Origin of the sequence: Marivita cryptomonadis, assembly GCF_002115725.1 — a bacterium.
Taxonomy (GTDB): domain Bacteria; phylum Pseudomonadota; class Alphaproteobacteria; order Rhodobacterales; family Rhodobacteraceae; genus Marivita; species Marivita cryptomonadis.
In genome coordinates this window covers 1-57,205 of record NZ_JFKD01000005.1, presented here as the reverse complement: position 1 = coordinate 57,205, position 57,205 = coordinate 1, and the positions used below count along the sequence as shown (strand labels likewise).

At 59.5% G+C, this 57,205-nt stretch carries 54 protein-coding genes and 1 riboswitch (1 of these 55 cut by a window edge); of the genes, 25 read left to right on the top strand and 29 right to left on the bottom strand.

What is annotated here, in order from left to right; all coding sequences use genetic code 11:
• Positions 1-398, bottom strand: partial view of a beta-ketoacyl synthase N-terminal-like domain-containing protein gene (locus tag MCRY_RS06970; RefSeq protein WP_085628777.1) — the 5' end (the start) only. Its footprint begins 832 nt before the window's first position; the window shows 398 of its 1,230 coding nt (coding positions 1-398); the start codon lies at positions 396-398; the stop codon falls past the left edge of the window.
• A gap of 273 nt (positions 399-671) precedes the next feature.
• Between MCRY_RS06970 and MCRY_RS06965 the strand changes: the two genes are divergently transcribed.
• Positions 672-1,334 carry a dimethylsulfonioproprionate lyase family protein gene (locus MCRY_RS06965; protein WP_085628776.1) on the top strand — a complete coding sequence of 221 codons (663 nt, stop codon included), beginning with the start codon at positions 672-674 and terminating at the stop codon, positions 1,332-1,334.
• 10 nt (positions 1,335-1,344) lie between these two features.
• On the opposite strand, the gene fabA is transcribed toward MCRY_RS06965, so the two are convergent.
• Positions 1,345-1,854, bottom strand: coding sequence for a bifunctional 3-hydroxydecanoyl-ACP dehydratase/trans-2-decenoyl-ACP isomerase (gene fabA, locus MCRY_RS06960; RefSeq protein WP_085628952.1), 510 nt, complete (start codon positions 1,852-1,854; stop codon positions 1,345-1,347).
• Between the two features lie 173 nt (positions 1,855-2,027).
• On the opposite strand from fabA, the gene irrA reads away from it, so the two are divergent.
• The 3 genes from irrA (at position 2,028) to MCRY_RS06945 (ending at position 7,176) form a co-directional block, all read left to right on the top strand.
• Entirely contained in the window at positions 2,028-2,444 is a 417-nt protein-coding gene (gene irrA, locus MCRY_RS06955; RefSeq protein ID WP_085628775.1) for an iron response transcriptional regulator IrrA, read from the top strand.
• A gap of 325 nt (positions 2,445-2,769) precedes the next feature.
• A complete protein-coding gene (locus MCRY_RS06950) occupies positions 2,770-6,360 on the top strand; it encodes a DUF4214 domain-containing protein (RefSeq protein WP_085628774.1) in 3,591 nt (1,196 codons plus the stop codon).
• Positions 6,361-6,578: 218 nt separating this feature from the next.
• Positions 6,579-6,772: riboswitch (cobalamin riboswitch) on the top strand.
• 101 nt (positions 6,773-6,873) lie between these two features.
• The gene (locus MCRY_RS06945) at positions 6,874-7,176 is read left to right on the top strand and encodes a hypothetical protein (protein ID WP_085628773.1); all 303 of its coding nucleotides are present in this window, start codon (positions 6,874-6,876) and stop codon (positions 7,174-7,176) included.
• Here the strand turns inward: MCRY_RS06945 and MCRY_RS06940 are convergent.
• The 12 genes from MCRY_RS06940 to MCRY_RS06885 all read right to left on the bottom strand — a co-directional run bounded on the left by MCRY_RS06940 (position 7,171) and on the right by MCRY_RS06885 (position 18,738).
• Complete coding sequence (locus MCRY_RS06940) at positions 7,171-7,830, bottom strand: transaldolase family protein (RefSeq protein WP_171046113.1); 660 nt, start codon at positions 7,828-7,830, stop codon at positions 7,171-7,173. The genes MCRY_RS06945 and MCRY_RS06940 overlap by 6 nt on opposite strands.
• Before the next feature lie 4 nt (positions 7,831-7,834).
• The gene (locus tag MCRY_RS06935) at positions 7,835-8,788 is read right to left on the bottom strand and encodes a carbohydrate kinase family protein (RefSeq protein ID WP_085628771.1); all 954 of its coding nucleotides are present in this window, start codon (positions 8,786-8,788) and stop codon (positions 7,835-7,837) included.
• 22 nt (positions 8,789-8,810) lie between these two features.
• Positions 8,811-9,533 carry a proteasome-type protease gene (locus MCRY_RS06930; protein ID WP_085628770.1) on the bottom strand — a complete coding sequence of 241 codons (723 nt, stop codon included), beginning with the start codon at positions 9,531-9,533 and terminating at the stop codon, positions 8,811-8,813.
• Positions 9,534-9,563: 30 nt separating this feature from the next.
• Positions 9,564-10,361, bottom strand: a complete 798-nt coding sequence (locus MCRY_RS06925; RefSeq protein ID WP_085628769.1) for a transglutaminase family protein — start codon at positions 10,359-10,361, stop codon at positions 9,564-9,566.
• A 21-nt stretch (positions 10,362-10,382) separates the two neighbouring features.
• On the bottom strand, positions 10,383-11,324 hold the full coding sequence (locus MCRY_RS06920; RefSeq protein ID WP_085628768.1) for an alpha-E domain-containing protein: 942 nt from the start codon (positions 11,322-11,324) through the stop codon (positions 10,383-10,385).
• Between the two features lie 4 nt (positions 11,325-11,328).
• Positions 11,329-12,753, bottom strand: a complete 1,425-nt coding sequence (locus MCRY_RS06915; protein ID WP_085628767.1) for a circularly permuted type 2 ATP-grasp protein — start codon at positions 12,751-12,753, stop codon at positions 11,329-11,331.
• 226 nt (positions 12,754-12,979) lie between these two features.
• Complete coding sequence (locus MCRY_RS06910) at positions 12,980-14,290, bottom strand: TRAP transporter large permease (RefSeq protein WP_085628766.1); 1,311 nt, start codon at positions 14,288-14,290, stop codon at positions 12,980-12,982.
• A complete protein-coding gene (locus tag MCRY_RS06905; protein ID WP_085628765.1) occupies positions 14,290-14,796 on the bottom strand; it encodes a TRAP transporter small permease in 507 nt (168 codons plus the stop codon). The genes MCRY_RS06910 and MCRY_RS06905 overlap by 1 nt, the downstream gene beginning before the upstream one ends.
• A 55-nt stretch (positions 14,797-14,851) precedes the next feature.
• Positions 14,852-15,865, bottom strand: a complete 1,014-nt coding sequence (gene dctP, locus MCRY_RS06900) for a TRAP transporter substrate-binding protein DctP (RefSeq protein WP_171046114.1) — start codon at positions 15,863-15,865, stop codon at positions 14,852-14,854.
• 40 nt (positions 15,866-15,905) lie between these two features.
• Positions 15,906-16,553 (bottom strand): 3-isopropylmalate dehydratase small subunit, encoded by a 648-nt coding sequence (gene leuD, locus MCRY_RS06895; RefSeq protein ID WP_085628764.1) that lies wholly within the window; start codon positions 16,551-16,553, stop codon positions 15,906-15,908.
• Entirely contained in the window at positions 16,550-17,950 is a 1,401-nt protein-coding gene (gene leuC / locus MCRY_RS06890) for a 3-isopropylmalate dehydratase large subunit (RefSeq protein ID WP_085628763.1), read from the bottom strand. The genes leuD and leuC overlap by 4 nt, the downstream gene beginning before the upstream one ends.
• Entirely contained in the window at positions 17,947-18,738 is a 792-nt protein-coding gene (locus MCRY_RS06885) for a GntR family transcriptional regulator (protein WP_085628762.1), read from the bottom strand. The genes leuC and MCRY_RS06885 overlap by 4 nt, the downstream gene beginning before the upstream one ends.
• A 130-nt stretch (positions 18,739-18,868) precedes the next feature.
• Between MCRY_RS06885 and MCRY_RS06880 the strand changes: the two genes are divergently transcribed.
• The 8 genes from MCRY_RS06880 to MCRY_RS06845 are packed head-to-tail and all read left to right on the top strand — an operon-like array spanning position 18,869 to position 28,405.
• Positions 18,869-19,429: a nuclear transport factor 2 family protein gene (locus MCRY_RS06880; RefSeq protein ID WP_085628950.1), complete on the top strand. Its 561-nt coding sequence runs from the start codon at positions 18,869-18,871 to the stop codon at positions 19,427-19,429.
• Positions 19,426-21,120, top strand: a complete 1,695-nt coding sequence (locus tag MCRY_RS06875) for a hydantoinase B/oxoprolinase family protein (protein ID WP_085628761.1) — start codon at positions 19,426-19,428, stop codon at positions 21,118-21,120. Before MCRY_RS06880 ends, MCRY_RS06875 begins: the two co-directional genes overlap by 4 nt.
• The gene (locus MCRY_RS06870; RefSeq protein ID WP_085628760.1) at positions 21,117-23,174 is read left to right on the top strand and encodes a hydantoinase/oxoprolinase family protein; all 2,058 of its coding nucleotides are present in this window, start codon (positions 21,117-21,119) and stop codon (positions 23,172-23,174) included. Before MCRY_RS06875 ends, MCRY_RS06870 begins: the two co-directional genes overlap by 4 nt.
• A gap of 3 nt (positions 23,175-23,177) precedes the next feature.
• Positions 23,178-23,783: a cysteine hydrolase family protein gene (locus MCRY_RS06865; protein ID WP_171046115.1), complete on the top strand. Its 606-nt coding sequence runs from the start codon at positions 23,178-23,180 to the stop codon at positions 23,781-23,783.
• On the top strand, positions 23,780-24,649 hold the full coding sequence (locus MCRY_RS06860) for an isocitrate lyase/PEP mutase family protein (protein WP_085628759.1): 870 nt from the start codon (positions 23,780-23,782) through the stop codon (positions 24,647-24,649). The genes MCRY_RS06865 and MCRY_RS06860 overlap by 4 nt, the downstream gene beginning before the upstream one ends.
• Before the next feature lie 3 nt (positions 24,650-24,652).
• A complete protein-coding gene (locus MCRY_RS06855) occupies positions 24,653-26,044 on the top strand; it encodes an FAD-dependent oxidoreductase (protein ID WP_085628758.1) in 1,392 nt (463 codons plus the stop codon).
• A complete protein-coding gene (locus tag MCRY_RS06850; protein WP_085628948.1) occupies positions 26,037-27,251 on the top strand; it encodes an acyl-CoA dehydrogenase in 1,215 nt (404 codons plus the stop codon). The genes MCRY_RS06855 and MCRY_RS06850 overlap by 8 nt, the downstream gene beginning before the upstream one ends.
• Positions 27,251-28,405 carry a CaiB/BaiF CoA transferase family protein gene (locus tag MCRY_RS06845; RefSeq protein WP_085628757.1) on the top strand — a complete coding sequence of 385 codons (1,155 nt, stop codon included), beginning with the start codon at positions 27,251-27,253 and terminating at the stop codon, positions 28,403-28,405. Before MCRY_RS06850 ends, MCRY_RS06845 begins: the two co-directional genes overlap by 1 nt.
• 15 nt (positions 28,406-28,420) lie before the next feature.
• Here the strand turns inward: MCRY_RS06845 and MCRY_RS06840 are convergent, their stop codons facing one another.
• Genes MCRY_RS06840 through MCRY_RS06825 form a run of 4 tightly spaced genes read right to left on the bottom strand, consistent with a single transcriptional unit; the run spans position 28,421 to position 32,580 of the window.
• Positions 28,421-29,518 carry an ABC transporter ATP-binding protein gene (locus MCRY_RS06840; RefSeq protein ID WP_085628756.1) on the bottom strand — a complete coding sequence of 366 codons (1,098 nt, stop codon included), beginning with the start codon at positions 29,516-29,518 and terminating at the stop codon, positions 28,421-28,423.
• Positions 29,519-29,522: 4 nt separating this feature from the next.
• Complete coding sequence (locus MCRY_RS06835; protein WP_085628755.1) at positions 29,523-30,416, bottom strand: carbohydrate ABC transporter permease; 894 nt, start codon at positions 30,414-30,416, stop codon at positions 29,523-29,525.
• Positions 30,409-31,281, bottom strand: coding sequence for a carbohydrate ABC transporter permease (locus tag MCRY_RS06830; RefSeq protein WP_085628754.1), 873 nt, complete (start codon positions 31,279-31,281; stop codon positions 30,409-30,411). The genes MCRY_RS06835 and MCRY_RS06830 overlap by 8 nt, the downstream gene beginning before the upstream one ends.
• Positions 31,282-31,338: 57 nt before the next feature.
• Entirely contained in the window at positions 31,339-32,580 is a 1,242-nt protein-coding gene (locus MCRY_RS06825; protein WP_085628753.1) for an ABC transporter substrate-binding protein, read from the bottom strand.
• 225 nt (positions 32,581-32,805) lie between these two features.
• Between MCRY_RS06825 and MCRY_RS06820 the strand changes: the two genes are divergently transcribed.
• From MCRY_RS06820 to MCRY_RS06790, 7 genes are all read left to right on the top strand, one after another.
• Positions 32,806-33,540 (top strand): response regulator transcription factor, encoded by a 735-nt coding sequence (locus MCRY_RS06820; RefSeq protein WP_085628752.1) that lies wholly within the window; start codon positions 32,806-32,808, stop codon positions 33,538-33,540.
• Positions 33,540-34,967, top strand: coding sequence for a sensor histidine kinase (locus MCRY_RS06815; RefSeq protein ID WP_085628751.1), 1,428 nt, complete (start codon positions 33,540-33,542; stop codon positions 34,965-34,967). Before MCRY_RS06820 ends, MCRY_RS06815 begins: the two co-directional genes overlap by 1 nt.
• A gap of 202 nt (positions 34,968-35,169) precedes the next feature.
• On the top strand, positions 35,170-36,300 hold the full coding sequence (locus tag MCRY_RS06810; RefSeq protein WP_085628750.1) for an ABC transporter substrate-binding protein: 1,131 nt from the start codon (positions 35,170-35,172) through the stop codon (positions 36,298-36,300).
• A gap of 54 nt (positions 36,301-36,354) precedes the next feature.
• Positions 36,355-37,275, top strand: coding sequence for a branched-chain amino acid ABC transporter permease (locus MCRY_RS06805; protein ID WP_085628749.1), 921 nt, complete (start codon positions 36,355-36,357; stop codon positions 37,273-37,275).
• Positions 37,272-38,255: a branched-chain amino acid ABC transporter permease gene (locus MCRY_RS06800; RefSeq protein WP_085628748.1), complete on the top strand. Its 984-nt coding sequence runs from the start codon at positions 37,272-37,274 to the stop codon at positions 38,253-38,255. The genes MCRY_RS06805 and MCRY_RS06800 overlap by 4 nt, the downstream gene beginning before the upstream one ends.
• Positions 38,248-38,997: an ABC transporter ATP-binding protein gene (locus MCRY_RS06795; RefSeq protein WP_085628747.1), complete on the top strand. Its 750-nt coding sequence runs from the start codon at positions 38,248-38,250 to the stop codon at positions 38,995-38,997. Before MCRY_RS06800 ends, MCRY_RS06795 begins: the two co-directional genes overlap by 8 nt.
• On the top strand, positions 38,994-39,680 hold the full coding sequence (locus MCRY_RS06790) for an ABC transporter ATP-binding protein (protein ID WP_085628746.1): 687 nt from the start codon (positions 38,994-38,996) through the stop codon (positions 39,678-39,680). Before MCRY_RS06795 ends, MCRY_RS06790 begins: the two co-directional genes overlap by 4 nt.
• Before the next feature lie 10 nt (positions 39,681-39,690).
• On the opposite strand, the gene MCRY_RS06785 is transcribed toward MCRY_RS06790, so the two are convergent.
• The 3 genes from MCRY_RS06785 to MCRY_RS06775 all read right to left on the bottom strand — a co-directional run bounded on the left by MCRY_RS06785 (position 39,691) and on the right by MCRY_RS06775 (position 42,658).
• Positions 39,691-40,710, bottom strand: coding sequence for a hypothetical protein (locus MCRY_RS06785; protein WP_085628745.1), 1,020 nt, complete (start codon positions 40,708-40,710; stop codon positions 39,691-39,693).
• A gap of 256 nt (positions 40,711-40,966) precedes the next feature.
• Positions 40,967-41,776 carry an SDR family oxidoreductase gene (locus MCRY_RS06780; RefSeq protein WP_085628744.1) on the bottom strand — a complete coding sequence of 270 codons (810 nt, stop codon included), beginning with the start codon at positions 41,774-41,776 and terminating at the stop codon, positions 40,967-40,969.
• A 12-nt stretch (positions 41,777-41,788) separates the two neighbouring features.
• Positions 41,789-42,658 carry an SDR family NAD(P)-dependent oxidoreductase gene (locus MCRY_RS06775; protein ID WP_085628743.1) on the bottom strand — a complete coding sequence of 290 codons (870 nt, stop codon included), beginning with the start codon at positions 42,656-42,658 and terminating at the stop codon, positions 41,789-41,791.
• A 160-nt stretch (positions 42,659-42,818) separates the two neighbouring features.
• On the opposite strand from MCRY_RS06775, the gene MCRY_RS06770 reads away from it, so the two are divergent.
• The gene (locus tag MCRY_RS06770; RefSeq protein ID WP_085628742.1) at positions 42,819-43,691 is read left to right on the top strand and encodes an AraC family transcriptional regulator; all 873 of its coding nucleotides are present in this window, start codon (positions 42,819-42,821) and stop codon (positions 43,689-43,691) included.
• 124 nt (positions 43,692-43,815) lie between these two features.
• Here MCRY_RS06770 and MCRY_RS06765 read toward each other — a convergent pair whose 3' ends face one another.
• The 8 genes from MCRY_RS06765 to MCRY_RS06730 all read right to left on the bottom strand — a co-directional run bounded on the left by MCRY_RS06765 (position 43,816) and on the right by MCRY_RS06730 (position 52,792).
• On the bottom strand, positions 43,816-44,889 hold the full coding sequence (locus MCRY_RS06765) for a betaine/proline/choline family ABC transporter ATP-binding protein (RefSeq protein ID WP_085628741.1): 1,074 nt from the start codon (positions 44,887-44,889) through the stop codon (positions 43,816-43,818).
• An 11-nt stretch (positions 44,890-44,900) separates the two neighbouring features.
• A complete protein-coding gene (locus MCRY_RS06760) occupies positions 44,901-45,953 on the bottom strand; it encodes an ABC transporter permease (protein ID WP_085628740.1) in 1,053 nt (350 codons plus the stop codon).
• 75 nt (positions 45,954-46,028) lie between these two features.
• Entirely contained in the window at positions 46,029-46,991 is a 963-nt protein-coding gene (locus MCRY_RS06755; protein ID WP_085628739.1) for an ABC transporter substrate-binding protein, read from the bottom strand.
• Between the two features lie 42 nt (positions 46,992-47,033).
• Complete coding sequence (locus MCRY_RS06750; RefSeq protein ID WP_085628738.1) at positions 47,034-47,651, bottom strand: DUF3726 domain-containing protein; 618 nt, start codon at positions 47,649-47,651, stop codon at positions 47,034-47,036.
• On the bottom strand, positions 47,641-49,323 hold the full coding sequence (locus MCRY_RS06745) for a hypothetical protein (RefSeq protein ID WP_238939412.1): 1,683 nt from the start codon (positions 49,321-49,323) through the stop codon (positions 47,641-47,643). Before MCRY_RS06745 ends, MCRY_RS06750 begins: the two co-directional genes overlap by 11 nt.
• The gene (locus tag MCRY_RS06740; protein WP_085628737.1) at positions 49,320-50,324 is read right to left on the bottom strand and encodes a membrane dipeptidase; all 1,005 of its coding nucleotides are present in this window, start codon (positions 50,322-50,324) and stop codon (positions 49,320-49,322) included. Before MCRY_RS06740 ends, MCRY_RS06745 begins: the two co-directional genes overlap by 4 nt.
• Positions 50,321-51,772: an aldehyde dehydrogenase family protein gene (locus tag MCRY_RS06735; protein WP_085628736.1), complete on the bottom strand. Its 1,452-nt coding sequence runs from the start codon at positions 51,770-51,772 to the stop codon at positions 50,321-50,323. Before MCRY_RS06735 ends, MCRY_RS06740 begins: the two co-directional genes overlap by 4 nt.
• A gap of 18 nt (positions 51,773-51,790) precedes the next feature.
• On the bottom strand, positions 51,791-52,792 hold the full coding sequence (locus MCRY_RS06730; protein ID WP_085628735.1) for an Ldh family oxidoreductase: 1,002 nt from the start codon (positions 52,790-52,792) through the stop codon (positions 51,791-51,793).
• 92 nt (positions 52,793-52,884) lie between these two features.
• On the opposite strand from MCRY_RS06730, the gene MCRY_RS06725 reads away from it, so the two are divergent.
• From MCRY_RS06725 to MCRY_RS06705, 5 genes are all read left to right on the top strand, one after another.
• A complete protein-coding gene (locus MCRY_RS06725) occupies positions 52,885-53,805 on the top strand; it encodes a LysR family transcriptional regulator (RefSeq protein WP_085628734.1) in 921 nt (306 codons plus the stop codon).
• Positions 53,806-53,950: 145 nt separating this feature from the next.
• Positions 53,951-54,613 carry a TetR/AcrR family transcriptional regulator gene (locus tag MCRY_RS06720; RefSeq protein WP_085628733.1) on the top strand — a complete coding sequence of 221 codons (663 nt, stop codon included), beginning with the start codon at positions 53,951-53,953 and terminating at the stop codon, positions 54,611-54,613.
• 146 nt (positions 54,614-54,759) lie between these two features.
• Positions 54,760-55,626 (top strand): ABC transporter ATP-binding protein, encoded by an 867-nt coding sequence (locus MCRY_RS06715; RefSeq protein WP_238939411.1) that lies wholly within the window; start codon positions 54,760-54,762, stop codon positions 55,624-55,626.
• An 11-nt stretch (positions 55,627-55,637) separates the two neighbouring features.
• Complete coding sequence (locus MCRY_RS06710) at positions 55,638-56,411, top strand: ABC transporter permease (protein WP_085628732.1); 774 nt, start codon at positions 55,638-55,640, stop codon at positions 56,409-56,411.
• 39 nt (positions 56,412-56,450) lie between these two features.
• On the top strand, positions 56,451-57,205 hold a 755-nt coding region (locus MCRY_RS06705), incomplete at its 3' end, for an ABC transporter substrate-binding protein (protein WP_085628731.1).

Below are 57,205 nucleotides of genomic sequence, written 5' to 3'. Positions count from 1 at the left end.
ACCGCGAACGGCCCGATCCGTTTTGTTGCACCTGTGCTCAGCACGGATTGATGCGCGGTCAGCATCGCACTGGTCGACGGCCCGCCCGATCCAGCGATCAAACCTGTCATCGGGTTCACCACCTCTTCCGGTGTCAGCCCTGCATCGGCAATCGCCTGTCCCATCGCAATATGGGCATAGGCAGCCCCCGGCCCCATGAACCGCAGCGTGCGCTTGTCCACATGCGCGGACACATCAAGGTCGATGGCACCGGCCACCTGCGACCGGAATCCATGTTCAGCCATATCGGCATTTGCGGTGATCCCGGACCGGCCTGCTTTCAGGCTCGCGGCCACCTCTTCGGCATTGTTCCCAATAGACGAAACAATTCCCAATCCTGTCACGACAACACGGCGCATCACGGCTCCTTACAATTGTTGCATGCGTGTGTAGGGGAAGGTGGGGGGAAGGAGCAAGCAGATTGGACGCAACAGGGCGATCCTGAATATCGAGGAACATGCTGACGCTGTATGCCTTTATACGCAGCACTCCGGCGCAGATCGGGGACAAATCGCGAAAGTGCCTGCGATATTCTGGCCCGATGCCGCGTTTACAGTGCTCTGACGCCTTGCGCCAAGCCCTGGGAATCACGACACAGCATGCACCCGATACCCGTCAGACAGGGATGAGACATGACCGAACAACCCCGCCTTCAGGACCGTCCCGACTGGCTGTATCTCTTGCGTGACTATTACGAACTCTATCGACGCTTGTCTGCAGGCGGCAGCGCCAAGATCCGGAGCCACCAGAAAACCGTCCGCGATGGCATCAGCCGGGTCATCAAGGCGAATGCCGAAGTACAGGAACACGAACCTTTGGGTAAGCCGGTAACAGCGCATTGGCGGCGTGCGCTGGACAATGGCCGGATGGAGCGGCACGCGCCCTTTATCCGGGCTCTGGAAAGCGTGCAGGGGCATCTGGTCTGGCAGTACGGCTATGAAAAAGTGCCCCGCGGCTTGGAACGGAAATACGCTTATGCCGAACTGGTCGGCCCTACCGGACCAGTGATCACCGACGAGGTGATCCTTGGTCTCGTTCTATTCGCGCCGGGATGCACCTATCCCGCGCATGCACATGACGGAATTTCCGAAAGCTACATCTGCCTGTCAGGCGCTGTGTCCGAGAACGATCAGGGTGTTTATGCGCCGGGATCGCTGATCTTCAATCCACCTGAACAACGCCACCGCATCACCGTCGCCGAGCAAAACCCGGCGCTCTTATGCTACGCGTGGACAGGTGCACGGGAAAAATTGGCGAACCAGAAAATGGTGTTCAGCCGGGGACCAAGGAAGTGAACCTGACAGCTTAGCTCTCGGACAGAGCGACTTTCATATCCTTGACCTGATAGATGACGTCACCGTCGGCCTCGACCCGGCCGTCGGCAACCCCCATGGTCAGGCGGCGCGTCTGGATGGCTTTGGTGAAGTCGACGTAATAGGTCAGCATCTTACGATCGGGGCGAACCATACCGGTAAGCTTGACCTCACCTACACCCAGCGCATAGCCGCGCCCTTGCCAGCCCCGCCAACCAAGGTTGAAGCCCGTCAATTGCCACAGACCATCCAACCCCAAGCAGCCCGGCATGATCGGGTTGCCCGGAAAGTGACAATCAAAAAACCAAAGGTCAGGGGTGATGTCGAACTCGGCCACGACATGGCCTTTGCCATGCGCCCCGCCATCGCCCGAGATATCTGTGATCCGGTCCATCATCAGCATGGGTGGCTCGGGAAGCTGCGCATTGCCCGGCCCGAAAAGCTCTCCGCGCGCACATTTCAAAAGATCGTCACGGTCGAAGCTGCGAGGAAATTCGGTCATGTTCGACAAGGCTCCCGGATTGATTGGCGAAATCCCGCTTCCTCTATCACCGAGGCCGATGCGCGTGCAAGCCCACCACTCGACGCGGCATGAGACAAGTTGTTGCAAGAAATTTATTTGAACTGCGAGCCATTCGCACCCTATATACTTACGTGACAAGGAGCAAAGCCGGTATGTCTTCACGATCCATCGACCGCGGAACCGATTGGCTGTCCAAAGGCGGCGTGCGCCCGACGCGGCAGCGCGTGGCCCTCGCATCTCTGCTCGTTGGGGATGGTAAGAACCGCCACGTCACCGCCGAAAGCCTGTTCGCGGCCGCGCAGGATACCGGCGAACAAGTGTCGCTGGCCACTGTGTACAACACGTTGCGCGCCTTCTGCGATGCAGGGCTGATGCAGGAAGTCACTGTCGATGGTGCACGCAGCTACTTCGACACCAACACGCATGACCATCCGCATTTTTTCTGGGAAGACGAGGGGCGTCTGACAGACGCACCCGCGGACGAACTCGAAATCGCGCGCATTCCCGGCCCACCGGAAGGCGCAGAGATTTCCAGCGTCAACGTGGTGATCAAGCTTCGCCGAACCTGACAAAGGCCATGGCTCGTATTGCCATGGCATAGGCTGTGATCAACGACCAAAGATGAGATCACATTGGGCGCATTTGATGTAAGCCGCCGAATAGATCAATTTCTCTGTATTTCCCCAAGTCCCCACTTTGTTTCCGCAAAGTTGCGTCGACAGGGGTAATCCCCCTTGTTTCAAAGCCCGTTCCAAATGCGGTGCACTCGAAGTGCCGAGCTGGAACAGGTCCGCAGACAGTCCAAATTTTCAGTAAATTCGCTCTTTAACACCCCGTTCACTCCTCATTCCGCATCACCCGTCGTGGGGGCGTTTTGAATGAGGGGTGTGGGGTATGGAACCCTTGACCGATGTATTCGGAACGCAGACGTCTGCGGCGGGACTTTCTTTTGGATTGCGGGGGGTTGTTGACTGGAGTGTTCAGCAACCGTTTCTGGATGTGTTCAAGACGGCACGGCCGTGGTTGGGGCACAGCGAGAACCAGTGGGGGGCCTATGGCTCGGAGGATCTTGGGGCGATGGGGCTGCTGGATGCCAATGGCTGGATCACTGATCTGCCGTCGGGTGTCGATCGGGTCGAGACCTTCATTCTGACCGAGATGCCGGTCGAGGCGCAGTATACGGCGGGCAGCTACCGACTGAGCTATGACGGCGCGGGCGAGATCCATGTGCACGGCGCCGACATCATATCGCAGGCCAATGGCGAGATCTGGTTCAACTACACGCCCACCGGCGAAGGTATGGTCACCATTTCGATCACCGGGACCGATCCGCAGAACACCGGCAACTACCTGCGCAATATCGAGGTGGTCAAACAGGAATACATCCCCGCCTTCGAGGCCGGCGCGCTGTTCAACCCGCTCTGGCTCGACATGATCAACGACGCGCAAGGGCTGCGCTTCATGGATTGGCAGGAGACCAACAATTCCCAGGTCCAAAGCTGGTCCGACCGCCCCACCGTGGGCACCTACAGCTATGCTGAAGGTGTGCCTCTTGAGGTGATGGTGGCGCTGGCCAATGCCACCGGCACCGAGCCTTGGTTCAACATGCCCTGGAACGCTGACGAGGCCTATATCCGCAACTTCGCCACCTATGTGCGTGACAATCTCGACCCCGATCTGCGGGCCCATATCGAGATGTCCAACGAGGTCTGGAACTGGATGTTCGAACAGGCCCGTGAGGCCTCTGCCGATGCACAGGAGCGCTTTGGGCAGGACCTTGGCGATGGCTGGATGCAGGAATACGGCGCCCGTGCCGCCGAGATGGCATCGGTGCTGGACAGCGTTTATGCCGGGTCTGAGGATCAGTTGGTCAAGGTCATCGCCACCCATACCGGCTGGCCGGGGTTGGAGGAATCGATCCTGCAGGCCCCCAACTGGCAGGCGCTCAGCCCGGCCAATGCCGCGCCCTATCTGTCCTTCGACACCTACGCCATCACCGGCTATTTCAGCGGCGGTCTCGGCACCGATGCCAAGGCTCCGCTGGTGCTGAACTGGATTGCCCAGAGCGAGGCGCAGGCCCGTCAGGACGCCGCTTCCCTCGGGCTGAGCGGTTCTGCCGCAAACGCTTATTTTGCCGAGCACCGCTTCGATCAGGCGGTGGCCCTTGCCGTGCGCGAACTGCGTGACGGCTCCGTCACCGGAGATGCCGAGGATTCCCTGGTCAGCCTGTTCGAGTTGTTCGCCTATCACAAGTCCGTCGCCGATGCGCACGGTCTCGATCTGGTGATGTACGAGGGTGGCACCCATGTGGCCGGCAGCGGCCAGTGGATCAACAATGACCTGCTCACCGAGTTCTTCACCCACCTGAACTACTCCGACGGCATGGGCCAGCTCTACACCGAGCTGCTTGCCGGGTGGGAAGCAGCCGGTGGCACGCTCTTCAATGCCTTCGTCGATGTCTCCGAGCCCAGCCAGTGGGGCAGCTGGGGGTCGCTGCGCCATCTGCAGGACAGCACCGCGCGTCATGATGCCGTGGTGGAGTTCATGGAAAGCCACCCAGCTCCGGCCACGATGAAGGACGGGATTGTCGGAAACGCCACGTTCGACTTCGGCCCCGTGCCGGAGCCCACCCCGCAGGACGAGGACGACACACCGGTCGTCACCCCACAGCCGCGTCCCGAACCCCAACCGCAGCCCACACCCGAGCCGACGCCTGAACAGCCGAGGCCAACCCGGCAGCCCGATATCGCGCCGACCGCAGAGGTGCGCGAATACGTGTTCGGCACCGGGCTCTTTGCACTGGCCGATGGCAACCCCGAACATTCCGTCGCCCATTGGATGGAGCAGATGGCCGGGTCGTCCGGCACCTCCTATGCCACCTCGATCCAGACCGGCATGCTCACCCTGCATGACAACCTGCCGCCCAATCCGCATCTGTGGATCGAAGGCGTCGCCTCGTCTTGGGCCCCCGAAAGCGGCCAGAGCTTCGCTGACGCCAATATCAACCAGATCACCATTTCCGAAGAGAACTTCACCCAGGATCAGGCCCCGGACGCCCCGGACTATGCCGATCCCAGTTCCTCGCCCGCCGAGGCCGCACTGCGCATCATCGCATGGGTCGAAGGGCAGGCCCCCGGTGCCACGATCAATCTCTACGAGACATGGCCCAGCCTCGAGCCCTTTGCCGACAGCTTCCCGCCAAGCGCCGAGGCCTTCGGCAACTGGGTCAGCTACCTCACCGGGGACTGGCACGGCTGGTGGGTCGCACTGCACGAGATCATCCGCGACGCCCGTCCCGACCTCGATGTCCGCCTGATCAGTGCCGGACCCCAGATCGCCCAGATGCTTGGCGATCTCGGCATCGCGGAGTTCACCGCCCAGGACCTGTTCCAGGACCTTGAAGGACACGGCACACCAACCCTCTACTTCCTCGCCGCAACCATCCACTATACAACCCTCTATGGAACGCCCCCAAGCACAGACATCCAACTCCCGAACACGCTCCACCCCGCCGTCGTCAACAACTTCGCCCAAATCGTCGAGTGGGTCGCCGATAATCTGGCAACCTTGCCAAGCCCTATGGTTGCGCCGTTTTCCGAGCGGTCGGACGGGGGGGCTAGCGCCCCAGTGCAAACTGGAACAGCGGGTGATGATATAATCCAACCGGACAGCCTGATTGGCGCGATAGACGGCGGGACGGGCTTTGACACACTCTTGCTGGACGGCAACCAGACTTTTTATTCGTTGCGCATTGGGGATGACGACGTCTGGTTGGAAAACAGGGTATTGGACAGTGCGCCAGTTCAGATCCGGAATATCGAGCGGTTGCAATTTGACAGCCATAGCTCCTCGTTTGGCGAAGCCGGGATCGACCTTGATCTCTTCGACGGGATGGCGCGGCTGACCGACGACGCGATGGGCACGCTGACCGAGCTCTATATCGCCTATTTCAACCGGGCGCCCGATGCGGTTGGGCTGTTCTTCTGGGGCAACCAGCTTGCTGATGGCATGAGCCTGCGCGAGATCGCCGGGTATTTCTTCGACCAGCCGGAAACCCGCGCGCTTTATGGCGATGTGGCGGACCTGTCGGAGTTCGTCTCGACCGTCTATCAGAACGTGCTGGGGCGCGCGCCCGATGCGTCGGGTCTCGAGTTCTGGCTTGATCTGCTGGAAAGCAATGCTGCGGTGACGCCGTCGACCTTCATCATGGAGATCCTTGCCGGAGCCAAGGCCGCAACCGGCAGCGCCGCCGATGCCGCCTATCTTGAGAACAAGGTCGCTTTGGGCAGCCATTTTGCCATTACGCGCGGCATGTCCGATGTGGAGGAAGCAAGCATGGTGATGTCCGAGTTCGACGGATCCCAGATCAGCCTTGAGGAAGGTCTTGCCCGCAGCGATGATTTCTACGAAGAGGCGCTTTCCGCCACGGATGGCGACTTCCTGATCCAGCTTGTCGGCGTATCCGATGCGCCCTTCGCGATATGATCCACGATGGAAGATGGTGTGCACCCACAGGCAGGCGCCCAGCCACAATGGCAGGTAGACGACAGACATTCGAAAAGCCTTTTGCAACGACTTGAACCGTGTCGCCCAAGTGCTGCCCGGTTTTGGCACCGTTGTCTTAACAAGCCGTGAGCAAGAGTACGATCTGCGTCGAATTGGACGTATTGGCACAATGCCAATTGATTGGAATCGCCGCTTCTGTGACAGTAGACCGCGATGGTGGGCAGTGTCTGAAGCGCTGCCCGAATAGGGAATACGGTGCAATTCCGTGACTGCCCCCGCAACTGTAAGCGGTGAGTGCTTCGCGCAAAACCACTGGGCCGAATGGTCTGGGAAGGTGCGAGCTTCACGATGACCCGCGAGTCAGGAGACCTGCCATCACATATGAACTGAACCCGGGCGGGGTGCTCCGGAGGTCGATATGGCTTGCGCCGCTGTGGTGCGGTACTTGAATACGACCTCTATGCGACCTGTCCCTGCGCGGAGGGCGCTGATATGTCGATCGAACGAACCCTGACCCAGTTACAGGTCAATCCTCGCACAGCCGAACGTGCGCGGGAGATTGGGCAATTGGGCTATATGCAATGGCTTGGTGGGCTGCCTGCCAAAGCCTGTTACCTGACCGAGGCCACCTGCGCCTATATGGCAGCCGCACCGTTTCGGGACACCGATCCGGCGGTTGAGGAGTTTTGCAAGCTGTTGAAGGCGTCTTTGGATGCTCCGCTTACGCCGCTTGATCTTGCGCTGCCCAAACCACGCCGGCGCGGCGGTGCCAAGGAGCGGCGGCTGTCGCTATGATTTTAGGCCAGAGGCGGCGGCTTCGAACGCGGCGGCTGCCTCTTGGGTCATGGGATCACTGAGCAAACTGCGGGCAAGGTCTGGAGAAAGGGTAAAACAGTCCAGCCCGCGGGCGGCAAGCGCCACCATTTGATCGGCGGTGCGCAGCGATGCCACAAGGATGCGCGGCTTACCACCAGAGATGGCTTGCATGTTCGAGAGGTGATTCAAGGCAGGCAATCCCGCCTCATCCATTCGCCCGAAATAGGGGGCCACGAAATCGGCATCCAACGCCTTGGCCACGATTACCTGTTTGGGGTCGTAAACGGCAGTGAGCAGGATTGGGCCACCGAGCGCCTTGATTGACGGGACGGCGCGCAGGGCATCCGGTGTCATCGGAATTTTGACGACTGTGCGCAGACCCGCCGCTGCGCCGGCATCGTAAAGCTTATGGGCCCAGTCGACATAGGCTTCGACAGCCCCGAACACCTGACCATGCAGTTCCAGAGCACCGAGGTCATGCGCGCGCTTTGCCATCTCGACCCAGTTGATCGCCGGGTAGTCCAGCCCCGCGCGCTGTGCCAGAAGCGGGTTGGTGGTAATGCCCCGAAAGAGGCCTGTTGGCATGAGATCTGTCCATGCCGCACGGTCCGCCGTATCGAGGTAGAGGTCCAAAATGTCAGCCGACCGCAGTCATAGCGGTGTCGAGCTCTGACAACGTCGGAGGATTGCACCCCGCGCGGCTGCAATTGATGGCGGCTGCCATACCTGCACGGCGGATCAGGGCTTCGACCTGCGCGGCATCAAGACCATCAAGCGCAGCAGGTGCCAGAACATCGGTCCGAGCCAAACCGGCCAACAGGGTTGCCATAAACGTGTCACCTGCGCCCACAGTGTCGACAAGACCGGGCACAGGCGGTGCGGGAATGTTCACCGTGTTGTCGCCGCGCATGGCGATTGCGCCGTCGGGGCCTTTGGTCATGACCACCAGTGACGCCGATGTCTGGCTGCGTACATGTGCGAGGGCGGCATCCTGCGGCATATCCGGACACAAACCTTCGAGGTCTTCGTCGCTGAGTTTCAGCACATGCGCAGCCTGCATCATGCGGAAGATCCGCGCGCGGTAGGCGTCGATATCGGTGATCACCGACAGGCGGACATTCGGATCAAGCGACACAAGTGTCCCCGACGTATAGGCTGTTTTGCAGGTCTCTTCCCAAGCGTCGGCATCTGCGCCATCGGTCAGCGCCAGTGACCCGGTGTGCAAAACGGTTGTTCCCGCAGGCATTGCAGCGGCCAGTGAAGCAGCGGTGACGCTGCGTTCGGCAGTGCCGTCGCGTTCGAACACATAGGATGGGATACCGTTTGTCACGGTCACGCGGGCAATGGTCGTCGGTGCATCGACGCGCCCGCCAGCAAGCGTCACGCCGGATGCGACCAGCGTGTCGGCCAGTGTATCGCCCCATGTGTCGGTCGAGATCGGCGTCAGGTAGTGCACATCCGCCTGTTGCCGCCCAAGTGCCATCGCGACGTTGAAGGGCGATCCACCGGCAAGGGCAGAGACCTCTCCATCGCGGGTGACGTGATCAATGAGGTTTTCACCGCCGACGCAGATAACGGGGCTTGCAGACATGACAGGACTTTCGGCTATTCGTTCAGTTTGTGTTCAAATGCACGTCGGGCAACGTATCAAGTGCCTGCTTAAGGGCATTGCCCCATTGAGTCGAGATCGCCTGAAACTCGGCATTGTCCACCTCGACACGACCCACGTGCTTTTTCTCGAGGCTGTCGGTCGTGTAGCAGAAATAATCGAGCGGTGCGCCGACCGACAAATTCGCTTTGAGCGTGGAGTCAAAACTCACCAGCAGCAGCTTCAAGGCCTCTGCGAAACTGAGATCGGGATCGTAGGCGCGGACAAGAATGGGGCGCCCATATTTGATCTCACCAATCTGGAAAAAGGGCGTGTCGTCCCCCGCCTCGATGAAGTTTCCCTGCGGATAGATGAGGAACAGGCGCGGCGGACTGCCTGCGATCTGTCCACCAAGGATCAAGGTCGCATCGAACGCGCCATCAGCGCGTTGGCCGCCTTCTCGCAGCCCCTTGATGACTTCGCGCAGCGTATCACCCACCATGCATGCGGCTTGGAACATTGACGGCGCTTTCATCAGCGACGGCGTCCTGTCTTCGGGCAGTTTACTGCGTTCGTCCAAAAGGCTGACGACCGCTTGGGTGGTCGCCAAGTTGCCTGCGGACATCAGCGTCAGCACCCGCTCACCCGGTTCTTCCCAGATTGTCATCTTCTTGAAGGTTGAAATATTGTCCAACCCGGCATTGGTGCGGGTGTCCGACATGAAGACCAAGCCGCTGCTCAGCATCATTCCAACGCAATATGTCACTTGGTTGTGCCTTTACTGCTGAACCACTTGGATGCTGACATGCAGCTCTTCGTTGATTCCACCGATCCGAGTACCAGATATCGGCGCTGCATCGGAATAGTCCAGTCCTGTCGCAACGCGCACATAGCGTGTGTCGGGCGAAACACCATTCGACACATCGAACCCGACCCACCCGAGACCTTCGACATGCACCTCGGCCCAGGCATGCATGGCGTCCTGTGTCGTGGTTTCGTTCAGCATGAGATAGCCGCTTGCGTAGCGCGCGGGCAGTTTCATCGCCCGTGCACACGCAATCATGATGTGGGTGTGGTCCTGACAGACGCCTTGCCCTGCTTCAATTGAGTCTTCGGCGCTCCAATCAGGGGCAGATGACCCCAGCGTATACGGCACCTGCGTCCGGATGCGTTCAGACAGATCATGCAGATCGGGGATACCCGGTTGCGCGTCCATCCCTTTGATAAACGCGCGTGTGCCCGGTCCGACTTCGGTACGCGGGGTCGTCATGGCATAGAGCCATAGCGGCGTCATTCCGTGATGCGCACCAAGAATGCCTGCGTTTTCAGTAATCTCCACAGCCCCTGCACTCGACACGGATAATTCGGTGACGTTCGGGTCAAAACTAATCAACTCAGTCGTGTTGTGGTGGTGATCTTCGAACGAGACTTCCTTGCGACCGCCAATGATGTCGGTCTCCCACGAAATAACTGACTGGTTGTATGACGATTTCGGCGTCTTGCGCAGCTGCTGCAATCCGTAAACGACCGGCGTATCGAAGCTATACACCGTGGTGTGTTCGATCTTCAGGCGCATGCAGACTGGTCTTGCTGAAGCCTAGGCATAAAAACGGAAATCCTGTTCGATTTGGCGCGAAATCATCGAAAGCTCTTGAAGCGTTTTCTGAAGAAATTCGTGCAATCCATAATCGAGGATATCATCAATGCTCTTGGACAACAGCCCGTTTCGCAGCATTCCGACCTTTTCGCGCGACGCGGCTCCAGCATCTTCCTCGGTCGCCAGATAATCGAGGTTGTCGCACAGTTTACCTACGCAGAACGCAAGCGAGCGCGGCATCCTTTTGTCGAGAATCAGGAAATCTGCGATTTCACGGGGGCCGCCGCCGGCTCCGTATTCCATGCGGAACCCGCCCCGCGCCGAGACCGACCGCAGGATTGATTCCCATTGCACATTGTCGATGGACGTACCCACAGATCGCGCTGAAGGCAGCAAGACATAGTATTTCACATCCAAGATGCGCGCTGTGTTGTCTGCCCGTTCGAGGAATGTGCCAAGTCGCGCGAAATCGTAAATGTCATTACGTAGCATCGTGCCATGCGTGACGCCTCGTACCAAAGCTGCGTGATGCCGGATCAGGCGAAGCACACTCGGCAAATCACGTTCCGACACCTTTCGCGACAACGCCTTTTTCAAAGCCATATAAGCCGAGTTTACGGCTTCCCAGACTTCGCCAGTGATGGCGGTACGGACCAGCCGCGCGTTTTGCCGCGCGGCGTTGACGCTAGAGACCACCGACGATGAATTGTCCTTGCTGCGCAGCATCCAGTCGACAGCCAGATCGCGTGAGATCTCGTCATGCGTGGCGTTGAAACCCTCAAGGCAATCGGCGGACTGCAACACAGACAGCCATTCCTCGTCGGTCTGGTTCAATCGCGTCAAAGCGATGCGCTGGCCTGTTTCGATCAGACGCGCGGTGTTTTCGGCTCTCTCCATGTAGCGATACATCCAGAAGAGGCCATTGGCGGTTTTTCCCAACATGGCGCTATTCCTCCAGAACCCAGGTGTCCTTCGTTCCCCCACCTTGCGATGAGTTCACGACCAGTGACCCTTTCTTGAGCGCCACCCGTGTCAAACCGCCGGGCGTGATCTTGATCCCATCTGGGCTGACAAGCACGTATGGCCGCAGATCCACATGGCGCGGCGTCAACCCGGCTTTTGCGAAGATCGGAACAGTGGACAGGCTGAGCGTCGGCTGCGCGATATAGTTCTTGGGTCGCGCCTTGAGCTTTTTGCGGAAGGCGGCAATGTCTTTTTTGGTGGCAGTCGGACCAATCAGCATGCCGTAGCCACCCGACCCATGCACCTCTTTCACGACAAGGTCTTCCAGATTGTCCAGCACATAGGCAAGCGACTCTGGCTCTGAACAGCGCCATGTCGGGACGTTCTGAAGCAAAGGCCGTTCGCCAGTGTAGAACTCCACGATTTCCGGCATGTAGGAATAGATAGCCTTATCGTCGGAAATGCCTGTACCAGGCGCATTGGCGATGGTGATACCGCCCGCCCGGTAGACATCCATGATGCCCGGCACGCCCAATTGGCTGTCCGGGTTGAAGTTCAGCGGGTCGAGGAAGTCATCGTCGACCCGACGGTACAGCACGTCGATCGGCTTGTATCCGTGGGTGGTGCGCATGGCGACACGGCCGTCGATCACCCGAAGATCATGCCCTTCAACAAGCTCGACACCCATCTGGTCAGCAAGGAATGCATGTTCGAAATAGGCCGAGTTGTAGATCCCCGGGGTTAGCACAGCGACCGTGGGATCGGATTGCGACATGCTGGGCGCGCAGGCCGCAAGCGACCGGCGCAGGTCGATTGGGTATTGCTGCACGGGTTGCACCCGGTTCTTGGAGAAAAGCTCCGGGAACATCTGCAACATGGTTTCGCGGTTTTCGAGCATGTAGCTCACACCCGACGGGGTGCGCGCATTGTCTTCGAGAACGTAGAATTCACCCGGCCCGGTGCAGACAAGATCAATGCCGACGATGTGGGTATAAACACCGCCCGGCACATCGACGCCAATCATTTTGGGTTGAAACGCCTCGTTCTGTGAGATCATCTCACGCGGGATGCGCCCGGCCTTCAGGATTTCCTGCGTATGATAGATGTCATGCAGAAACGCGTTGATCGCACGCACACGCTGTTCGATGCCTCGAGACAGCTTGGCCCATTCCGACCCAGAAATGATCCTGGGAATGATGTCAAAGGGGATCAGGCGTTCTTCCGCCTCAGAGCGCCCGTAAACGTTGAAGGTGATCCCGGTCAGACGGAAAAGTTCCTCCGCCTCACGGTTCTTGGCCCTCAGACGCTTTGGGTCTTCCTTATCGAACCAGTCAAAAAAATTCTGATAAGGGGCGCGGATTTGCGCATCACGACCCAACATTTCATCGAAGACAGAGTGTTCAGACATAGGACAAGCTTGCGCAGCAACGTGGCGAAGTGCAAGGCGATCACGCATGCAGCGAGGGGCGGGGCCCGAAATCTTTGCTTAATGCCTAAAAATAAGGCGTCATTTATCCTTTGGGATTATGAGGTTCCCACTTCAGACGCGCCGATCACCTCAGGATAGAGTAAATTATGTGCGCTTCTTGCGAGGCCGTTCCGGCGCCAGACGATCAGACGAGACTAGAGCAGCCTTATCCAAGACCGGGCAACCACGTCGCCAGAGGCGGAAACAGGATCAAAAGTGCGACAACCAGCAGCGAACACAGGATGAACGGAAACGCGGCGCGATAAATCTCGCGCATGGTCGTATTGGGCGGTGCGACGCCTTTCATCACGAACAAAAGCAGGCCAAAGGGCGGTGTCGTAAAGCTGATTTCCAGCGCGAGCAGCATGATCAGGCCAAACCAGATCGGATCGAACCCAAGCGTTGCCGCCAGAGGGAAAAAGATCGGGACCGTCAGCAGCATGATCGAAATCTGCTCCATGAACATACCCAAGACCAGCAGCACGCCAAACATCACCAAAAGCATCAGCGTCGGGTCCAGATCAAACCCCGTGGCCCAGTTGATGAGCCCGCGCGATGCCCCAGAGAAGGCCAAGAGCTGGCTGAACGTCGCCGAGCCAAAGACAATCAGGTAGGCCATCAGTGTCACACGCAGAGCACCACGGACGGATTTCTTGACCGAGTCCCATGTCAGACAACGGTAGAACGCGGCAAGGATCAACACGCCCAGCGCGCCGAATGCTGCAGCTTCGGACGGGGTGACGATACCATTGATCATCATGATCACGATGGCGACCATCAGCCCGATCATTGGGACCACGTCGCGCATCAGGATGCCGATCTTTTCGCCCGCCGTCATCGGTTCCACATCATAAGCGGGGGCTGCCTCCGGGTCGATCCGGGTCTGGATATAGATCGTGGCGACATAGAACCCGGCAAGGATCAGTCCGGGGATCACACCCGCAATGAGCAAGGCGCCCACGTCGATCTTAGCCAAGGTCGCCAGAAGCACCGCAAGCGCCGAGGGCGGGATGATGATCGCCAATCCACCCGTTCCAAGGATCGGACCGATGGACATGTGGCTCTTGTAGCCGCGCCGGTTCATCTCGGGCACCATGAGCGAGCCCAAGAGCGCGGTTGATCCCATCGAAGACCCCGACAGCGTGGAAAAGCCAGTGCCGCCCAAAACGGTCACATAGCTCAGACGCCCCGGCAGCCGACCCAACAGCTTGTCGATGGCTGAAAACATGCGGCTTCCCAGCCCCGTCTGGAAGAATATCTCACCCATCAGCAGAAACAGCGGGATCGGAACAAGCGCAAAGATCGTCAGTGCGCCCCAACCATTGTTCAAAAGCGCGACCACACCGCGGTCGCCGCCCATGAACACCCATGCACCGATGATGTTGGCGGCAAGAAAGGCCAAGGCGACGGGCATACCAATCGCCATGAGGAGCATGATGCTGCCGACCAGCAGACCTAGGGCTTCGAACCATTCCATTATTCGTGAATCCCCGCTTCACCCGAGTGCATCAATTCAGACCCGAACACGAACCGCGAGAACTCGATCGCCATCACCGAAAAGGCGATGGGAAACGTCACGGTCAAAAGCCAGCGGGGATAGTAATAGGCGCGCACATCGTAGTTGTTGCGCTCGATATTGGTCAGGAAAAGCTGCAGCCCGTACCACGCAAGGATGATACAGACGAGCACGCACAGCGCAGCCACCAAGCGGCTCACGAAACGCCGCAAGGTGGGTGGCAGCGCGGCGGTGACCAGTTCGATATGCACATGGCCCTTTTCACGCACAAGCCACGGTGCGCCAAGCATGGTCATGTACAGAATGCCGTATTCGGCTGAGGTAAACAGCCACGCGAAGGGTTGCAGACCCAGATTGCGCATCACGACGGACATGACCACAGACACCATCAACCAGACCAAGGTCACGGCTGCGAAAAAGGCCATCGTGTAAAGCAGGGCGTCATAGACGCGGATAACGGCGCGCATGGGGAGTTCCGTTCGCTGAAAGGTGGGCCGGGACACATGCCCCGGCCCGTTGGTCTTAGTTGTCTGCGGCCGGATCGTAGAACTTGGCGATCAGGTCGTCATAGCTCGCAACCGACTGCGGCTCTGCTTCCATCAACTCTTTCATCCGCGCCCACGTGGTTTCGCGCGCGGCGGCAAGGTAGTTGGCTTTCGCCTCGCCTTCGAGTTCGACCACCTTCATGCCAGCAGCATCAAGCGCAGCGAAATCTTCGTCCCGCTTGGTGCGCAGCGCGTTCACGCTGTCGATCTCGTGCTGGATTGCTGTGTCTTGCAGGATGGTCTTGGCTTCATCGCTCAAACCGTCCCATGTTTCCTGGTTCACGATCACACCAAGGTCGGTCGAGAAGAAGCAGGGCTCGATCCGGTAATTCAGGAATTCGTTCCACTTGAGGTCGATGAGGCCGATCTGGGTCCAGCCGGTTGCGTCCACCACACCGTTCTGAAGCGCGGAATACACCTCGCCCGTCGGCAGGTCGATCACCTGAGCCTGAAGGTAGTTGGTGAAGAACGCGTTATAAACGGCGTTACCGCGCAGGCGCAGGCCGTCCACTTCGAGGTTACCATCCGCGTCAAACGACGGCTCATCCCGAGTCCAGAGGTTGTAGCACACACCGCTGTCGAACCAGCCAAGGTACTTGAGGCCCATGCGTTCCTGATGGATCTGGTCGATCAGCTCGATCCCACCGTTTTCACGGGTCTCAACAGCTGTCAGGTTCGACGCGACCAGCGCGTCTTTCTCGGGCAGCGCGCCGCCGTAGAACGACCCCGGCGTGTAGACCATGTCGACGATTCCGTCGCGCACCGCGTCGGGCTGCTGGAACATACCGATGGCTTCCGGGCCACCGCGCACTTCGATCTGGATCACGCCTTCGCCGGCTGCGTTCACCTTGTCCACGAAGGACAAAAAGCTTTGCGTGTAGATCAGCGTCTCGGGAAACGCGTGGACCGCTGTGATGGTCTCTTGCGCCTGAGCCACTGTGCCCAGCATGACGCCACCCGCAACGCAGCCTTTCAAAAGGTTCATGTTCATAGATAGTTCCTCCTACACCCTTCGGCCATCATGGCCTGTGTTACTGCGAAACGGTGTCCCGCCCCGCGCTCCTGAAGTCGTTCTGTTGGACTGGTATGGCCCACGGCATCTGCTGCACATGCTGCGCCCGGAATGCCGCGATGGCTTGTTTATGGTTATGGGTCAGATCAATATCGTCCCACCCGTTGATGAGTTTTTGCTGCCAGACATCGTCTAGCGTAAACTCAAGCGTGGTGTTGCCCAGCCGAATTGTCTTGTCGGAAAGGTCAACGCTCACCTCTTGTGGCCCATCGGCGAGCTTTGCGATAGCCGCCACCGCATCTGCCTCGGCCACCCGGGCGGGCAGAAGGCCATTGTTTACCGAATTGCTTGCGAAGATGTCGCCGAAACTGGGCGCGATCACAACGCTGATGCCGAAATCGACCAACGCATAAACCGCTGCTTCGCGCGACGATCCGCTGCCGAAATTCCGGCGTGAGACCAAAATGCTGGCATTGGGCACTTTGTTCAAAGGGAAGTCAGACACCGCGGTGCCATCGCTGTTTTTGCGCATGTCGTGCAACAGGAAATCACCGTAGCCTTCGGACCGGGGCGTCGACATGAACCGTGCCGGGATCAGTTGGTCGGTATCCACATTTTCGCGATCCAGCGCGACAGCAAGGCCGGTATGTGTGGTCCACCCGCTCATGCGACCTCCCGCTCTTTCAGAAGCTCGCGCACGTCGGTCAAATGCCCGGTCACAGCCGCAGCCGCGACCATTGCCGGTGACATCAAGTGCGTCCGTGATCCGCGGCCCTGACGACCCCGGAAGTTGCGATTGGTGGTCGAGGCACAGCGCTTGCCGGGTTCCACATGATCGCCGTTCATCGCGACACACATCGAACAGCCCGATCCGACCCAATCAAGACCCGCTTCGGTAAAGATACGATCAAGTCCTTCGGCCTCTGCCTGTGCCTTTACCTGTTGCGATCCCGGCGACACGATCCCCGGAACCTTGGCCCGCCGACCTGCCAGAACTACGGCTGCCGCGCGCAGGTCTTCGATGCGTGCATTGGTGCAGGATCCGATGAACACTTGATCCACGACAATCTCAGTCAGCGCGCGACCGGCGGTCAGGCCCATGTAATCCAGCGCATTGCGCGCACGCTCCGCAGCACTGCCGGTCATGCGGGCGGGGTCAGGCACCGTAGCTGTCACAGGCAAGGCATCTTCCGGCGTGGTGCCCCATGTCACGATGGGCGCGATCTCGGAGGCATCCAATGTCACGCTGGCTTCAAAGTCGGAGTCTGCATCGGATGCCAGCGACGACCAAACCTCAACCGCGCGGTCCCAATCCTCCGCATTCGGTGCGAACGGTCGCCCTTTGACATAGGCAAATGTGGTCTCGTCCGGTGCGATCATCCCGAACCGCCCACCGCCCTCAATGGACAGGTTGCACAATGTCATACGCCCTTCCATCGACAAAGATCGAACCGCAGGCCCAGTATACTCAATGGCATGTCCGCGTGCGCCATCAGCCCCCAGCTTGGCGATCCACGCAAGCGCAAGGTCTTTGGCTCCGACACCTGGCCCAAGGACACCAGTTACGTTGATCCGCATCGCCTTGGGCTTCTTCTGCCAAACCGTCTGCGTCGCCAGCACATGCGCCACTTCGGTCGCGCCAATACCAAAAGCCAAGGCACCGAACGCACCGTGGGTCGATGTATGGCTGTCGCCGCAATTGATAAGCAATCCCGGAAGGGTGAGCCCTTGTTCTGGCCCGATCACATGCACGATGCCCTGACGCGGGTCATCAAGGCCGAAACAAGAGATACCGTGTTTCGCTGTATTCGCCTCAAGCGTCGCAATCATCCGCGCAATCGCGTGGGTCGCGGGACCGCCGCGCGTCGGCGCGTAGTGATCCGCCACACCAAAGGTCAGACCGGGTTCAGCCACAGGCAACCCGCGCTCTGCGATCTTTGCAAACGCGTGATGCGACCCTTCGTGAACCAGATGGCGATCCACCCACAACAGGCTTGTCCCGTCTTCGCGGCGCAGGATTTCGTGCGCATCCCACAGTTTATCCAAAAGGCGGCGCGCGGTCATTTGAGCCCTCCGATCACCGGTTCCCAGTGCCGCGCCTCACCAGCGCCAACACGGGCAAGGCTCATTTCAAGCCGGAACAGATCGGGTCGGTAGAGGGCTGACAGATGCTCAACCCCCTGTCCATTTGCATCCCGCACGACCCGCTGCACAAACAAGAGCGGCGATCCGACCGACACCTCCAAGGCGTCAGCGACATCGGGCGTCGCCAAGGCCGCGGTCACTGTCTGATGCGCGCTTTCCACGCTCACGCCGCTGCGCTCCAGCAAACGAAAGAGCGGCTGCGTCGCCAAATCAGCTTCGTCATAGCTAACAGCGATGTCTTTCGGCACAAAGGTTGTGAGGTGCGAAAAGGGCTGACCGCCAGACGACCGCACTCGCACGGCCTTTTGCACATCCGCGCCTTCGGGGATGCCCAACGCGTCGGCCACCGACGCAGGCGCGTTGTCGTAAGAAAAAGACAAAAGCCGCGCCGTTGTCGTGCGGTCCATTTCAACCAGATGTGGGATCAGCGTTGCGAAATCAGCAGACATGCGTTGGCCTGTCTGTTCTTGCGCCCGAACGACCGATCCGGCGCCTATCTTTTTCTCGATCCAGCCATCGGCGGCTAGTGCTTCCAACGCGCGCCGGATCGTGATGCGAGAGACATCGAACTGTTCGGCAAGCTTATGCTCTCCCGGCAGGCGCGCGCCGTCCTTGAAAACACCATTTGATATTTCGTCGCGCAGCAACAGGTACACCCGACGGGCCTTACCGCCTTCTGGAAGTCCGGAATGCGCGTTTATCGTCACGACAGCGCGGCTCCTGTTGGTTGGCGATCCACGTGGTCAGTAGAATGATCCAACGAAGATTCTTCATTTGTTGGTCTTTCAATATACCAAAACCTGTTATATGAAAAGTGCAGATTTTGGGGAGGGTCATATGCCAATCGTGGAAGCACATATCCTTGAAGGATACAGCCCCGCCGAGAAATCCCGCCTCACATCAGCCCTCACCGATGCGATTCGATTTGTCGTTCCAGCACCCGATGAGGCGATCACCGTGATGCTGCATGAATACCCGTCCGAGGCCTACGCCCGTGGCGGCCAACACCGCCAGCCTGCCCCTGCCCTGCCTGATCCCACTCAGATCGTGCGCGATTACCTCGCCGCGATGGAAGCCCGCGATCTGGATACCGCACAGGCGATGCTGGGCGACGACTTCCAGATGGTGTTCCCCGCGACCCAGCCGATGACGCAGCTGTCCGAACTGATCGAGTGGTCCAAGGGTCGCTATCGGTTTGTGAAAAAAACTTATGACGGATTCGACGCGATGCACAGCGGCGCCGTCGCCGTCGTTTACGCGCGCGGCGCGCTATACGGCGAATGGATGGATGGCACTTCGTTTGACGGCATCCGCTTTATAGACCGTTTCGAAATCACCGGAGGCAAAATCGTGCGTCAGGACGTCTGGAACGACATGGCAGAGGTGCGCGCGCAATGAGTGCTGCAATTGACCCGATTACTCTGGCTGTTCTTGCAGGCCGGATGGAACAGATCGCCGACGAGATGGACGCGACGCTCTTCCGCGCGGCATTCAACCCGATCATTGCAGAAGCACATGACGCGTCGCACGGCTTCTACCACGCGAGCACCGGCGACACGCTTGTGCAGGGCAAATCCGGATTGCCGATCTTTGTCGGCGTGATGGCCTTTGCCGTAAAAGCCGTGATCGACAAGGCGGCCGAAGCCGGTGATCTGGCGGACGGTGACATCTACATTTTCAACGACGCCCATATGGGCGGCACGCACCTGTCCGACATGCGGCTGGTGCGCCCCTATTACCGAGAGGGAGAGCTGTTCTGCTACCTTGCCAGCGTCGGCCACTGGCACGATGTGGGCGGCGCGGTGCCGGGCAATTACAACCCATCCGCCACCGAGGCGTTTCAGGAGGCGTTCATCCTGCCGCCGGTCAAGCTGGCCCGCGCAGGTGTGATCCAACAGGACATTATCGACATTCTTCTGCGCAACACCCGCCTCCCACAATCGGCGATGGGCGATCTGAACGGCCAGTTGGGTGCGTTGGATCTGGGTGTGAAACGTTTAGACGAATTGCTGGACGAGTATGGAGCCGAGACCGTGTCTGCGGCTTTGGACGCCTTGGGCGATCGGGCCGAAACGCTAATGCGGTCGGAACTCTCGGGACTGCCGGATGGCCGCTGGGAAGCGGTGGATTACCTCGATAATGACGGGATCACCGATATTGCCCTGCCGATCAAAGTGGCACTTGAGATCAAGGGTGACACGATGGTGCTCGATTTCGAAGGCACCGCACCGGTCACTGCTGGTCCGGTGAACATCGCCTACCCGACCGCCGTGGCCACCGCCTATGTGGCGATCAAGCATATATTCCCTGACCTGCCCGCCAATGCTGGTGTCATGCGCCCGATTGATGTGCGCGTGCCGGATGGCTCGCTGCTTTCGGCCGAATTCCCGGCACCCGTAGGCGGCTACACCGAAACCATCCTGCGCATGATCGACGTGATCTTCAGCGCCGCATCCCAAGCCGCCCCCGAACGTGTGGTCGCCAATGCCTATGGCACGATCAACGCGCTTTCCATCGCAGGGAAGCGCGCGAACGGACAGCGCTGGGTGATGTTCAGCTTCTATGGCGGTGGGCATGGCGGCAGCATCGAAAGCGATGGCCTCAACCACGGCAACGCGCCGATCTCGACGGCGACGATCCCTCCGATGGAGATCCTCGAAGCCGCTTACCCCGTCATGTTTCGCCAATGGGCGCTGCGCCCAGACAGTGCGGGCGCGGGCCAGCATCGCGGCGGATTGGGCGCCACCTACGAGATCGAAGTGCTTGAGGAAAACGCCGAAGCGTTCCTGTTCGGCGAACGCGGGCGTTTTGCGCCGCAGGGTGTGCAAGGCGGCGGAACTGGGGCGATGAACGTATTTCACTATGAACAGGCGGATGGGTGGAAGACCCCGCCGCTCGCGTCCAAGATGCTCGGGATCAAGCTGACCAAAGGACAGGCCGTGCGGCTCGACACACCCGGTGGCGGAGGCTACGGCCCTGCCACCAGCCGGGATGCGCAGGCCGTCGCGCGGGATGTTGCGTTGGGATACCTGACGCCGGACAAAGCGACCGATCTTTACGGCCCCGCATGGAAAGAGGTCGCAGCATGACCAAGATGATCGGCGTCGATGTCGGCGGCACCTTTACCGATGTATTCGTTCTGGACGAGGCCACCGGCACCGCGCAGGTCGCAAAGGTACCCACCACCCGGCCTGACCAGTCAGGCGGTTTTCTGGACGGGATCGGCCAACAAGTTGATGACCTCTCCACCGTCGCGGCTGTTGTGCATGGCACCACCGCCGGAACCAATGCTCTGCTCGAGCGCAAAGGCGCAAAGATCGGCGTGATCACTACTCACGGACTCCGCGACGTTCTTGAAATGCGCCGCCGCGACAGGCCCCGCACCTGGGGCCTGCGCGGCGATTTCGAGCCTGTTGTCCCGCGAAACTTGCGGCTGGAAGTGCCGGAACGGACGCTAGCCGACGGCACAATCCGCACGCCTGTAGATCTGGACGCCGTCGAAACCGCCGCACAGCAATTGATCGACGAAGGCTGTCTGGCCGTCGCGATCCTGTTCGCCAATGCCTATGCCAATGCCGAGAATGAGGCCAAGGCTGTTGAAGCTGTCCGCGCCATGTGGCCCAACGATCACGTAAGCTGTTCGTCGGAAATCCTGCCGGAAATCCGCGAATTCGAACGCTTCTCGACCACCGCTTTGAACGCCTATCTGCAACCCGAAGTGTCGGGCTATATCAACCGTCTGGATCAAGCCCTCACCAAGGGCGGGTTCGGCGGCGAGTTCATGATCGTTCAATCCAACGGCGGCGTCATGGGCACGGACACCGCCTGCCGCCTGCCCATTCGCACCGCGCTCTCTGGTCCTGCTGCTGGGGTAATCGCCGCCGGGCATATCGCGACGACTGCCGGGTTCGAGAATGTCATCACCGGCGACATGGGCGGCACCAGCTTTGACGTGGCGCTGATCGCCAAGGGTCAGTCCATGCTGTCGCCACAGACCTCGATCGACTTCGGCATGGTGGTGCGCAACCCGATGATCGAGATCACGACAATTGGCGCGGGCGGCGGCTCCATCGCGTGGGTCGACAAGGGTGGATTGCTGAACATTGGCCCGGAAAGCGCAGGGTCGACCCCCGGCCCGGTGGCCTATGGTCAAGGGAATGACCGCCCCACTGTGACCGATGCAAATGTCGTTCTGGGCCGGATCGACCCCGACAATCCCATCGGTGGCAAGCTGGACCGTCTGGATGTGGACGCAGCTGCCAAGGCTATCGACATTCATGTCGGATCGAAGCTGGGCCTTACCACCATCGAAGCCGCCGAGGCGATCCTGCGGGTTGCCAATTCGCGGATGGCAGGCGCAATCCGTCTGGTCAGTATCGAACGCGGGTTCGATCCGAAACGCTTTGCCTTCATGCCCTTTGGCGGTGGTGGTGCGCTGCATACTGGCGCGATCCTGAAAGAGGTCGGCATCGGCAGCGCCATTGTCCCCCGTTATCCCGGCGTGACCAGCGCCATGGGCTGCGTGATTGCCGACATGCGGCAGGACTTCGTGCAGACGATCAACACGCTCACCGCAACACTGGACACCGACGCGCTGCGCGCTGTGATGCAGCGCCATATCGACGAGGGCATGGGCCTTCTGGATGCCGCGCAATCCCGGTTCGAGGCGCGCGATATCGTGGTCGAACTGGACATGGCCTATGTCGGTCAGACGCATACGGTTGCGGTGCCACTGGCGATCACGGTTGAGGGGACGACTGTCGTAGCGCCGACTGTGGCCGAGGTCGAAGCAGCGTTTGATGCCGCCTACGAAGCCACGTATGGGCGACTTCTCAAAAACGGCACACGCCGGGTGATGAACCTGCGCACCGCCGTGATCGGTCGGCGACCCAAGTTCGACCTAAGAACTCTGGCCCCGAAGGATGGGACAGTCGAAACGGCGCACACGGGCAGCCGCAAAGTGCATTTCGGCGATGCGTGGTTCAAGACAACCATTTACAACCGCCTGTCCCTGCCCGTCGGGGCCAAGATCAAAGGCCCAGCGATCCTTGTGCAGCCGGACACCACCGTTCTGGTCGATCCCGGGCTGACCGCAACGGTCGATGCCTGCGGCAACACCATCATCACAAGGGACGAGGACTGAGACATGGCACATACAATCGACCCAAAGCGCACCGCCCTTCTGACCATCGACCTGCAGAACGACTTTCTGCACCCCGAAGGCGCCTATGGCCGCGCAGGGCAAGGCGCCGAGGCGATCACCGCCCTGCCCGCCCGGGTCAAGCCCGTCGTGGATGCGCTGCGCGCCAAGGGTGGCACCTATATCAGCGCTCAGTTCACGCTGGTGCCGGGGCCGAATAACGAACCGCTTATTGCGCCGCACCTGAAAGAGCTGCGGCCCTTTCTGGGCAAGGGCGATTTCGCCCCCGGCAAGTTCGGCCACAACCTTGTCGACGCCCTCGCGCCGGCCGATTACACCATTGAAAAGGTGGCCTATTCCGCGCTCTACCAGACGCGGCTGGAATACATTCTGCGGGCACTGGATATCGACACGCTGATCATTGGCGGGATCGTCACCAATGGCGGTGTCGCCAGCACGGTGCGGGATGCGCATCTGCGGAACCTGCACACGATCCTGCTGTCCGATGGGTGCGCTGCGTTCAAACAAGAGGTGCATGACGCCACGCTGCTGTCCCTTGCGTCGGTTTGCCCGAACGTGACCTGCGCCGAGATGGTGGAAACCCTGACATGAGCTTGAAAACCCGCCTTACCGCCGATGAGATCCTTGTTGCTCCGGGTGTGTATGACGCCCTGACTGCTACATTGGCCGCGCAAGCCGGTTTTGAGGCGCTGTACCTGAGCGGTGCAGCCGTCGCTTATACACGGTTGGGTCGACCGGACATCGGCCTCACCTCCGTCAGCGAAATGTCCGACACGATGGCGCTGATCCGCGACCGCGTGGACCTGCCCGTCATCATCGACGCCGACACAGGGTTCGGCAACGCTCTGAACGCGCAGCGGACCATGCGGCTCTATGAACGCGCGGGGGCCAATGCGTTGCAGGTCGAGGACCAGACCTATCCAAAGCGCTGCGGGCATCTGGCCGAGAAATCCATCATCCCCACGCAGGAAATGGTCGGCAAAATCGCCGCAATGGCTGACGCCCGGGCGAGTGACGAGACACTTATCATCGCGCGCACCGATGCGGTTGCCGTGGAGGGGTTCGACGCCGCCATCGACCGCGCAGAGGCCTATGTCTCGGCAGGCGCCGACGCGCTGTTCATCGAAGCGCTGCGATCGGTTGAGGAATTGAACACCGTGGCCCAGCGGTTCAAGGACCGCATACCGCTTCTGGCGAATATGGTCGAAGGCGGGGCCACGCCGATCCAGAACGCAACGGACCTTGAGGCGATGGGGTTTTCCATCGTGATCTTTCCCGGCGGCATTGTCCGGGCCCTCGCCCACACCGCCGAGGCGTATTATGCCAGCCTGAAGGGCACCGGCAGCAACCGCGCCTTTGCCGACCGGATGTTCGATTTCAACGGGTTGAACAAACGGCTTGGCACGGACGAGATGCTGGCACTTGGGAAACGCTACGAATCCGGCGGGCACGACTGAGCCATGTCGATCCTGCCGCCCCCCACCGCTGGCTTTGATCTGAACGTGCCGATCCTGATTGTCGGTGCCGGGGCCTGTGGATTGGTGGCTGCCTTGGCCGCCAATGATGCCGAGGCCGAAGTGCTGGTGGTCGAGGCAGATGCGGCACCGTCCGGGTCTACAGCGTTATCCGCAGGGCTTATCCCGGCTGCCGGTACACGTTTTCAGCGGGACGCAGGGATCGAGGACACAGCAGACCTTTTCGCCAAGGATATTCAGAAGAAAGCCAAGGGTGAGAACCCGCAAGAGCTTGTTGATCTGCTGGCAGGGCAGTCGGGCAAGGTGATCGAGTGGCTGGCGGATCGCTTCGGCCTGCCCTTCTCGGTCGTCACCGATTTCGACTATCCCGGCCATTCGCGTCGCCGGATGCATGGCCTGCCGACCCGCGCAGGACGGGAGTTGATCGACAGGCTACGCACCGCCTGCGAAGCGCAGGGGATCGACATAATCTGCAACCGCCGTGCGACATCGCTCTTTGTTGAGGGGGATCACGTGCGGGGCGTACGGTTGGAGGGTCCCAACGGTACGGAAGATGTGGGCTGCGACGCGCTCATTCTCGCCTGCAATGGCTATGGCGGCAATCGCAACATGGTGCGCGAGTTCATGCCCGAGATCGAAAACGCGGTGTGGTTCGGGCATGACTACAATCAAGGCGACGCGGTGACTTGGGGCGAGGCGCTTGGCGCCGAAACGCTGCATCTGAGCGCTTACCAGGGCCACGGCAATGTCGCGCATCCTCAGGGCATCCTGATCACGTGGGCGGTCATCACCCAAGGTGGCGTGCAAGTGAACCTGAATGGCGATCGCTTCTGGGATGAAAGCCAAGGCTATTCGGAAGCCGCCCGCACGGTGCTGGCGCAACCCGAAGGCGTGGCTTGGACGATCTTTGACAGCCGCATCGCGGGCATCGCGCGGCAGTTTCAGGACTTCAAGGATGCCGAGGCCATCGGTGCGATCCGCACTGCTGATACCGTGGCGGAACTGGCAGAGGTCACAGGCGTACCCGAAATCAAGCTAACACAGACCCTGTTCAGCATTCCCACGGGCGGGCCTGACGCCTTTGGACGCAGCTTCCTTGGCGAACCACTTCAACCGCCTTATTGTGCCGTCAAGGTGACTGGAGCCTTGTTTCACACGCAAGGCGGCTTGAAGGTAGATCCAGAGGGCCGTGTGTGCCAAACCACCGGAAGCGTCTTTCCAAACCTCTTTGCGGCTGGGGGCGCTGCGGTGGGTGTTTCAGGTTCTGGTGATAGCGGTTATCTGTCTGGCAATGGATTGCTGGCAGCGACAATTCTGGGACATATCGCCGGATCGGCTGCGGCCAATGATATGAAAGAGGAGCATGGACATGCTTGATGCGTCACACGCGGGTCACGGACCCTCACTCGCCAAATTCGACTGGGAAGATCCGCTGGGCCTGCGGGCCTCGCTGTCCGAAGAAGAGCGCATGATCGCTGACAGTGCGGCGGCCTATGCCGCGGACAAACTGCTGCCGCGCGTGTCGGACATGTATCTCAACGAAGGTGTGGCCCCCGAGATTTTTGCCGAGATGGGCGAGATGGGCCTGCTGGGTGTCACCATCCCCGAAGAGTACGGCGGTCTGGGCGCGGGCTATGTCAGCTATGGTCTTGTGGCGCGCGAAGTGGAGCGTGTTGACAGCGGCTATCGGTCGATGATGAGCGTCCAAAGCTCGCTCGTGATGTACCCCATCCACGCGTACGGAACGGATGAGCAGCGCAAGAAGTACCTGCCCGGTTTGGCAGCAGGGACGCTGATCGGCTGTTTTGGCCTGACTGAACCAGACGCCGGGTCGGACCCTGCGGGCATGAAGACCGTCGCAAAGAAAACCGACGGTGGTTATGTCATCAACGGTGCCAAGATGTGGATCTCGAACAGCCCGATTGCGGATGTGTTCGTGGTCTGGGCCAAGTCCGAAGCGCATGGTGGCAAGATCCGCGGCTTTGTGCTTGAGAAAGGCATGAAAGGTCTCAGCGCGCCCAAGATCAACGGCAAGCTGTCGCTGCGCGCATCCATCACCGGCGAGATTGTGATGAAGGATGTCGAGGTTGGTGAGGATGCGTTGCTGCCGGGTGTCGAGGGCCTCAAAGGTCCGTTCGGCTGTCTGAACCGTGCACGCTTCGGCATCGCTTGGGGCGTGATGGGGGCTGCCGAAGACAGCTGGCACCGCGCCCGTCAGTACGGTTTGGACCGGACGCAATTTGGAAAGCCGCTGGCGCAGACACAGTTGTTCCAAAAGAAGCTGGCGGACATGCAAACCGAGATCACCTTGGGCCTGCACGCAGCACTCCAAGTGGGCCGGATGCTCGACGCGGGTACAGCAGCACCCGAAGCGATCAGCCTGATCAAGCGTAACAATTGCGGCAAGGCGTTGGAGATCGCGCGCCACGCCCGCGACATGCATGGCGGCAACGGGATCATGGCGGAATACCACGTCATGCGCCACGCGCAGAACCTTGAGACGGTCAACACTTACGAGGGTACGCATGACGTGCACGCCCTGATCCTTGGCCGGGCACAGACAGGGTTGCAGGCGTTCTTCTGATGTCAGCACCGCTGGAAGGTTTGAAAGTTCTTGAATTGGCCCGCATTCTTGCAGGGCCAATTGTCGGTCAGACGCTGGCCGACCTTGGCGCAACCGTGATCAAGGTGGAAAGCCCCAAGGGCGACGACACCCGCACATGGGGCCCGCCCTTCATCGAACGCGAGGGCGAGGACACGCCGTCTGCGGCGTATTTCTATAGCTGCAACCGCGGGAAATACTCGGTCACGGCAGATCTGACGACCGAGCAAGGCCGCGCTTTTGTGCAAGACCTTGCGCGCGAGGCGGATGTCCTGATCGAGAACTTCAAGGTCGGCGGGCTGACCAAGTACGGCTTGGACTATGCCAGCCTGTCGGCAGCCAATCCCGGCTTGATCTACTGTTCGATCACGGGCTTTGGCCAAACCGGCCCTTATGCCGAACGCGCAGGCTATGACTACCTTGTGCAGGGGCTGTCTGGGCTGATGTCGATCACGGGAGATCCGGCAGGCGAACCGCAGAAGGTCGGCGTTGCCGTCACCGACATCTACACCGGCCTATACGCCGTGATCGGAATTCAGGCGGCCCTGCGCGAACGCGACCAAAGCGGCCAAGGCCAACACATCGACATGAGCCTGCTGGATGCGGGCACAGGGTGTCTAGTCAATCAGGCGATGAACTTCCTCGTGACTGGCGAGTCGCCCAATCGGATGGGGAACCAGCACCCTAACATCGTTCCTTACGAGGTCTTCCCGGCCTCCGATGGCGATATCATCATCGCTTCGGGCAATGATCGCCAGTTCCAAGGCCTGTGCGAGATTGTGGGACGACCTGACATTGGCGAGAACCCGGACTACCGGACCAACGCCCAGCGCGTGCAGCACCGCGACGAACTGATCGCGATGCTCAAGGCCGAAACGGCGAAGATGACCAAGGCCGATTTGCTTGAGGCGTTGAAGGCCAAGCAAGTGGCGTCATCCCCGATCAATACGGTTGGCGAAGTGTTCGACGATCCGCAGATCATTCACCGTGGGATGAAGATCATGCCCGAGGGTGTACCGGGGGTTCGCACCCCGATCACCTTTAGCACGTCAACCCTTGCGCTGGACCGGACTGCGCCCACGCTAGGGGCGCATACCGATCAGGTGAAAACATCCGGGTGGTCTTTCAAAGACTGACCACCCGGTCTTTTCTCAGTTCAGCCGCAGCCCGGTTTCCGGCGCAAAATACGACACCTTGCCCAGATCAAAGGACAGCCGCTTTGGCTGACCGGGCTTGGCCGTCGTTTCCGCGTGCAGACGCGCGGTCACGTGTTTGCCGCCCAGTTGCATCACAGCGAATGTGTCCGCCCCCGCTGGTTCGACAATGTCGATCAGGCATTCGGCTGCCTGCGTCGACTCGGACCCGCGCAGATCGGGATCGGCGATGTCTTCGGGACGCACGCCAAGGATCACGTCTTCGGGCAGATCGCGGTTCTTGGTGTCGGTCAGAACAATCGGCTCGCCAGATTTACGAGTGATCTCGATCCGTGTGCCTTCATCGGCGCGATGCGCTTTGGCCGGGATCAGATTCATCGCGGGGCTGCCCATGAAGTCGGCCACAAAGAGGTTGGCCGGGCGATTGTAGATTTCCGCTGGAGATCCGATCTGCTGGATCACGCCGCCTTTCATTACGACGATCTTGGTGGCCAGCGTCATCGCTTCGATCTGGTCGTGGGTCACATAGACCATCGACGCGCCAAGGTTCTGGTGCAGGGCTTTGATCTCGGTCCGCATCTCGACCCGTAGCTTGGCGTCGAGGTTGGACAGCGGTTCGTCAAAAAGGAACAGCTTGGGGTCGCGCACCAGCGCCCGCCCCATCGCCACACGCTGACGTTGACCACCCGAAAGTTGACCGGGACGGCGGTTCAGCAGTGGTTCGATCTGCAGCTGCGCCGCCACCTGAGCCAGCTTCTTGTCCTGCGTGGCCTGATCGACGCCGCGCACCTTCATGCCGAAGGTGATGTTCTTGGCGACGGTCATGGTCGGGTACAAAGCGTAGGACTGGAACACCATCGCGATGTCGCGGTCCTTGGGGCTGACATGGGTCATGTCCTTGCCGCCGATGCTGATGGCCCCACCCGAGATCGGTTCGAGCCCAGCAATGCAGTTCAGAAGCGTGGACTTGCCGCAGCCCGAGGGGCCAACCAGCACAAGGAAATCGCCCGGTTCGATCGACACATTGATGTCCTTGAGGATCTCCGTCGTGCCGTAGCTTTTGTAGAGGTTGTTGATGTCCAGGATCGGAGACATGGGTTTATCCTTTCACGGATCCGGCGGTCAGACCGCGGATGAAATACTTGCCGGCGACGACATAGACGAACAGCGTCGGCAGCGCGGCAATGATCGCAGCAGCCATGTCAACGTTGTATTCTTTGACGCCAGTGGTCGAGTTGACGATGTTGTTCAGGGCGACGGTCACCGGCTGGGTGCCCGCTTGGCTAAAGGACACGCCGAACAGGAAGTCGTTCCAGATCTGGGTGAATTGCCAGATAACGGTCACCACGATGATTGGGAGCGACAATGGCAGGAAGATCGACCAGAAAATCCGGAAGAACCCTGCGCCGTCCACCTTGGCCGCCTTGGTCAGCTCCGACGGGATCGACACATAGTAGTTGCGGAAAAACAGCGTGGTGAAGCCAAGCCCGTAGATCACGTGGACGAAAATCAGCCCCGGAATGGTGCCTGCGATGCCGATGATCCCCAAGGTTCGCGCCATCGGCAGCAGTACCACCTGAAACGGGATGAAGCAGCCGAACAGCATCAGCGAGAAGATGATGTTGGCGCCGCGAAACCGCCACTGCGCCACGACATAGCCGTTCATCGCGCCCAGCAGGGTCGAGATCGCGACCGCCGGGATAGCGATCAGGATCGAGTTCCAGAAATACGGGCGCACGCCCTCACACTGGATGCCGGTACAGGCCCCCGACCATGCCGTGCGCCACGCGTCGAACGTGACGTCCCGTGGCAGGGCGATCAGGTCGCCCGTGCGGATTTCATCAAGGCTTTTCAGCGACGTGGTGATCATCACGAAAAGCGGCATCAGGTAAAACAGGGCGAACAGACCCAGCGCGAGATACAAAACCCAGCGCAGGATGATCTTGCCTGTCCGGTTTTGGCCCGTGGCCTGAGACATGGACAGATCAGTCATCTTTGGTCCTCAGTTCCGAATAGAGGTACGGGACGACGATTGCGAAGACGACCATCATCATGATCATGGCAGAGCTTGCCGCCTGACCGATATCGCCGCGCGAAAAGGCCATCGCGTACATGTAGGTTGCAGGCAGGTCCGTCGCGTAGCCGGGGCCACCGCCGGTGAGCGCGATGACAAGGTCAAAGCTTTTGATGGCGAGGTGCGACAGAACGATGAAGGCCGAGAGAAAGATCGGGGCCATCGACGGGATGATGATGGCGGTATAGATGCGCCAGGTCGGGATACCATCGACCTGTGCGGCCTTGATGATCTCGCCATCCACCGACCGCAGACCGGCCAGAAACAGCGCCATCACGAAGCCCGAACTTTGCCAGATCGCGGCGATCACAATGGTGTAGATCGCCATATCCGGGTTCACCAACCAATCGAAGGTGAAGTCTTCGAACCCCCAACCTCGGACCATGGCCTGAATGCCCAGACCCGGGTTCAGGATCCACTTCCATGCCGTGCCCGTGACGATCATCGACAGCGCCATCGGGTAGAGGTAGATCGTGCGCAGCGCGCCTTCGGTACGGATGTTCTGATCCAGCAGGATCGCCAGAACCAGCCCGAGCACCATCGCGATCACGATGAACAAAAAGCCGAAAACGAACAGGTTGTTCAGCGCAGTGTCCCAGCGGGGCGATGCGAACAGGCGTTCGTACTGGATGAAGCCTTCGATGTCATAGCGTGGCAGCAGGCGCGATCGCGTGAACGAGACCCAAGCGGTCCAGGCTATGAAGCCATAGACAAAGATCAGAACTGCGATGAACGAGGGCGCCAGTACCAATTTGGGCGTGTTTTCTTCAAGCCACTTGGTCATTGGATCTGTCCCTGAAAGTCCCGCCCCAAGCGGGTGCTTTGGGGCGGGAGATTGCGTTTACATGCTGTTTGCGACTGCGTCGGCCAGCATGTTGACAGCTTCATCCGAGGACATGTCGGAGTTGAAGTGCGCAGTCACAACGTCAGTGATCGCACCGGACTGCGCACCGCGCAGCGCCATACCGTGGGCATAGCTGGGCAGGAGCGATCCGTTGTCCGAGCTTTCACCCATGTCCTTGGCGGACAGGTGTGCACAGCTGTCGAACTCTTCCAGAGACACGTCAACGCGTGCCGGGATCGACCCTTTGTTCAAGTTGAACACCTTCTGGAAGTTCTGACCGACGATCAGCTCTGCCAGCAGCTCCTGGCCAGCTTTCTTGTCGTCGCCGTCCACGTCGAACATCGCAAAGCTGTCCACGTTGTAGAGGAAGCCGTCCCCCGGAACGGACGCGCAGAGGAAGTCTTCGCCCGGTACTTTGCCAGCCGCCATGAATTCGCCCTTGGCCCAGTCACCCATGATCTGGAACGCCGCTTCGCCGTTCATGACCATCGCTGTGGCAAGGTTCCAGTCACGACCCGAGAAGTTGTCGTCGACATAACCGCGCATGGTGCGCATCTGGTCAAAGACAGCCTTCATCTCATCGGACTTCAGAGTGTCCATGTCGAGATCGACAAACGCCTTGCGGAAACCATCAGCACCGAGAACGCCCAACGCGACTGCTTCGAACACGGTAGCGTCCTGCCAAGCCTGACCACCATGTGCCAGCGGGATGATACCAGCCGCCTGCAGCTTTTCGGCCGCTGCGTTGAACTCGTCCCATGTGGTCGGCATTTCGATGCCATTGGCTTCGAGAACATCTGCGTTCGCCCAGATCCAGTCAACGCGGTGTACGTTTACGGGTGCCGCGCACCACGTGCCTTCGCACTTCATGTGACCAGCGATGGACGCCGGCAGAACATCTGCCCAGCCCTGCGCTTCGGCAACGGCCGAAATGTCGGCCAAAACGCCTTCTTCGTACCATTCCTGGATTGCCGGGCCCTTAAGCTGAACGGCGGTCGGAGCGTTGCCGGACAGAACGCGTGCGCGCAAAGCGGTCATTGCGGCGTCACCGCCGCCACCTGCGACAGGCATGTCAGTCCACTGGCCACCCTTCGAGGCAAATTCTTCCTGCAGCACTGCGACGGATTTCGCTTCGCCACCCGATGTCCACCAATGCAGAACTTCTGCCTGGGGTTCGGCATATACTGCGGATGCGATCAGAGCGGTGGCGGAGACAGCGCCGAAAAATACGGATTTCATGTGTGTAGTCCTCCCAAAATCTGTGCCAGTTCTGGCATCAGGTGCTTATGTTTGGCGAAATCACCCCTAGCATTGCAATCTCGTCATGGCGGGTTTTCAGTTACGGCGTGCAGATTTTTACAGCTCTCGTTACACGCTGTTACACTGGACGAGATTTCGTTTCCTGTTGTTACATAACAGAGGGAGCCACGGTGCAGACGTGCCGTGCAGGGAGGAGAACGGCAGATGGCGATTCCACGACTTCTTGTCGTCGATGACGATCCGGACATGCGCCAGATGATGTGCCAGTATCTGCGTCAGCACGGGTGCATCGCCTTGCCTGCCGCAACCGAAGCCGACGTGCATCGCCATCTCGATGACGGGCGGATAGACCTTGTTTTACTGGATGTGATGCTGGGCGATGAAAGCGGGCTGGAGATCTGCCAAGGCTTGCGGCGCGATCATGATGTTCCGATCATCATGGTCTCCGCCCTCTCTGCCGATCACCAACGCATGGCGGGTTATGAGACCGGAGCGGACGATTACATCGCCAAACCCTTTAACCCGGAATTGCTGCTTGCGCGGGTGCGCGCCGTGCTGTCACGGGCGCGTCGGTCGTCATCGCTGATCTACCGGAGGCGCATCCAGACGTTCCACTTTGGCGGCTGGGTCTATGACGGCAAGCAGGACGAGGTGCGGTCACCCGACGGGTATCAGGTCACGCTGTCACGTCGTGAAACCGCGCTTCTTAAGGTGCTGCTTGCCAATCCGCATATCCCACTGACGCGGCAGGAAATCGCAACAGCGCTGGATGTGACCGGTGATCAGGATCAACCCGAAGCCACCGGACGTGCCATTGACGTGCTAGTTGGCCGCTTACGGTCCAAGATCGAAACCGATCCCAAGGCACCGGACATGATCCGCACGGAACGCGGGACGGGCTATGTCTTTGCCGTCGATGTAGCCGCCGAGTCCGACTGATGAAGCGCGGGGTCCGGCTGCGCAGCCTCGCGCTGATATGGGTGGCGATCGCGATGGTGTCGGGGTCGGTTGCAACACTGTTGTGGCTGAGGTCGACGCAATCGTGGACAGACCATCTTGCTTCGGCGCAAACCGCCGGGCTGCTGACCTACGAGGCGTTGCGGACCGGACAGGACACACACCCCAACCTGAACGTCGCGCTTTTGTCTATGGCGGATGCAGTGCTTGCGGAAACCGGCAAGTTCGAACGCATTTCAGGCATGCCGCAACCCGCCTATGTCACTGTTTTATCGCTGCAAAACAACGAAGGTGGATTGCAGATCGGCGCGGTTTCGGACGTTTTGCGCTATCCGGTTGCGGACATTCAGACGGACGCTGTGCCCACCGCTTCGGCACAGTTGGCGGCTTTGACCCGGCTCTTTGCGACCTATTGCAGCGATCCAATCCTGTTGGCGCGATATGGTAACGGGCCATGGCACCGGGTGGACGGCAGTGCAATCTGGGGCTGCGACGCCGCTCCGCGCGACATGCGTCTTATGGCGGTTCTGGTTGCGCTTTTGGCAGTGGCAGCTTTGGTCACGCTGATCGGGAACACGACACAGACCTTCGACGCCTTCGCTCAGGCCTTCCGCAATCGGCGCTTTGGCGGACCGGATAGTTACGAAACGACGGGTCCAAGCGAATTGCGGGATATCGTGGATTCCCTGAACGCGTTTCTCGAAGCCGAGCGCAAACAGCTTGCCAATCGCGCTGCAGTCCTCTCAAGCGTCAGTCATGATCTGGGCACGCCTGCCACGCGTCTGCGATTGCGGACAGCCCTGATTACTGACACCGAATTGCGCCGCAAGCTCGAGTCGGACATCGACTCGATGACGGGGATCATCGAAAGCGCCCTGACCTACACCCGCGCAGAGATGAATGCCGAAGCGCCACGCAAGCTGTCGCTGAACGCGCTCGTTGAAACCATTGTGTCTGACTATCAAGACGTGGGCGAGCCAGTGACCCTTGTTCCCCCACGCGATGTGGTGGTTCAGGGAGGCAGGTCGCTATTCATGTCGCGGCAGGGACAAAGCGTCGTCACGACTGGGCGGCAGGTCATCATAAGCGGGCGTCCCGTGGCATTGGAACGGGCGATCACCAACCTAATCGACAACGCTCTGAAATACGGACGAAGCGCCAGTGTCGCCATCGAAACCGATGCACAGACTGCCACCATCGTGATTGAAGACGAAGGGTCCGACACGCTGGCCAAGGATGTTCAAGACCTGATCGGCCCGTTTGAGCGCGGCGAGAATACCGATTACATTGCAGGACACGGGCTGGGCCTGTCCATTGTCGCCACTATCGCGGCACTGCACAACGGAGCACTGTCCTTTGAGAACTCGACCACCGGCCTACAGGCGCGGTTGAGCATCCAGCGCGCCTGAACCGATTTTACCAAGCGGGAATTTTTGCGATCCCGGCAGCAAAGCACCGGTCATGGCACAAGTTAATCGCAGCAATGCCTTGTTTTTCGGTCCGCTTTGTTCAACACATTTAAGGATAAAACGTCCCAGATCAGACCCGCGCCGACAGACCGGCTGTAGCAAAGGCGCGATCATAAGGGACGACCACAACGGGGAGAACCAGATGAAAAAGCTATTGATGGCCACTGCGGCCTTGGCAATCGGCGCGACATCCGCCTTTGCCGAAACCAAGATCGGCATGATCACAACCTTGTCCGGCGGCGGTGCCGGGCTTGGCATCGACGTGCGCGACGGGTTCATGCTGGCCATCGGCCAGTCGGGCCGGGATGACATCGAGGTCGTTATCGAAGACGATCAGCAAAAGCCTGACATCGCCGTGCAATTGGCCGACAAAATGGTGCAGTCCGAGCGGGTTGATATCCTGACCGGCATCATCTGGTCAAATCTTGCCATGGCCGTGATCCCGAGCGTGACCGCGCAGGGCAAGTTCTACCTGTCGCCGAATGCCGGCCCCTCAGCGCTGGCCGGTCAGGGGTGCCACCAGAACTATTTCAACGTCGCATGGCAGAATGACAACCTGCACGAAGCGGCAGGCGCCTATGCGACGTCCGCAGGCTATTCCAACAGTTTCGTCCTTGCGCCCAACTATCCGGCGGGTCAGGACGCGCTGACCGGGTTCAAGCGCATGTTCAAAGGTGAGCCGGCAGGTGAGGTCTACACCCAGTTGGGCCAGACCGATTACGCCGCCGAGATCGCGCAGATCCGGGCGTCTGGAGCAGACAGCGTGTTCTTCTTCCTGCCCGGTGGGATGGGAATTTCCTTCCTCAAGCAATATGCTGACAGCGGTGTCGATCTGCCTGTCGTCGGCCCAGCCTTCAGCTTTGATCAGGGTATCCTGCAAGCGGTGGGCGACGCGGCTCTTGGTGTTGTAAACACCAGCCAATGGAACAAAGACATCGACAATCCGACCAACGCGGCCTTTGTCGAAAGCTTCCAAGCTGAATACGGCCGTCTGCCGTCGCTTTATGCAAGCCAAGGGTTTGATACGGCGAACCTGATCCTGTCGGCGCTGGACACGGCCGAAGTGTCGGACGCGGATGCCTTCCGCGAGGCGCTGCGAGCCGCCGATTTCGACAGCACCCGTGGCGATTTCAAATTCGGGCCGAACCATCACCCGATCCAGACGATCTATGCACGTGAAGTCATCAAGGAAGGCGATGTCTTCACCAACAAGATTATCGGTGTTGCGCTTGAGAACCACGCCGACGTCTACGCCGCCGATTGCAAGATGTAAGTTGTCACTTGGTGTGCCAAAGCGCGTCTTTGGCACACCGCAACGCGGGCCGGCATGTCAACACTCCTGATCATTGAGCAGGTCCTCAACGGGCTACAATTCGGCGTTATGCTGTTCTTGATGGCGGCTGGTCTCACGCTGATCTTTGGCGTGATGGGCCTGATCAACCTCGCGCATGGGTCGCTCTACATGATCGGTGCGTTTGCAGCGGCAGCGGTCGCCGGAGCGACGGGCTCGTTCGTTTTGGCTTTGGCAGCGGCCCTTGCCGTGGCGGCCATCGCGGGGGCGCTGATCGAAATTACGGTGATCCGAAGGCTCTACGGCAAGGCGCATCTGGATCAGGTGTTGGCCACGTTCGCCTTGATCCTGATCTTTTCCGAAGGCACACGGTGGCTTTTTGGATCTTTCCCACTTTTCCTCAATATCCCCGACTACCTGTCCGGCCCGGTCGCCCTTCCCGGCGGCATTCAGTATCCGCTCTATCGGCTGACGTTGATCGCCGTCGGGCTGTTGGTCGGGCTTGGGCTGTGGGCGCTGATAGAACGCACGCGCATCGGCATCCAGATCCGCGCGGGCGAGAACGACCGCGAAATGATCGCGGCATTGGGAGTGGATATCCGGCTGCTTTACACTCTTGTCTTTGCCATCGGCGCTGCGCTTGCAGGGTTGGCGGGTGCATTGGTGGGCGCGATCCAGTCGGTGCAGGTGGGCATGGGGGAACCTGTACTGATCCTTGCCTTCGTGGTGATCGTGATTGGTGGCATCGGGTCGATCAAAGGCGCGTTCATCGGGGCGCTTCTGGTCGGGCTGACCGACACACTGGGCGGGATCTTCTTGCCGGAGCTGTTTAAGCTGTTCATGGAACCGGGTGCTGCCACGCAGACCGGATCGGCACTGGCCTCCATGGCGATCTACATCCTGATGAGCCTTGTCCTGATCTGGCGGCCCACTGGATTGTTCGGAGCACGCGCATGATCCCCGAACGTTTGCTGAACTGGGTTGTCTTCGCGGGTCTACTGGCAGTGCCTCTTTGGGCCATCGTTGCAGACGAGCCTTTCACCATCACCCTTGTGACCCGCGCGGTGATCCTTGCGATTGCCGCTGTCGGGCTGAACATCGCCCTTGGCATTGGCGGTTTGGTGAGCCTTGGACATGCGGTGTTCTTCGGCTTGGGGGGGTATGCCATGGGCATCCTTGCCTACCACGCGCAGACTTACACCTCGCTTGATTTGTTCGGGCTAAGCCTTGCCGGAACCAAGTCCATGCCGATCATCTGGCTGGTGGCGGTTGTTGTGTCTGCCCTTGCCGCTTGGGTCATCGGGCTGCTGAGCCTGCGCACCTCCGGTGTGTATTTCATCATGATCACCCTCGCCTTTGGGCAGATGTTCTACTACTTCGCCATCTCCTGGAGCACCTATGGCGGCGAAGACGGGCTGTCGATCTATGTGAGAAACGGGTTTCCTGGCCTGAACACCCTGGTGCCGATCCAGTTCTTCGGCCTGTGTTTTGCGCTGCTTTGCATTGTGCTGTTCCTGAACGCGAGGCTCCAGAACGCGCCCTTCGGTCTGGCGTTGAACGCGGCGCGTCAGGTGCCGACACGGGTCGAGACAGTGGGGCTGAACCCAATGCGGCTCAAGCTGGTGGCGTTCGTGATCTCGGGCGCGATCACGGGCTTGGCGGGGGCGCTCTTTGCCGATCTCAACCGGTTTGTGTCGCCGACCATGTTCAATTGGCAGCTTTCGGGCGAATTGATCGTGCTGATCATTATCGGCGGGGTTGGGCGGCTCTATGGCCCCGTCGTCGGCGCTTGTCTGTTTGTGGCCTTGGAGCACTGGTTGGGGGCGCTCACTGAGTTCTGGCACGTTTATCTGGGCCTGATCCTGCTCGTGATCGTGCTTTTTGCCCGTGGTGGGATCATCGGTCTATTGACCGGCAAGGAAGGCGCCCATGTCTGAGCCAATCCTTGCCACACGCAATCTGCGCAAGAACTTCGGCGCTTTGACCGCAACAGACGATGTGTCCATCGACCTGCGCGCAGGGGAAATCCACGCCATCATCGGTCCCAATGGCGCGGGCAAGTCGACGCTGATCGCACAGATCTGCGGTGGGTTGCGACCGGACTCGGGGTCGGTGCACCTGTTGGGGCGGGATGTCACGGCGGACAACACACAGGCGCGGGCGCAAGCCGGACTGGGGCGCACGTTCCAGATCTCGGCGCTGGCGATGGAAGACAGCGTTCTGGAAAACGTCGTGCTTGGGGCGCTAGGAAGTTCGGGCAATCCATGGCGGTTCTGGTCACGGGCGCTGTCGGACACTTCGCTGACTGCCAAAGCGGATGCGGCGTTGGAACGAGTGGGTTTGATCGAGCACCGAAACACCCGATGTGCCGAGCTATCGCATGGGCAACGTCGTCAGCTTGAGGTCGCTGTAGCGCTGACACTGTCGCCAAAGGCGTTTGTCATGGACGAACCGATGGCGGGGCTGGGGGCCGAGGGATCAAAACTGCTGACCGCGTTCCTTGACCAATTGCGGTCTGAGGCTCCGATCCTGTTGGTCGAACATGACATGGACGCTGTCTTTGCCCTAGCCGACCGGATCAGCGTGCTGGTCTACGGTCAGGTGATCGCAACGGGAACAGTCGACGAGATCAGGCAAAGCCGCGCCGTGCGTGAAGCCTATCTGGGGGAAGAGGCGTGACGCTGCTGAAGGTCGATAACCTGACCGCGCGCTATGGCGTGGCGCAGGTACTGTTCGGTGTCACACTGGATGTCGCGGAAGGCGAGGTTGTGGCCCTCATGGGGCGCAATGGCATGGGCAAGACGACGACGGTCAAAGCGATCTGTCGGATGATCGCGTCTGAGGGGGTATTGAATTTTGCCGGACACTCCTTGCACGACCTGCCCAGCCACAAGGTGGCACGGTTGGGTATCGGCCTTGCCCCAGAGGGACGGCGTTGCTTCCGCGATCTTACGGTCGAAGAAAACCTGATTGCGGCGGCGCAGCCGGGCGATTGGACGTTGCGCAGCATCGCCGACCTGTTCCCGCGACTGGGGGAACGCCATACCCAGCGGGCCGCTTCGCTATCGGGTGGCGAGCAGCAGATGCTGGCCATCGGGCGTGCACTAATGACCAACCCGCGCTTGCTGATCCTTGATGAGGCAACCGAAGGCCTTGCCCCGATCATCCGGCAGGAAATCTGGGCCGCCATCGCGCGGCTGAAACAAGAAACAGGAACCGCGATCCTGCTAATCGACAAATCGGTGCGGGAATTGGCGCAGGTGTCAGACCGCGCTGTTATCCTTGGACGGGGTGAAACGGTATGGTCGGGTGCTTTTGCGGACATCACGCCCGAGGTGTCAGAAACCTATGTGGGCGTCTAAGACCGCTCTCTTAGCGACCGTGATACCGGGATAGCAGCGCATCCGTGGCCATATCTTTAGGACGCTGGTTGACCAAAAGAACACGCAGTCCAGAGTTTTGAAATACTGCCAGAGCCCTGAGAATCGCATGATCAATCCAAGCATTTGCATTGCCGAATGCACCCCCGCCCAACCGCGTCAGAAGCACCGTGGTCGTCCCTCCGCGTCGACCGTTCAAAAACGCGGCGCTCAGAGTGGCTTCGTAGGCCGCTTCCAGGATGAGGGATGCCAATTCCGGACAGTCCGATTGACGGACCGATGAATAGGCGACGGGCAACGCAGAGCAATAGACCTGTGTGACACTGGTACCGGGTGCCGCCGCCTCGTCTGTCACTTCGACGCCCCAGTGCACACCCACCTGCAGCAAACATCGCAGCCTGTCGCGCTCAAATTCTGAGAGTGCTCCAAGATACTCTTCTGCGAGGTGCATACCCTTGCGGTTCAGCAGGGCATATCCGTTGCGCATTTCCCAAAATGTGTCTTTGGGTTGGCCTATCCGGTCGGCAAGCGTGTCTCCGAGTTTGGCTATCGTGTCGATCTGGCAGTCCGCAGTTTGACCGAACTGGCCAGATACCGGGACAAAATAGTTCCGAAAAATCGTGCCTGCACCAGCGGCCATAGCGCAGGCCGGCCCTTGCGTCTGGTCATACGCATAGCGCGTAATACCGTCTTCAGGCGTCACGTCCGGCGACGTCATTTCCAGAAGATTGAATTGTGAAGCCACTTGAAAGGTTGCGCCCGTGAATCGGGCATCTGAATGCAGGGCGCGAGCATCGCCAATGACCTTATCCAGACAGAGCGGCACATCCTTGGCCATAGCATCGACAATGCGCGATCTCAGAACCTCCAGAGACAGAACCTCTAAGTCTGCGACACCAAACGTTTTTGCCGATGCAGTGCTGTGCAGCTTGCCCTCATGCACGCTCAGCCGATCCTTGGTCTGCGCGTAAGCCGTTTCCTGAAAGCCCGTGATCCGTTCAAACCAGTCCATGTGCCTGCTCCTTAATGGCTCCAAAAGACCTCTAAGCCGACCAGACAGGGGAGCGTTTGAATCGCACCCGTGTCTGTAGGAGACCATAAAGCAAAGTCAGGACACTGTTGTTGACCGAAAACAAAGAAGCACTTCACGAAAGGTTCGGGGCCAGCAGGCAGGGATGAGGATCGGGCCGTTTCGTATGCGCCAATTCAAAGTCAAAGTGTCTTGAGTCCCGGCGCCTTGGTCCGAAAGTTGGGCAAGCGTGCTGCAGTCAGTCGTGCATCAATGCCTTGATACTGCCGATGAAAGTGGCGTCGTCCTGCTGTTTGCGCTTATCTAGAAGTTCGACAGCGTCTGGTCCGGCGCGGAACCTGAGTTGGTCGCTATTTGTGTTGGCCGCCTGCCATATCACATCGGCCACGAGTTCGGGTGCTGAAGGGTTAGATGCCAGCTTGCCGAAGACGCGCCCCATCGCTTCGGCTGTGGGCGCATAATCACCGAGGCTTTCGTCCATGGCGAAGTCAAAGGAACGCCCACCGAAATCGGTCTTGATCATGCCCGGCTCCACGATGCGCACCCGGATCCCGAGCGGTTCCAGTTCGTAGTGCAGCGCTTCGGAGAGGCCTTCGACAGCGAACTTGGTGCCGTGATAGAGCGCGCCAAGCGGAAAGGTCACCTGCCCGCCGATGGAGGAGATGTTGATGATCGCGCCCGATCGCGATGCCCGCATGTGGGGCAGGACAGCTTTGGTCACATCCAGCAGGCCGATTACGTTAGTGTCGAACTGGCGGCGGATGCGGTCGGTCGTGAAGGCTTCGAGCGGACCATAGGCACCATATCCTGCGTTGTTGAGCAGCACGTCGATTGAGCCGAAACGGTCGATCGCTTCGGAGACAGCAGCCTTGATGGATGAAGGGGCGGTTACATCAAGACGGGATACCAACATAGTATCGGTGTGATCGAGGTCTGAGGTGGCAGGGTCGCGCATTGTGGCGACGACATTCCAGCCTTCGGACTGGAACCGCAGGGCCGTGGCCTTGCCGATGCCAGAGGACGCACCGGTGATAAGAATTGTCGGCATGGAATGGCTCCTTCAAGCGTTGAGGCGCAGCATGTCGGCGATGCCGAAATTGCTCAGGACGGTGTAGGTGACATCATGCAGCGCGGTGTTGTAGCGTTCGATCTCGGGACCGACGCCGGTGTGATCGACCACGGTCCGAAAAGGTTTTTGTCCGAAAGGAACTGCCAGCAGGGCAGCCACGGCCTCGGCGATACGTTCGGGGCGCTGATCGGGTGTGGCCTCCAGCATCTGCGCCAATGCCTGAGCCGAAAGGGCTGGTACGACCGCGAAGTCGCCGTACTCAGTCTCTCGCATTGGGTCTTGCGGCGTGACCATTCCGTCGAAGAAGGCCGTGGGCATGGCGCCAGGTTCGATGATGCAGGATTCGATGCCAAAGTCGGACAATTCGGTGCGGTAGCATTCCACCATCGCCTCCAGCGCCCATTTTGACGCCGAATAAGTGCCGTAGAACGGTGTCGCGATACGCCCGATCAGGCTGGAGGTATAAAGGATCGTGCCACGCCCCTGCGCCCTGAAATGCGGCAACGCTGCGCGCATGATGCGCTGCACGCCGGTCACGTTGACGTCAAAGACGCGTGTCATATCCTCGGGCGACATCAGCTCTTGGATGCCGTAGGCGCCAATCCCGGCATTATTGAACAACACATCCAACCCACCAAGCGCGGCGATAGCATCAGCCACACCGGCCTCTGTGCTGGCAGCGTCGGTCACGTCCATCTCGATGATCTGTGCGCCGTCGGCTTCCAAAGCGGCGACGATGTCAGCTTTGCGCCCCGTGCGGCTGCGCACGCTGCCGGCAACCTGATGACCCTGCTCCATTAGCGCGCGTGCGGTAGGCAGGCCGAACCCACCTGCGATTCCGGTGATGAAAATCTTTGCCATCTGTTCAACCCCTATCCTGCTGATACAGAAGCAATACTCCGAGCAAGCAGTGACTTCTTTCCCAATCATCCTGATTACTTGCCTAATCCTCCAAACGAGCAGAACAAACGCCCAAAACCGAATGACTTATGTGCTATAACTTCCACGAAGGGAGAATTGCATGACAGGTTTGTTGGACCGTGCGACAGCAGTGCTGGACAAAGCTGGATTGCCTCGAGGCGCACTGGGCCATGTCGAGAGTGGGATGCACTTCCTCCGCTTCGATGCCGAGACGCCTCAGTCCGCCACCGTTTATCGCCCGCTGCTTTGCCTTGTTCTGCAAGGGGCAAAGCTGGTCAGTGCAGGCACCCGCAATCTGACGGTGGCCGAAGGGCAATCGCTGATCGTGAGCCATGCACTGCCGGTCGTCTCGCGCATCATCGAAGTGCCCTATGTGGCGCTGGTGTTCCCGCTCGACCTCGACCTGCTGCGCAGCCTCGCCCCAGCGGTGTCACCTGCCCGGACCACCCGCAGGCAAGATGCCTTTTCGATCACATTGTGCCAGACCGACCATGGGATGGAAGACGCGCTGGCCCGCTACCTTGACCATTGTAGAGACAAGCCGTCGCGCCATTTGCTTGCCCCGATCACCCGGCAGGAACTGCATGCGCGGCTCCTATTGGGCCCTCATGCAGACACGTTGCAAAGGCTGCTTTGGAACGAAACCACCGCCAGCCGCATCTTCTCCGCGACGCGCGAGATCCAATCCGACCTGTCACGCGCGCTTGTCGTGAGCGATCTGGCAGAGCGGATCGGAATGAGCCAATCCGCCTTTTTCGAGCATTTCAAAGCCGTAACCGGGACGTCGCCCCTGCAATACCAGAAGGACCTGCGCCTGCTGCACGCCCGAGATGCGCTGCGCACCTCGGGTGCCAAGGTGTCGGACGTCGCATTTCGCGTAGGGTATGAAAGTTCTGCCCAGTTCTCGCGCGAGTATGCGCGGAAGTTCGGCCTTTCGCCGCGACAGGATCGCGCTGCGCTGGCTGCGGAATGACCGCCTTGGTGAACACCTGCAGCCTTGAGCAAACGAACCACGAGCCTGATCAAGTTTCAGAGCATCCCGTGCGCAAGAGGATGCGTACCGTCTTGGCTGCTGACACTGGCTGGCAACATGCCCTTTAGTCAGAAGGGCTGCGTGTGGAATTACGCATGCCATTCTTAGCCGCCTGCGTCGGCACCAGAGCACGGACAAGCTTCTGCATGTTCAGGTAGCCCACAGGCGCACCATTGCGATGAACCTCATAGCTTAAAGTGGTGTCGCCCTCTGACAACGCAATGACAGACTCCAGCGTTGCATCGGCATCGACTGTTCCCGCTGTTTGTGGGGTATGGTCAGGTGCGACATCCATAATCGAGCGCACCCGCAAGACACGCGCGCGATTGATGTCGCTGATGAAGTCCACGATGTAGGGATCATTGGGGCTCAACAGGATTTCCTGCGGCTCGCCCTGTTGCACGACGATACCGTCTTTCAGGATGACAAGGTGATCGGCGAGTTTCAGCGCCTCATCAAGGTCGTGGCTGATGAACACAATGGTCTTTTGCAATTCCTGCTGCAGTTCCAACAGTAAGTCCTGCATGTCTGTACGGATCAGGGGATCGAGGGCGGAAAACGCCTCGTCCATCAGCATGATCGGCGCATTCGAGGTCAGCGCGCGGGCAATCCCAACGCGTTGCTGCATGCCTCCGGACAATTGATGAGGATATTGCCCGCCTTGGTTGCCAAGGCCGACGCGCTCCAGCCAGTTCAGCGCGTCTTTCTCATAGGCTGACCGATCCTCACCGCGCACAGAGCGAGCCATACCGGCATTGTCCAGAACCGTCTCATGCGGCAACAACGCAAAGTGCTGAAACACCATCGACATCTGCGTGCGGCGCAGTTCGCGCAGACGAGCTTCGCCAAACACTAGAATGTTCTCGCCATTTACGAGGATTTCACCGGCAGTCGGCTCGATCAGCCGATTCACATGCCGTATCAAGGTCGACTTTCCCGATCCCGACAACCCCATGATGACCGTGATCTCACCCGCGCGCATGTCGACATTGATGTCGCGCAGGCCAAGAACATGACGATGCTCGCTCATCAGCTCTGACTTACCCATGCCTGCGCGGACATGGTCCAAAGCCTTCAGGGGGTGCGTGCCGAAAATCTTGTAGAGATTGCGAATGGAAATGCTTGCATTCTGGCTCATCGGTTTTCCGATCAATGACGCGGAACGCTGGCTGCGGCATTGACCCGCGCCAGAGCCGCCTTTGTGACACGGTCGAGGATGACCGCCAGCAGAACGATACCCAGACCAGCCATCAAGCCGACCCCAAGTTCAAGATTGCGGATCCCGCGCAAGACCAGCACACCAAGCCCCGGCGCAGAGACAAGAGAGGCGATTACGACCATCGCAAGGCTCATCATGATTGTTTGGTTCACGCCGGCCATGATGTTCGGCAGCGCCAGTGGGATCTGTACGCGGACAAGTTTCTGATGTCTTGTCATGCCAAAAGCTTCTGCAGCCTCTATGACATCCTTGTCTACCAGACGGATGCCAAGATCCGTTAGCCGGATGACGGGAACGATAGCATAGAGAATGATCGCAATTCCGTACAGTTTCGGCTCGGTGACGGAAAACAGGAAAATCAAGGGGATCAGATAGACGAAGGTCGGCAAGGTCTGCAGCATGTCCAGCACCGGGATCGTCAATCGCTGCATGGTGTCGCTTCGGGACATCGCAATTCCGATGGGCACGCCGAATAGCACACATAGGAAGGCACACACGAAAATGATGGACATGGTCTGCATGGCGAAGGTGTAGTGATCGACAAACAAGAGGAACGCCAAGGCGCTCCCGACGAACCCCATCAGCGCCCAAGACCGTGACGCGACCCAGACCAGCGCCAGCATCAGCGGAAGCATGACCCACCACGGTGTTGCGGTGAACAGATGCAGTGCAGACTCAAGCGCCCAGCTCAGAGGCTGGGTCACAGGATCCAACACCACCTTCAACGGATCTTTGATGTTCAGGAAGCTTTCTTCAAGCCCGCGCGTCAGGTCGCGCGATCGCGCGATCGCCGGGCATGCTTGATTTAATGTGTCGAGCGATGGAAACGGCAACTCCCAAAGCGACGTCGCCCACGATGTATCAGAGTCGCCCCCTGATCCGCGGGCCAGCAGGTCTGCCATGCTCATGGGGCGCGGCTCTGCGTCTTGGTCACACCACTCTCGAAGCCCAAGCCCGTTGAACACGAAATCATAGGTTGCCATTGTCCGTCACTCCTCACGCGGGCGCGTCACAGACGGCGGGCATCGACTGTCAGCCATGCCCGCCGTTCATTTTGCTTATTGGAAGAGAGCGCTCAGTCGCTCCGTTGCAGCCTCATTGACCCAACCTTTCCAGGTGTCCTGACTTGTAGTCAGGAAATACACAGCCGCTTCCTCGGCAGACGCGCTGTTGTCCGCTTGCCAGGCCAGAAGTTTGCTCAACTCCTGTCCACCAAAAGAGATGTTGCTGACCAGCTCGAAAATATCGGGATTCCGGTCTGCGAAATCGGATGTAACCACCGTCAACACAGGCGCAGCTGGATAGGCCGATATTCCGGGTGTCGCACAATCCTGCGTCTGGTTGCATGCATGGATTTCAGCAACATGCGGGCCTATGTCGACAGCAACCATATTATAGCGCCCAAGAACCGCGGTAGGGCCCCAGTAATAGCCGAACCAGGGTTCGCGGTTTTCGTAAGCTGCGGCCATCGAGGCAGGCAACGTGTCGCCCGAACCGTGGTTGAACACCTCCATCCCTTTGCCTTCAAAATCGAAGGCTTTGACCAGATTGTCGTTGGCGATCCGGCAGCCCCAGCCATCGGGACAGTTGTGGAAACGACCACCCACCAGTTCGGGATTGGCAAGAATGCCCTCTATTGTGGCCAGTTCCGGGTGTGCCTCGACCAGATAATCGGGCACCCACCAGTTTTCGCTCCCGCCTTCGGCGAAGACATCCGCTGCCTTGACCAGTTGCCCTTCGGCTTCAAGACGGAAATACGCAGGGGCCGAGTTGACCCAGAGTTCCGGCACCACATCAGGTTCATTGTTTTCTGCCAGCGAGGTAATGGCCGTGGTGGTTGCCGAAGGTACGATCGTGACCTCGCACCCATAGCCCTGCGTCATCAGAAATTCGGTCACCCGTGTGATGATCTGGCCCGAGGCCCAGTTCATTTCAGCAACCGAAACTTCACCGCACTCAGCAAGAGCAACGGTTGGCAAAGCAAGGCCTGCAAAGGCCGTAGCGATAAGTGTTTTTTTCATCGATCAGTCTCCCTGTTTTTTGGTTTGTGTGTTGGTCTTGGATCAGTCGTCGTCATTCCCGCCCGCACCTGCTCCAGCCAGCGAACTGGCGGATGTCGGCACCGTCGAGGCCATCATGAACTGCATCAAACGGGCGTATTGGGTTGCAAGGACCGTCCCGCGATGTGTGGGTGGCCAATCTGGGCTTGGGGTTTTGTCCTGCGGGTCGGGGGTGATCGTGACCTGCGCCGGGCCTGCGATACCTACGGACCCCGTAATGGAGGGGCATGCGCCCGGTGCAAGGACAACCTGTGTGTCTGCCCAGTCCAGCCTGATCCGCTGTCCGGCTTGATCAGCCAGACGCGCTGCAAAAGGGAGCAGGAAAAAGGGGCTGTTTATCATCGGCAGCTTAGTCTTGATCGGGACGGAAAGAGCCGCTGTATCGGCCAGAACAATGCCCACGCGCAGCGCACAGTCGCCGCCATCCTCCGCGGCGTCCAGAACCTCCAGCACTGCGCCCGCCCAGTCCTGACCGGCGCGCGCCAGCCAGCACGCGGCCTCGCCAACCTCTTCGGATTCGCCCCAGCTGCGCCCGGCGCCACGCGCGGCACGGGCGGACAAGGCTGTAATTTCCGACAGTGACAGCTCCAACTCTGCTTCCCTGCGGACTTCATGCTTCATGGCAATCCCCGTTCATCTCGTCGGGGAAGGGTGCGCCTTGAAACAAACTGATCCGCACCCAGCGGTCCGAGCGCGGGTCAAAACGCGTCGCGCCGAAAAACGCGAGTTTGCAGCGCAGAATGTCGATCGGCAGCATCTCGGCAGAGATCAGATTGTCGCGGATTTCCGCAAAAGGATGGCGCGCCGTGATCTGCGCCCGCCGCACCGCGGGGCGGTGTTCAGGAGCGGCCAAAAGCACATGCGCAACCGGCAGGTCATCGGGCTGTTCCTGCAACGCCTGCCAGAGTGCCGCAGCCTGTCGCCCGGTATCCAGCGGCAATTCGCGTTCGGCACCCGGTTCCTCGTGGCGTTCTCCCAAGCGCGGCTCTAGTTTGTCTTCGGACACATACCAAAAGCGAGCACATTGCGCGCGGGCCGTGTAGTCGGGCCGCAGCGCCCAGCCATATTGCGCCTTTAGAATGGCGCGCAAGTCGCCCACCGGCATCGCGCCATTGATGGCGAAATGGGCGCTTTCATCCGCCTCCATGCAGTCGCCGAGGCCGTCGATCAATGCGCCATGCGGCTCCAATATCGCGGCCAGCAATGCCTCTTGCCCCTCAAGCGGCAAGACGTCCTGCCCCCAGCGCCACAGGTCATCCCAAGGATGGGGGGTGGTTTGGTCCCAACCCTGAGCGACATGGTCGGCAATCTGGTTCAAACTGGCACGCAGATCAGCCAGTTTTGCAATCTGGATGTCATGCGCGCTCGTCCAGAGAGCGGCGTTTTCACGCGCGGCTTCCAACGTCGAATGCAACTGTGCCAACTGCGCAGCTCCAACGGTGAATTGTGCGCGCACACGGGCCAACGCCTCTTCGCGCGCCAGCATCCAGTTGTTCAGCAAGATCGGATGGCGGATCAGGAAAGGCGCCATACCCAAACCTGTAGAATTGCCGACCCCGAGCCCGCGCTTTAATTCGGACGCAAGCCGTACGGCCGTTTCGCCACCCTTTGCACGGGCAAGATGCTCGACCAGATCAACCGTAAAGGCGCGGGTCAACCAGACCGAAAGCATTTCGGCCTGAAACGGTGCACGCATTTCGGGGCGCTGCGCGATGGCTGATCGGTCCACAGCGCCAAATTTACCCGAACCATAGACAGCCGTCGTTCGCATCAGATAGCCGGTTTCAAGCAGCATCGCCGGGTCAGGTTGCAGGCCTTTCGCAAGCCGCTCCACCACATGCTCGAAAAGCCTCACCGAGCGATTGGCCCGGCTAAGACTGAGTTCTCGCGGGCTAACGCGCCCGGCTTCCTGCAACGGGACATTGGCAGCAAGGCGGTCCAGATCATCAGGCGTCGGCGTGCCGTCAAACAGCGTGAACGTCGCGTCCCATGCGGTCGCAATCACCCGGTCCGAGCGCGCCTCGGGCGGCAGATCATGGGCGAATGCCACAAGACTATAGGTCCGCGCGGGGCCAATGGCGCGATAGACAGCATAGCCCACGCCTTTGGCGTCGATCTCCCAGACGGGTCGGTCAAAGCGCCAGCTCTCGGCCTGCATTCGGAGCAGAAGTTGGCGCAGAAATGACAAGCGTGTGGGATGGCTGCACCCCATCCGTGCAAGGCGCATCACCTCGTCCGGGCTGCGCCGGAAGGCGCGGGCTTGCGGCATTGGGTTCAAGTCCTCGCAGCTCATTGCGCGACCTCTTGGTCTGGACGTTCAGCCGCGCCAAAGCTCTGGCGAAAGAACCGTGCCCAGTTGCCACCCATCACCGCGCCGATCTCTTCGGGAGAGAAGCCAACAGCGCACAAACCGGATTCGATCTGCCCAAAATCGCGATTGTCGCGGAACCAGTCGGGCATCGGAGGAAAGCCAGGATTGTCTGCGCTGCCCTCGCCATAATCGCGCGCCTTGGTCCAGCGACCTGCGCGCATCCAGTCGACGACACTGTCCGGCTGATCTTGGCACAAATCCGTGCCAATACCGATGTGCTCAATCCCCATCTTCTCCGCCGTCTCGGCGACCATTCTGCAGAATTCATCCAGACTGCATGACCCGCCTCCGCGCAGATGATGCGGATAGACCGAAAACCCCAGCATGCCGCCGCTTTCAGCCAGCGCACGCAAAACGCGGTCGGATTTGTTGCGAAGCGCCGGGTGCCAGCTTGCGGGATTGGCATGGGTTATGGCGATGGGACGTGTGGAATATGCAATCGCATCGAGTGTCGAGCGTTCACCGGAATGGCTCATGTCGATGACCATCCCGACGCGGTTCATTTCCGTCACAACCTCGCGACCCATACGGGTCAATCCGGTGTCATCAGCTTCATAACAGCCCGATGCCAGCAAGGACTGATTGTTATAGGTCAGTTGCATGAAGCGCAGACCAAGGCGGTGCAACACTTCGACAAGACCGATGTCATCTTCGATACAGGACGGGTTTTGCGACCCCAAAAAGATCGCCGTACGCTTGGTATTTCGGGCAAGGTCAATATCGTCCGCCGTAAAGCCCTGAAAGATCAGATCCGGGTGGCGTTCGAACCAGCGGTTCCATGCCTCGATATTCAGCACGGTCTCGCGAAAGTTCTCGTGATAGGTGATCGTGACATGAACAGCATCGACACCACCTGCGCGCATCTGACGAAAGATCTTTTCCGACCAGTTGGCATATTGCAGCGCGTCGATACGCGGGGTCATGCCGGCGCCCCCGCATAGCTGTAGGCTGTCTTGACCGTGGTGTAGAATTCTTCGGCAAAGCGCCCCTGTTCGCGCGGCCCATAGCTGGAAGCACCACGCCCACCAAAGGGCACATGATAGTCTGTGCCCGCAGTTGGCAGGTTGATCATGACGCAGCCCGCCCGCGCATTGCGGCGGAAATGCGTAGCGCGCGCCAGATCGCGGGTCATGATGCCTGCGGTCAAACCGAATTCAGTATCATTCGCGAGGTGCAGCGCCTCATCATAGCTGTAGGCCTTGATGACGCAGGTGATCGGGGCAAACATCTCTTCTCGGTTGATGCGCATATCGTTGCGCGTGCCTGCAAACACGGTGGGGGCCATGAAATACCCCTCTGTGGGGCGCTCCAACCGGGTGCCGCCGCACACCAGTTCGGCACCCTCGGCCGTGCCGGTCTTAATATAGGCAAGGTTGGAGGCAAGCTGCTCGGCGCTCACCACGGGGCCGATCTGGGTGCCATCTTCCAGCGCATGACCGACGCGTAGCGCCTGTGCGGCGGCTGCAAGCTTGTCCACGAATTCATCATGGATACGTTCATGGACAATCAGGCGGCTGGCCGCAGTGCATTTCTGCCCAGTACCGCCAAAGGCCGCATTGGTGGCGTGCGCGACGGCCAGGTCGATGTCGCAATCGTCCATGATGACCATGGGGTTTTTGGACCCCATCTCCATCTGCAGCTTGGTCATGTTGGGGATGGCAGCCGCCGCAATACCGCGCCCCACTGGCACGGAACCGGTAAAGCTGATCGCATCGACATCCGCGCTTTCGGCCAGCGCCTGTCCGATCTCACGTCCTGCCCCCATGACCAGATTGAACAGTTCTTTAGGCAGATCTTGCTTGGCAATGATCTGCGTCAGCGCGACAGCGCTGGCGGGGGTCTGGTTCGCGGGTTTCCAGATCACGGCGTTGCCAAAAGCCAGCGCAGGGGCGATTTTCCAAGCCGGGGTGGCCACCGGGAAATTCCACGGGCTGATGATCGCCACAACGCCCACGGGCTCGCGCCGCACATCAATTTCAATGCCGTCGCGCACCGAGTCAGCCGTCTGGCCCAACTGGCGAAGCGCTTCGGCAGCGAAATAGGTAAAGAACTGCCCGGCACGATAGACCTCGCCCTTGCCTTCGGCAGCAGGCTTGCCTTCCTCTCGAGCGATGAGCGTGCCGATTTCCTCGGCGCGGGCCATCAATTCAGTGCCGATGGCCATGAGAACATCATGGCGTTTCTGCGGTCCCGTTGCCCCCCAAACAGCCTGCGCCTCACGCGCCGCGGCGAATGCTTGGGCAAGTTGGAGCGTGTCTGCCTGTGCAAAATGCCCGATCGTTTCCGATAGATCAGAGGGATTGTGGTTTTCCATGCGGGTTGGACCGTCGCGCCAGTCGCCTGCGATAAAATTACAGGTTTCAAGTTGCATGTCATTTCCTCTTGCCGCTCAGGCGGTCTTGATCCGATCCATCAAGGCGGCATCAACCTGCACACCCTCCATTTCGATGCGTTTGCGGTTTGCCACCCGGCGCGCACCGGGCAGCCGCGCACCGGTCTGATCCGTGATCGCGCTTGTCAGTCGCAGGATCGCAGTATGGAACCCATCACCAGAGAACGCTACGGGATCAACGCCGATGAAGAACTGCCCCGTGCCCGGCGGCCCACCTTTAGGGCCAGAGAACGGACTGGCCTCGATCCCCAAATTGCCCCCCGACAGAGCGGCCGCAAAGATTTCGACCATAAGGCCCATTCCGAAACCCTTTTGCCCACCCGCAGGCAGCATTGACCCTGCAAGGGCTGCCTCTGCGTCTTCTGTCGGATGGCCATCGGCATCAAGCGCCCATCCTCGCTCAATCACCTCGCCTTTGCGGGCGCGCAGAATGATCTCGGATTTCGCGATGGCACTTGCCGACTGGTCAATCACCAGACGCGCTCCCCCTGATCCGTCTGGCACCGCCAATGCAAATGGGTTGGTCCCGATCACCGGGCGGCTGCCACCGATTGGGGCCATCGAAGCGGGCGCATTGGTATGGCACAGCCCCACCAAACCGGATTCAGCCAACCGCTCTGCATGATGGCCCAGAACACCGCAGTTATAGGACCGCGACACCGCCATTGCCGCAACCCCCTGTCCACGCACGGCAGCGACAAAGTCTTGCCAGCCTGCGTCGATCGCGGCATGGGCGAAACCGTGTGCAGCATCGACTTGAATCGCTGAAGCGCGCGACCGTGACACGACCGGGGTTGCAGTGCCCAGAACCTTGCCGCAGCGCAGATGCTCGGCATAGATCGGCACATACATCAGACCGTGGCTGCGAATGCCATCGCGCTCGGCCAGCCGGGTCGAGCGTGCGACCGCAGCTGATTGTTCCTCGGATGCCCCTGCGCGCGCCAAAGTCTGATGCGCAAGGTCTTCCACCTGATCCAATGTAAGTATCGTGTCGGTCATCTGGTCCCCCCAAAGTCACGCTATGGGGGTGACTTATTCAGATCAAACGAATTAAAGTGAACTTGACTTCAGTTTTTTTGAGGTGACGGGACATGATCCGAACCCAGAGCTTGCGTGTTTTCGTCACCGTTGCCAGCTGCGGCAATATCCGCGACGCGGCCAAGGTCCTGCGCCGTACGGATTCCGCCGTCTCAATGACCCTCAAACAGCTTGAGAACGATCTTGGCGCCCGCCTGTTCGAAACGGACAGAAAACATACGCTGACGGCGCTTGGCGTTGAAGTGAACAAGCTCGCTCAGGACTTGTTGCGCGAACATGATCGCACAACCGAACGGATCGTCGCGCTTGCCGAAGGGCGGGAAGGTGTCTTGCGCATTGCCGCTGTCCCCTCGGTCGCCGCACAGCTTCTGCCGCCGGTGCTCAGCGCGATGTTGGCCGATCATGCTGGCGTTCGGATCGAATTGTTGGATACCGACAGTACCAGCGTGCATATGCTGGTCGAAACAGGCGTCGTCGAGTTGGGCATCGGTGGCGCGCCCGCGGCCGGGACAGGCCTTAGCTTCGTTGCCTTGTTCAATGACCCGTTTCGGCTGGTCTGCCGCAAGGACCATCCTCTTGCCCAAATCAAACAGCCCTTGTCCCGCCAAGATGTGCATGCGCATCGGTTGATCAGCAACAAATCAACCGTCGGGTATTCTGGATTCGAGGAGGATGGCCCAGATCGCGCGTCAGCGCTTAGTGCGCGCAACGTCATTTCACTGATGGCTTTGGTGCGGGCGGGAGCTGGCGCAACGATTTTACCTGCTCTCGCGACGCGCTCCATCTATGATGATCTTTGCGCGCTGGAACTAGATGATCCCTCGGCGCTTCGGACCGTCGGCTTTGTGATGCGCCGTGGAGGCCATACCAGTCCGATTTGCACAGCGTTCCAAAACCGCCTCGTTTCGCTGATCCGGACATCCGACATCACGTCTCATCCGATGCTACCCAGCGACGATCAATGTCTGCCATGACCCAAAGCAGTGCGGGCTGCCCTAATTAGCAGCAGAAATCGGTGCACAGCGTAGGGGCGATCCAAGAATGGAGGCTTGCCATCAAGTGGGGTGTCGAAGAATGGGCGAGGGTTGACAAGACAAAGCTCGTTGGTAGCGCTGAGATATGAAAAACACATCTGCCAGCCCCGCTCCTGTGCGTACCCGTGACCCGGAACGAACCAAAGGCCAAATCCTTGAGGCCGCATTGAGCGAATTTGCCACCAACGGATATGACGGTGCGAAAGTCCACCAGATCGCAAAGAGCGCAGGATGTAATGCGCGACTGATCTATCATTATTTCGACAATAAGGAGCGCCTCTACGCCGCGGCGCTTCGCAAGATCTACTCAGATATCCGCGAGCGTGAGGCGGAGCTCAATCTGGATGCCCTTCCCCCGGAACAAGCCGTGAAGCAGCTGACAGAAACGACATTCGATTTCTTTGAAAACAACACAGCCTTTCTGTCGATCACCCGCAGCGAGAACCTGCTTGGAGGGCGTTTCATCTCGCAGATGCCGGAAATCCAGAAGATGTCCGCACCGTTCCTCGACAAGATCTCGGATGCTTTGAAGCGAGGTCATGCCGAGGGTGTCTTCCGCGCCGGCATTGATGTCTTGCAACTCTATGTCAGCATCGTCGCGCTGAGCGCCCATCATATCAACGCAAGTCATACCCTGTCAGCGACGTTTGGCCGTGACATCTCTAGTGTGGCTTGGCGACAAGAGCGCAGGGCGCATGTGGTCGAGATGATCCAAAACGCAGTTGCGTTGCGCGAATCGACAGCGTGATCCCTCTTATGGGTGCGACATTGTATACCTCCGCATATGCAGAATTCTTGCTCAGAGCTAATGAAACGTGCCTGCAAAACAGGCAGCAGCAAAATAATTCAATTTTGATTTACTTAAGAGCTTTCTAACATCAAGCATGCGGCTGCATGTCCATCACCATGAACATGACAGCCACCATACCCGCTTCCTCCACGCAGCAGGCAAAACCTGCAGGCGTACACCCCCGACCGGCGTTGGAACTGCAAGATGCGTCTGTTGTCTTCGGCAGCGGAGACACTGCAGTCACGGCTCTTTCGCCCACAAACCTGCGTATGGACCGCGGCGATTTTCTAGCGCTTGTCGGCCCATCGGGCTGCGGCAAGTCCACGATCCTCAAACTGGTCAGCAACCTGATCCAGCCCAGCTCTGGGCTTGTCTTGGTGGGCGGAAAAGAGGCGAAGGCCAAGGAATTGCGCATCGGCATGGCGTTCCAGAATCCGACCATGCTGCCTTGGCTGACAATCGAGCAAAACATTTTGATGCCGCTCAAGATCGTAGCGCCGTTCAAGCACACATACCGCAAGGACAAGAAAGGCGCGTTCCGGGACCGCGTGCACGACCTGCTGGGTCAGGTCGGGCTAAAGGACTTTGCCAACCACTACCCGTGGCAATTGTCCGGCGGAATGTTGCAGCGCTCCAACCTGTGTCGGGCGCTGGTGCATGAACCCGACTTGCTGCTGCTGGATGAGCCGTTTGGCGCGCTCGATCAATTTACCCGCGAAGAGCTGTGGCAGATCATGCAGACGCTGTATCTGGACAGAAAGCCCACGGTGCTGCTGGTCACACATGACTTGCGCGAAGCCGGCTACCTTGCCAACCGCATCTGCGTGATGAGCGCGCGACCCGGTCGAATCATCTCGGACGAACCGGTGAACATCCCGCAGCCGCGGGACATCGGCATGATCTACAGTCCCGAATTCGTCGAAATGACCCAAGGCCTGCGCGAGTTGATCGCGCAAGTCCGCAACGCGTGAGGACTTAACCAATGACCGACTCTCAACGCATCCGCTTGCTTTCGTCCTCGCTGATCATCGGGTTCTTTCTCACTTGGGAAGTGCTGTGCATCGTTCTGAACGTGTCGGACCTAATCCTGCCACGCCCATCAGAAATTCTTGTGACCATGTGGACGCGCTTCCCGGTACTGTGGCCGCACATTCTCCAAACGCTCTACTCCACGCTTTTCGGCTTTTCGCTGGGCGTGATGATCGGCGTCACCCTCGGTGTCATCGTTGGCACATCCAAGATCGCCTACGCCGTGGCCTATCCGCTGCTGGTTGGCTTCTCGTCGATCCCCAAGGTTGCTGTGGTTCCGATTTTTGTGCTTTGGTTCGGCTCGGGCACCACGCCAGCCGTACTTACGGCGATGGTGATCTGTGTGTTCCCGATTGTTGTAAACATCGCAACCGGGCTTGCCACCACGGAACCAGAACTCGAGGACGTGCTCAAGACGCTGGGTGCCTCCAAGTCAGAAATCCTCTGGAATGTTGGCCTTCCTCGCGCAATGCCGTACTTCTTTGCGTCCCTCAAAGTGGCAATCACACTGTCTTTTGTCGGAGCCGTGCTGTCGGAAACCGTAGCTTCGAACATGGGTATCGGCAACGTGATGATGACCGCGTCATCGAACTTTCAGGTCTCGCTTGTCTTTGCCGGTCTGATCATCCTCGCCCTGATGGGGGTCGCGCTTTACGCGGTCTTCTCGTTCCTTGAACGCCGTGTCACCGGCTGGGCCACACGCGGCAACGACATCGCCGTCACCTGATCCAAAATTTCCCTCTCTCCAATCGAAAAGGACGACCTCATGAAACACTCTCTGTTCGGTGCCGCCCTCGCCATGCTTGCCGGAGCTGCCCCTGCCTTTGCCGAAATGACCGACATCCGCTTTACACTGGGCTGGAAGACACAAGGGTCCGACGCGCCTTTCCTCCTTGCTCTGCACAAAGGGTATTTCGAGGAAGAAGGTCTGAACGTCACCATCGACCAAGGTGAAGGATCGGCCGCCACTGTGACGCGTATCATGGGCGGGGCCTATGACGCGGGCTTCGGTGACATCAACGCGATCATCCAGAACGCAGCCGCCCGCCCGGGCGAAGCTCCGGTCATGGTGTACCAACTGTGGAACCGCCCACCGTTTGCGATTGTGACACCCAAGACTGCTGGCATTGAGTCGCCCGCCGATTTTGAAGGCAAGACGCTGGGAGGCGCACAGGGCACACCGACCACACGCCTGTTCCCGGTCTTTGCCGAACTGAACGGCATCGACCTTGAAAAGGTCGCACAGGAAAACATGGCACCCAACCTTCAGGAACCCATGATGATCCGCGGCGATATCGACGGTGCGTTTGTCTTCACCTCGACCAGCTGGTTCAACCTGATCGCCAACCGTCAAGATCCGGCGAATGACTACAATTGGTTCAATTTCGAAGACTACGGGATGGACCTCTATTCCAACGGTCTGATGGTGTCGCGCGCAATGCTGGCGGAAAACCCCGAAGCGGTGGCCGGGCTCGTCCGCGCAGTGAACAAGGCCACGATGGAAGTTGCAGCCAATCAGGA

Excerpts from the sequence above, each read along its gene's own strand:
- irrA (WP_085628775.1), top strand. The coding sequence starts at position 2,028 with ATGTCTTCACGATCCATCGACCGCGGAACCGATTGGCTGTCCAAAGGC.
- MCRY_RS06915 (WP_085628767.1), bottom strand. The coding sequence starts at position 12,753 with ATGTCTGAACACTCTGTCTTCGATGAAATGTTGGGTCGTGATGCGCAA.
- MCRY_RS06720 (WP_085628733.1), top strand. The coding sequence starts at position 53,951 with ATGAAAAACACATCTGCCAGCCCCGCTCCTGTGCGTACCCGTGACCCG.
- MCRY_RS06805 (WP_085628749.1), top strand. The coding sequence starts at position 36,355 with ATGTCAACACTCCTGATCATTGAGCAGGTCCTCAACGGGCTACAATTC.
- MCRY_RS06935 (WP_085628771.1), bottom strand. The coding sequence starts at position 8,788 with ATGTCTGCAAGCCCCGTTATCTGCGTCGGCGGTGAAAACCTCATTGAT.
- MCRY_RS06880 (WP_085628950.1), top strand. The coding sequence starts at position 18,869 with ATGCCAATCGTGGAAGCACATATCCTTGAAGGATACAGCCCCGCCGAG.
- MCRY_RS06850 (WP_085628948.1), top strand. The coding sequence starts at position 26,037 with ATGCTTGATGCGTCACACGCGGGTCACGGACCCTCACTCGCCAAATTC.
- MCRY_RS06945 (WP_085628773.1), top strand. The coding sequence starts at position 6,874 with ATGTCGATCGAACGAACCCTGACCCAGTTACAGGTCAATCCTCGCACA.
- MCRY_RS06725 (WP_085628734.1), top strand. The coding sequence starts at position 52,885 with ATGATCCGAACCCAGAGCTTGCGTGTTTTCGTCACCGTTGCCAGCTGC.
- MCRY_RS06795 (WP_085628747.1), top strand. The coding sequence starts at position 38,248 with ATGTCTGAGCCAATCCTTGCCACACGCAATCTGCGCAAGAACTTCGGC.
- MCRY_RS06840 (WP_085628756.1), bottom strand. The coding sequence starts at position 29,518 with ATGTCTCCGATCCTGGACATCAACAACCTCTACAAAAGCTACGGCACG.
- fabA (WP_085628952.1), bottom strand. The coding sequence starts at position 1,854 with ATGACCGAATTTCCTCGCAGCTTCGACCGTGACGATCTTTTGAAATGT.
- MCRY_RS06845 (WP_085628757.1), top strand. The coding sequence starts at position 27,251 with ATGTCAGCACCGCTGGAAGGTTTGAAAGTTCTTGAATTGGCCCGCATT.
- MCRY_RS06770 (WP_085628742.1), top strand. The coding sequence starts at position 42,819 with ATGACAGGTTTGTTGGACCGTGCGACAGCAGTGCTGGACAAAGCTGGA.
- MCRY_RS06910 (WP_085628766.1), bottom strand. The coding sequence starts at position 14,290 with ATGGAATGGTTCGAAGCCCTAGGTCTGCTGGTCGGCAGCATCATGCTC.
- MCRY_RS06855 (WP_085628758.1), top strand. The coding sequence starts at position 24,653 with ATGTCGATCCTGCCGCCCCCCACCGCTGGCTTTGATCTGAACGTGCCG.
- MCRY_RS06925 (WP_085628769.1), bottom strand. The coding sequence starts at position 10,361 with ATGCGCCTGAAGATCGAACACACCACGGTGTATAGCTTCGATACGCCG.
- MCRY_RS06730 (WP_085628735.1), bottom strand. The coding sequence starts at position 52,792 with ATGACCGACACGATACTTACATTGGATCAGGTGGAAGACCTTGCGCAT.
- MCRY_RS06905 (WP_085628765.1), bottom strand. The coding sequence starts at position 14,796 with ATGCGCGCCGTTATCCGCGTCTATGACGCCCTGCTTTACACGATGGCC.
- MCRY_RS06860 (WP_085628759.1), top strand. The coding sequence starts at position 23,780 with ATGAGCTTGAAAACCCGCCTTACCGCCGATGAGATCCTTGTTGCTCCG.
- MCRY_RS06775 (WP_085628743.1), bottom strand. The coding sequence starts at position 42,658 with ATGGCAAAGATTTTCATCACCGGAATCGCAGGTGGGTTCGGCCTGCCT.
- MCRY_RS06755 (WP_085628739.1), bottom strand. The coding sequence starts at position 46,991 with ATGAAAAAAACACTTATCGCTACGGCCTTTGCAGGCCTTGCTTTGCCA.
- dctP (WP_171046114.1), bottom strand. The coding sequence starts at position 15,865 with ATGAACATGAACCTTTTGAAAGGCTGCGTTGCGGGTGGCGTCATGCTG.
- MCRY_RS06825 (WP_085628753.1), bottom strand. The coding sequence starts at position 32,580 with ATGAAATCCGTATTTTTCGGCGCTGTCTCCGCCACCGCTCTGATCGCA.
- MCRY_RS06745 (WP_238939412.1), bottom strand. The coding sequence starts at position 49,323 with ATGAGCTGCGAGGACTTGAACCCAATGCCGCAAGCCCGCGCCTTCCGG.
- MCRY_RS06865 (WP_171046115.1), top strand. The coding sequence starts at position 23,178 with ATGGCACATACAATCGACCCAAAGCGCACCGCCCTTCTGACCATCGAC.
- MCRY_RS06785 (WP_085628745.1), bottom strand. The coding sequence starts at position 40,710 with ATGGACTGGTTTGAACGGATCACGGGCTTTCAGGAAACGGCTTACGCG.
- MCRY_RS06830 (WP_085628754.1), bottom strand. The coding sequence starts at position 31,281 with ATGACCAAGTGGCTTGAAGAAAACACGCCCAAATTGGTACTGGCGCCC.
- MCRY_RS06870 (WP_085628760.1), top strand. The coding sequence starts at position 21,117 with ATGACCAAGATGATCGGCGTCGATGTCGGCGGCACCTTTACCGATGTA.
- MCRY_RS06930 (WP_085628770.1), bottom strand. The coding sequence starts at position 9,533 with ATGATGCTGAGCAGCGGCTTGGTCTTCATGTCGGACACCCGCACCAAT.
- MCRY_RS06810 (WP_085628750.1), top strand. The coding sequence starts at position 35,170 with ATGAAAAAGCTATTGATGGCCACTGCGGCCTTGGCAATCGGCGCGACA.
- MCRY_RS06765 (WP_085628741.1), bottom strand. The coding sequence starts at position 44,889 with ATGAGCCAGAATGCAAGCATTTCCATTCGCAATCTCTACAAGATTTTC.
- MCRY_RS06780 (WP_085628744.1), bottom strand. The coding sequence starts at position 41,776 with ATGCCGACAATTCTTATCACCGGTGCGTCCTCTGGCATCGGCAAGGCC.
- MCRY_RS06740 (WP_085628737.1), bottom strand. The coding sequence starts at position 50,324 with ATGACCCCGCGTATCGACGCGCTGCAATATGCCAACTGGTCGGAAAAG.
- MCRY_RS06965 (WP_085628776.1), top strand. The coding sequence starts at position 672 with ATGACCGAACAACCCCGCCTTCAGGACCGTCCCGACTGGCTGTATCTC.
- MCRY_RS06815 (WP_085628751.1), top strand. The coding sequence starts at position 33,540 with ATGAAGCGCGGGGTCCGGCTGCGCAGCCTCGCGCTGATATGGGTGGCG.
- MCRY_RS06750 (WP_085628738.1), bottom strand. The coding sequence starts at position 47,651 with ATGAAGCATGAAGTCCGCAGGGAAGCAGAGTTGGAGCTGTCACTGTCG.
- MCRY_RS06920 (WP_085628768.1), bottom strand. The coding sequence starts at position 11,324 with ATGTTGGGAAAAACCGCCAATGGCCTCTTCTGGATGTATCGCTACATG.
- MCRY_RS06710 (WP_085628732.1), top strand. The coding sequence starts at position 55,638 with ATGACCGACTCTCAACGCATCCGCTTGCTTTCGTCCTCGCTGATCATC.
- MCRY_RS06950 (WP_085628774.1), top strand. The coding sequence starts at position 2,770 with ATGGAACCCTTGACCGATGTATTCGGAACGCAGACGTCTGCGGCGGGA.
- MCRY_RS06715 (WP_238939411.1), top strand. The coding sequence starts at position 54,760 with ATGTCCATCACCATGAACATGACAGCCACCATACCCGCTTCCTCCACG.
- MCRY_RS06835 (WP_085628755.1), bottom strand. The coding sequence starts at position 30,416 with ATGACTGATCTGTCCATGTCTCAGGCCACGGGCCAAAACCGGACAGGC.
- MCRY_RS06735 (WP_085628736.1), bottom strand. The coding sequence starts at position 51,772 with ATGCAACTTGAAACCTGTAATTTTATCGCAGGCGACTGGCGCGACGGT.
- MCRY_RS06800 (WP_085628748.1), top strand. The coding sequence starts at position 37,272 with ATGATCCCCGAACGTTTGCTGAACTGGGTTGTCTTCGCGGGTCTACTG.
- leuD (WP_085628764.1), bottom strand. The coding sequence starts at position 16,553 with ATGAGCGGGTGGACCACACATACCGGCCTTGCTGTCGCGCTGGATCGC.
- leuC (WP_085628763.1), bottom strand. The coding sequence starts at position 17,950 with ATGACCGCGCGCCGCCTTTTGGATAAACTGTGGGATGCGCACGAAATC.
- MCRY_RS06875 (WP_085628761.1), top strand. The coding sequence starts at position 19,426 with ATGAGTGCTGCAATTGACCCGATTACTCTGGCTGTTCTTGCAGGCCGG.
- MCRY_RS06820 (WP_085628752.1), top strand. The coding sequence starts at position 32,806 with ATGGCGATTCCACGACTTCTTGTCGTCGATGACGATCCGGACATGCGC.
- MCRY_RS06760 (WP_085628740.1), bottom strand. The coding sequence starts at position 45,953 with ATGGCAACCTATGATTTCGTGTTCAACGGGCTTGGGCTTCGAGAGTGG.